38 protein-coding genes and 7 pseudogenes (1 of these 45 running past the window's edge) are annotated in these 57671 nt (G+C 45.1%); 18 read left to right on the forward strand and 27 right to left on the reverse strand.

The genetic code is table 11. From position 1 onward, the window contains the following. Positions 1 to 145: 145 nt before the first annotated feature. Positions 146 to 571 (reverse strand): annotated as a pseudogene (locus QTN94_RS07065) (LysR family transcriptional regulator); the annotation flags it as partial. 157 nt (positions 572 to 728) lie between these two features. Between QTN94_RS07065 and QTN94_RS07070 the strand changes: the two are divergent. From QTN94_RS07070 to QTN94_RS07090, 5 genes and pseudogenes are all read left to right on the forward strand, one after another. Continuing rightward, positions 729 to 974 (forward strand): annotated as a pseudogene (locus tag QTN94_RS07070) (L-lactate permease); the annotation flags it as partial. A gap of 278 nt (positions 975 to 1252) precedes the next feature. Next, positions 1253 to 2392, forward strand: coding sequence for an FMN-dependent L-lactate dehydrogenase LldD (lldD, locus tag QTN94_RS07075; RefSeq protein ID WP_331427282.1), 1140 nt, complete (start codon positions 1253 to 1255; stop codon positions 2390 to 2392). 100 nt (positions 2393 to 2492) lie between these two features. Then, positions 2493 to 5342 (forward strand): FAD-binding and (Fe-S)-binding domain-containing protein, encoded by a 2850-nt coding sequence (locus QTN94_RS07080; protein WP_331427283.1) that lies wholly within the window; start codon positions 2493 to 2495, stop codon positions 5340 to 5342. Positions 5343 to 5501: 159 nt separating this feature from the next. Further along, complete coding sequence (locus tag QTN94_RS07085) at positions 5502 to 6290, forward strand: PhzF family phenazine biosynthesis protein (RefSeq protein WP_331417095.1); 789 nt, start codon at positions 5502 to 5504, stop codon at positions 6288 to 6290. A gap of 151 nt (positions 6291 to 6441) precedes the next feature. Beyond that, entirely contained in the window at positions 6442 to 7059 is a 618-nt protein-coding gene (locus QTN94_RS07090) for an esterase/lipase family protein (RefSeq protein WP_331427284.1), read from the forward strand. 32 nt (positions 7060 to 7091) lie between these two features. On the opposite strand, the gene QTN94_RS07095 is transcribed toward QTN94_RS07090, so the two are convergent. After that, positions 7092 to 9842, reverse strand: a complete 2751-nt coding sequence (locus QTN94_RS07095; RefSeq protein WP_331427285.1) for a M16 family metallopeptidase — start codon at positions 9840 to 9842, stop codon at positions 7092 to 7094. Between the two features lie 165 nt (positions 9843 to 10007). Between QTN94_RS07095 and QTN94_RS07100 the strand changes: the two genes are divergently transcribed. Beyond that, a complete protein-coding gene (locus QTN94_RS07100) occupies positions 10008 to 10349 on the forward strand; it encodes an ArsR/SmtB family transcription factor (protein WP_331417097.1) in 342 nt (113 codons plus the stop codon). Here QTN94_RS07100 and QTN94_RS20640 read toward each other — a convergent pair. The 8 genes and pseudogenes from QTN94_RS20640 to QTN94_RS07135 form a co-directional block, all read right to left on the reverse strand. Beyond that, a pseudogene (locus QTN94_RS20640) lies at positions 10349 to 10459 on the reverse strand (EAL domain-containing protein); the annotation flags it as partial. The gene QTN94_RS07100 and the pseudogene QTN94_RS20640 sit on opposite strands and share 1 nt — an antisense overlap. Before the next feature lie 242 nt (positions 10460 to 10701). Continuing rightward, complete coding sequence (locus tag QTN94_RS07105; RefSeq protein ID WP_331427286.1) at positions 10702 to 11562, reverse strand: mechanosensitive ion channel family protein; 861 nt, start codon at positions 11560 to 11562, stop codon at positions 10702 to 10704. Between the two features lie 72 nt (positions 11563 to 11634). Continuing rightward, positions 11635 to 12525 carry an OmpA family protein gene (locus QTN94_RS07110; RefSeq protein WP_138972604.1) on the reverse strand — a complete coding sequence of 297 codons (891 nt, stop codon included), beginning with the start codon at positions 12523 to 12525 and terminating at the stop codon, positions 11635 to 11637. Between the two features lie 15 nt (positions 12526 to 12540). After that, entirely contained in the window at positions 12541 to 16074 is a 3534-nt protein-coding gene (locus QTN94_RS07115) for a hypothetical protein (RefSeq protein WP_331427287.1), read from the reverse strand. Between the two features lie 46 nt (positions 16075 to 16120). Continuing rightward, positions 16121 to 27130 carry a DUF11 domain-containing protein gene (locus QTN94_RS07120; protein ID WP_331427288.1) on the reverse strand — a complete coding sequence of 3670 codons (11010 nt, stop codon included), beginning with the start codon at positions 27128 to 27130 and terminating at the stop codon, positions 16121 to 16123. Between the two features lie 262 nt (positions 27131 to 27392). Beyond that, the gene (locus QTN94_RS07125; RefSeq protein WP_331427289.1) at positions 27393 to 27860 is read right to left on the reverse strand and encodes a DM13 domain-containing protein; all 468 of its coding nucleotides are present in this window, start codon (positions 27858 to 27860) and stop codon (positions 27393 to 27395) included. 75 nt (positions 27861 to 27935) lie between these two features. Then, a pseudogene (locus QTN94_RS07130) lies at positions 27936 to 28574 on the reverse strand (hypothetical protein). Positions 28575 to 28739: 165 nt separating this feature from the next. Beyond that, a complete protein-coding gene (locus tag QTN94_RS07135) occupies positions 28740 to 29948 on the reverse strand; it encodes a NupC/NupG family nucleoside CNT transporter (RefSeq protein WP_331417104.1) in 1209 nt (402 codons plus the stop codon). Positions 29949 to 30480: 532 nt separating this feature from the next. Between QTN94_RS07135 and QTN94_RS07140 the strand changes: the two genes are divergently transcribed. Continuing rightward, on the forward strand, positions 30481 to 30927 hold the full coding sequence (locus QTN94_RS07140; protein WP_331417105.1) for an exoribonuclease R: 447 nt from the start codon (positions 30481 to 30483) through the stop codon (positions 30925 to 30927). A gap of 156 nt (positions 30928 to 31083) precedes the next feature. Here QTN94_RS07140 and QTN94_RS07145 read toward each other — a convergent pair. From QTN94_RS07145 to QTN94_RS07155, 3 genes and pseudogenes are all read right to left on the reverse strand, one after another. Further along, positions 31084 to 31860, reverse strand: a pseudogene (locus QTN94_RS07145) (SGNH/GDSL hydrolase family protein); the annotation flags it as partial. 84 nt (positions 31861 to 31944) lie between these two features. Beyond that, entirely contained in the window at positions 31945 to 32976 is a 1032-nt protein-coding gene (tdh, locus tag QTN94_RS07150; protein ID WP_331427290.1) for an L-threonine 3-dehydrogenase, read from the reverse strand. Continuing rightward, a complete protein-coding gene (locus tag QTN94_RS07155; RefSeq protein ID WP_331427291.1) occupies positions 32976 to 34172 on the reverse strand; it encodes a glycine C-acetyltransferase in 1197 nt (398 codons plus the stop codon). The genes tdh and QTN94_RS07155 overlap by 1 nt, the downstream gene beginning before the upstream one ends. Positions 34173 to 34406: 234 nt before the next feature. Between QTN94_RS07155 and QTN94_RS07160 the strand changes: the two genes are divergently transcribed. After that, complete coding sequence (locus tag QTN94_RS07160; protein ID WP_138972621.1) at positions 34407 to 35321, forward strand: LysR family transcriptional regulator; 915 nt, start codon at positions 34407 to 34409, stop codon at positions 35319 to 35321. A 47-nt stretch (positions 35322 to 35368) separates the two neighbouring features. Here QTN94_RS07160 and QTN94_RS07165 read toward each other — a convergent pair whose 3' ends face one another. The 4 genes and pseudogenes from QTN94_RS07165 to QTN94_RS07180 all read right to left on the reverse strand — a co-directional run bounded on the left by QTN94_RS07165 (position 35369) and on the right by QTN94_RS07180 (position 36938). After that, positions 35369 to 35581 carry a hypothetical protein gene (locus tag QTN94_RS07165; protein WP_331427292.1) on the reverse strand — a complete coding sequence of 71 codons (213 nt, stop codon included), beginning with the start codon at positions 35579 to 35581 and terminating at the stop codon, positions 35369 to 35371. A gap of 30 nt (positions 35582 to 35611) precedes the next feature. Then, positions 35612 to 35962, reverse strand: a pseudogene (locus QTN94_RS07170) (PepSY domain-containing protein); the annotation flags it as partial. A 97-nt stretch (positions 35963 to 36059) separates the two neighbouring features. Then, positions 36060 to 36434, reverse strand: coding sequence for a hypothetical protein (locus QTN94_RS07175; protein ID WP_331427293.1), 375 nt, complete (start codon positions 36432 to 36434; stop codon positions 36060 to 36062). Between the two features lie 120 nt (positions 36435 to 36554). Continuing rightward, positions 36555 to 36938, reverse strand: coding sequence for a cytochrome b562 (locus QTN94_RS07180; protein ID WP_138972624.1), 384 nt, complete (start codon positions 36936 to 36938; stop codon positions 36555 to 36557). A 314-nt stretch (positions 36939 to 37252) separates the two neighbouring features. Between QTN94_RS07180 and QTN94_RS07185 the strand changes: the two genes are divergently transcribed. From QTN94_RS07185 to gnd, 4 genes are all read left to right on the forward strand, one after another. Then, on the forward strand, positions 37253 to 40129 hold the full coding sequence (locus tag QTN94_RS07185; RefSeq protein ID WP_331427294.1) for an HD domain-containing phosphohydrolase: 2877 nt from the start codon (positions 37253 to 37255) through the stop codon (positions 40127 to 40129). Positions 40130 to 40499: 370 nt separating this feature from the next. Further along, positions 40500 to 42002, forward strand: a complete 1503-nt coding sequence (zwf, locus tag QTN94_RS07190) for a glucose-6-phosphate dehydrogenase (protein ID WP_331427304.1) — start codon at positions 40500 to 40502, stop codon at positions 42000 to 42002. Next, on the forward strand, positions 41999 to 42715 hold the full coding sequence (gene pgl / locus QTN94_RS07195) for a 6-phosphogluconolactonase (RefSeq protein WP_331427295.1): 717 nt from the start codon (positions 41999 to 42001) through the stop codon (positions 42713 to 42715). Before zwf ends, pgl begins: the two co-directional genes overlap by 4 nt. Before the next feature lie 34 nt (positions 42716 to 42749). Continuing rightward, positions 42750 to 44198 carry a decarboxylating NADP(+)-dependent phosphogluconate dehydrogenase gene (gene gnd / locus QTN94_RS07200; RefSeq protein ID WP_138972627.1) on the forward strand — a complete coding sequence of 483 codons (1449 nt, stop codon included), beginning with the start codon at positions 42750 to 42752 and terminating at the stop codon, positions 44196 to 44198. Between the two features lie 440 nt (positions 44199 to 44638). On the opposite strand, the gene QTN94_RS07205 is transcribed toward gnd, so the two are convergent. From QTN94_RS07205 to QTN94_RS07225, 5 genes and pseudogenes are all read right to left on the reverse strand, one after another. Further along, on the reverse strand, positions 44639 to 44812 hold the full coding sequence (locus QTN94_RS07205; protein WP_331427296.1) for a hypothetical protein: 174 nt from the start codon (positions 44810 to 44812) through the stop codon (positions 44639 to 44641). 404 nt (positions 44813 to 45216) lie between these two features. Further along, entirely contained in the window at positions 45217 to 45459 is a 243-nt protein-coding gene (locus QTN94_RS07210) for a hypothetical protein (protein WP_138972629.1), read from the reverse strand. Positions 45460 to 45614: 155 nt separating this feature from the next. Further along, a pseudogene (locus QTN94_RS07215) lies at positions 45615 to 45803 on the reverse strand (hypothetical protein); the annotation flags it as partial. Between the two features lie 152 nt (positions 45804 to 45955). Continuing rightward, a complete protein-coding gene (locus QTN94_RS07220) occupies positions 45956 to 46720 on the reverse strand; it encodes a sulfite exporter TauE/SafE family protein (RefSeq protein WP_138972631.1) in 765 nt (254 codons plus the stop codon). Between the two features lie 87 nt (positions 46721 to 46807). Continuing rightward, on the reverse strand, positions 46808 to 47638 hold the full coding sequence (locus tag QTN94_RS07225; RefSeq protein ID WP_331427297.1) for a DUF6279 family lipoprotein: 831 nt from the start codon (positions 47636 to 47638) through the stop codon (positions 46808 to 46810). Positions 47639 to 47820: 182 nt separating this feature from the next. Between QTN94_RS07225 and QTN94_RS07230 the strand changes: the two genes are divergently transcribed. Next, positions 47821 to 48249 carry a DUF3010 family protein gene (locus tag QTN94_RS07230; RefSeq protein ID WP_138972633.1) on the forward strand — a complete coding sequence of 143 codons (429 nt, stop codon included), beginning with the start codon at positions 47821 to 47823 and terminating at the stop codon, positions 48247 to 48249. Positions 48250 to 48332: 83 nt separating this feature from the next. Here QTN94_RS07230 and QTN94_RS07235 read toward each other — a convergent pair whose 3' ends face one another. Both QTN94_RS07235 and QTN94_RS07240 read right to left on the reverse strand, forming a co-directional pair. Then, positions 48333 to 48746 (reverse strand): GFA family protein, encoded by a 414-nt coding sequence (locus QTN94_RS07235; protein WP_331417728.1) that lies wholly within the window; start codon positions 48744 to 48746, stop codon positions 48333 to 48335. Between the two features lie 250 nt (positions 48747 to 48996). Beyond that, positions 48997 to 50568, reverse strand: coding sequence for a BCCT family transporter (locus QTN94_RS07240; RefSeq protein WP_331427298.1), 1572 nt, complete (start codon positions 50566 to 50568; stop codon positions 48997 to 48999). A gap of 367 nt (positions 50569 to 50935) precedes the next feature. On the opposite strand from QTN94_RS07240, the gene QTN94_RS07245 reads away from it, so the two are divergent. Beyond that, positions 50936 to 51412: a MarR family winged helix-turn-helix transcriptional regulator gene (locus QTN94_RS07245; protein WP_138972636.1), complete on the forward strand. Its 477-nt coding sequence runs from the start codon at positions 50936 to 50938 to the stop codon at positions 51410 to 51412. Positions 51413 to 51502: 90 nt separating this feature from the next. Next, positions 51503 to 51679, forward strand: coding sequence for a hypothetical protein (locus QTN94_RS07250; RefSeq protein ID WP_331417726.1), 177 nt, complete (start codon positions 51503 to 51505; stop codon positions 51677 to 51679). On the opposite strand, the gene QTN94_RS07255 is transcribed toward QTN94_RS07250, so the two are convergent. After that, complete coding sequence (locus QTN94_RS07255; RefSeq protein ID WP_331417742.1) at positions 51672 to 52127, reverse strand: Lrp/AsnC family transcriptional regulator; 456 nt, start codon at positions 52125 to 52127, stop codon at positions 51672 to 51674. The genes QTN94_RS07250 and QTN94_RS07255 overlap by 8 nt on opposite strands. Before the next feature lie 146 nt (positions 52128 to 52273). Here QTN94_RS07255 and QTN94_RS07260 point away from each other — a divergent pair, with 146 nt between their 5' ends. The 3 genes from QTN94_RS07260 (at position 52274) to emrD (ending at position 55021) form a co-directional block, all read left to right on the forward strand. Beyond that, positions 52274 to 53206, forward strand: coding sequence for a DMT family transporter (locus QTN94_RS07260; protein ID WP_331427305.1), 933 nt, complete (start codon positions 52274 to 52276; stop codon positions 53204 to 53206). 90 nt (positions 53207 to 53296) lie between these two features. Continuing rightward, on the forward strand, positions 53297 to 53605 hold the full coding sequence (locus tag QTN94_RS07265; RefSeq protein WP_138972637.1) for a cysteine-rich CWC family protein: 309 nt from the start codon (positions 53297 to 53299) through the stop codon (positions 53603 to 53605). 210 nt (positions 53606 to 53815) lie between these two features. Beyond that, a complete protein-coding gene (gene emrD, locus QTN94_RS07270) occupies positions 53816 to 55021 on the forward strand; it encodes a multidrug efflux MFS transporter EmrD (protein ID WP_138972638.1) in 1206 nt (401 codons plus the stop codon). A 33-nt stretch (positions 55022 to 55054) separates the two neighbouring features. Here emrD and viaA read toward each other — a convergent pair whose 3' ends face one another. Then, complete coding sequence (viaA, locus tag QTN94_RS07275) at positions 55055 to 56500, reverse strand: ATPase RavA stimulator ViaA (RefSeq protein WP_331427299.1); 1446 nt, start codon at positions 56498 to 56500, stop codon at positions 55055 to 55057. A gap of 9 nt (positions 56501 to 56509) precedes the next feature. Then, positions 56510 to 57671 carry the 3' portion of an ATPase RavA domain-containing protein gene (locus QTN94_RS07280; protein WP_138972640.1) on the reverse strand. 503 nt of this gene lie beyond the right edge of the window, so only the last 1162 of its 1665 coding nucleotides appear in the window; its start codon lies beyond the right edge, outside the window — the gene reads right to left on this strand; the stop codon is at positions 56510 to 56512.

A 57671-nucleotide genomic window follows, 5' to 3' on the forward strand; every position in this document is an offset into this window, starting at 1 on the left:
TGAGATGTTATAACGCTCAAGTTGGTGAGGCACTGGCAAATGTCAAAGCAATGAACAAAGTCATAGGACTAGGTATGCCTGTTAGAAGCTAACGGCTAGTCATATATGGCGTCGTTGATCTTCAAGCTGATTTGATCAACAACGCCATAACTAAGTCATACCCCCCTTCAACAAGATCAACGAAGCGATTATCAAGTGACATATCTACCGTTAACCCCGGATGCAAGTTGCAAAACTCAGCGACCGCGTCGGCCAAAATCAGGTCGCCAGAGATAGAGGGGACAGACATTTTGATATGTCCGCTGATATTTTCGCCAAAGCCTGAGACTGCATCCATAGCCTCTTGCGCGGCCTGTTTCACATTTTTGGCACCATTGGTTAACGCCTTACCCGCTTCTGTGAGCGTTAATTTGCGCGTTGTTCGGTGCAATAGCTGAACACCTAGTTCTTCCTCTAATCTGGCGATTCTCTTGCTAACTACTGAGTTTGTAAGGTTATTTATATCAGCAACCTTACTGAAGCTACCCAATTCTACGACCTGAGAAAACAGGATTAAGTCATCTGCACGCATTGATTATGTCACTTTTGGAATTAATTATTTTCATTATTTCCCTATATAAATAAAAAATAAAGGGGTAAATTCACCAGCGCTTAACAAAATCATCACAAATATAAAATCTAAGAGGCTGCGAAGGCCCTTATTGAGAATGTAAAGGACGTACCAATGAGTGACTCTCGTGGCTTTCTCACCAATTGTGGTGGCAGCCATTTTACTGGTGGGCCTCAACTGGCCTGCAAAACGCGCCATGCCCGTGGCATTTGGTCTAACTGTCGTCATTGCGCTTTTCGCATGGGACATGACCACCACACGTGTACTCGCCTCTGTACTTCAAGGACTGGGTATCACCGTCTCCGTTCTATGGATCGTGTTTGGTGCAATATTCTTGCTAAACACACTGAAACATACGGGCGCGAGGGCGCCACATTGCGTAAGACGATTCTCCCAACTATTTATTATTTAGTTGTCACAGGCATCATTGGTCTTGTCGCCATATATGGCCTACATATCACTAATGCACTAATGCACTAACTCATTGATCTAAGGCGTTAATACTCAACTCTCCCTGACAAGACCCCTGCCAGTGTGAAAACGCTAGCAAATTCACGAGTATTAACGCCACCTTACTTAGATGTCGACCACACTAACCCTTCAGAGAAAGGGTGCTGCAACAAGATTTATAGGAATGACTTTATGATTATCTCTGCCTCAACTGACTATCGTGCTGCTGCGAAATCCAAGCTGCCTCCGTTTCTTTTCCATTATATTGATGGCGGTTCTTATGGCGAACACACCCTACGCAAGAATACCGAAGATCTTGCTGATATAGCGTTAAAGCAGCGTGTGCTCAACAATATGTCTGACCTAAGTCTCGATACCGAAATTTTCGGCGAGAAATTAGCCTTGCCAATTGCCCTTGCTCCTGTTGGTCTGACGGGGATGTACGCACGTCGCGGTGAAGTTCAGGCAGCAAAAGCCGCAGCCAACAAAGGTATCCCATTTACCATGTCGACAGTCTCGGTGTGCCCTATCGAAGAAGTTGCCCCAGCAATTCAACGTCCGATGTGGTTCCAGTTGTATGTACTAAAAGATCGCGGCTTTATGAAAAACGTACTAGAACGTGCCAAAGCCGCTGGTGTAACGACGTTAGTATTTACGGTTGATATGCCAGTTCCAGGGGCACGCTACCGTGATATGCACTCGGGTATGAGTGGTCCAAATGCAGCGGCGCGTCGTGTTTTTCAGGCAATGCGCCACCCTAGCTGGGCATTTGATGTCGGCTTATTGGGCAAACCGCACGATCTTGGCAACATCTCTACCTACCGTGGTGAACCAACCAAACTTGAAGATTATATTGGCTGGCTTGGTGACAACTTCGATCCGTCAATCTGTTGGAAAGATTTAGAGTGGATTCGAGACTTTTGGGATGGTCCGATGGTGATTAAAGGGATTCTCGATGAACAAGATGCTAAGGATGCGGTGACGTTTGGTGCCGATGGGATTGTTGTCTCTAACCATGGTGGTCGTCAGTTAGATGGTGTTCTCTCTACCGCGAAAGCCTTGCCGACCATCGCAGATGCGGTTAAAGGTGACCTGAAAATCTTTGTGGATTCGGGTATACGAACAGGTCTTGATGTCGTCCGTATGTTGGCACTCGGCGCGGATTGTACATTGCTTGGTCGCTCTTTTGTCTATGCACTAGCTGCACAAGGTCAAGCGGGTGTCGAAAACCTACTTGATCTGTACGAGAAAGAGATGCGCGTCGCAATGACTCTGACTGGAGCCAAAAGCATTCAGGATCTCAGTCGCGATTCATTGGTCAACATCAAATAATGACGATAGGTGTCATAGCCAAAATCCTTTGTCTGTGGCACCTTTAACCTGCTGAAAAGAAAACAACAATATTGACATCAGCATGTACAAGGAAGCCAACATGTCAAACCAAACTCACCCGTCTGATAGCGATGGCCTATATCAACAGTTAGAATCTCTGCTAGCGGTTGAAATTGATCCAAAACGCATCATTACTCAACACGCTAAACGTCTCGCTTACGGTACTGATGCCAGTTTTTATCGCCTTGTTCCACGCATCGTATTACGCCTAAAAACACTCGATGAAGTGATTTATACCATTCAGTGCTGCCGTGAAATGAACACCCATTTTACCTTTCGTGCCGCTGGCACCAGCTTATCTGGTCAAGCCGTCTCTGACTCTGTATTGATCACCTTAACGGATGATTGGCGTGGGCATAAGATTATTGATAATGGCAATAAAATCTTGCTCCAACCGGGTGTTATCGGTGCAGATGCAAACAAATACCTCGCTCCTTTCAAGCGCAAAATTGGCCCTGATCCTGCGTCAATCAATACCTGCAAAATTGGTGGTATTGCGGCAAATAATGCGAGTGGCATGTGTTGCGGTACCGCACAAAACTCTTACCGTACCATTGATTCCATTAAAGTGGTCTTTAGTGATGGCACACTGCTTGATACCTCGTGCAAAGAGAGCATCAGTGCGTTTCATGCGACCCGCCCGGATATCATTCAAGGTCTCCGTCAACTGGTCGAAGAAACGCATCACAACCAAGAGTTGCGTGAACTTATCACGCACAAATACCGCTTAAAGAACACCACGGGATATGCTCTGAATGCCTTAGTCGACTTTCACGACCCTATTGAGGTGCTAGAGCACTTAATGATCGGTTCTGAAGGTACGTTGGGCTTTATTGCAGAGATCACTTACAACACGGTCATTGAACATGAGTTTAAAGCGTCGTCTCTGTTGGTGTTTGCTGATATAGAAGAGGCCTGTCAGGCTGTCACGACGCTATCACACACACCTGTCGCTGCGGTTGAATTGATGGATGGTCGAGCATTGCGCTCAGTGGCAGACAAATCTGGTATGCCAGAGTTTATCCAACACCTTGATCTTGAGGCGGCGGCGATACTGGTTGAAACCCATGCCAGTAACCAAGCGGACATTGATACTCAATGCCAACAAATTATGTATTCTCTATCCGATTACCACATCATTGAATCGGTACCATTCACCCTCGATCCAAAGACGGTTGCTACGCTATGGGGGATCCGTAAAGGTATGTTCCCAGCAGTTGGTGCTGTGCGAGAGGTAGGAACCACCGTTGTTATTGAAGATGTTGCTTTCCCAGTCGAAAACCTTGCAAACGGCGTACGAGACCTGCAAGCGCTGTTTGATAAATATGCCTACAGTGAAGCGATCATATTCGGGCATGCGCTTGAGGGAAACCTCCACTTCGTCTTTACCCAAGGCTTTGATTCTCAACAAGAGATCAAGCGCTATGGAAATTTCATGGATGATGTGGCTGAGTTAGTCGCTGTCAAATACCAAGGTTCTCTCAAAGCGGAACATGGCACTGGTCGAAACATGGCTCCCTATGTCGAGCTGGAATGGGGCAAAGCTGGTTATCAATTGATGCAAAGGATCAAAGCACTTTTCGATCCTCAAGGATTGCTTAATCCTGGCGTCATCATTAATGATAATCCTCAGTCACACATTGAAAATCTCAAACCGATGCCTGCCGCTGATCCACTCGTCGATCGCTGTATTGAATGTGGTTTTTGTGAACCCGTCTGTCCATCACGTACGCTAACTCTATCCCCTCGCCAACGAATTGTTCTCTATCGCGAATTGCAGCAACGACGCGCTGTTGGAGAAGACACTGCCGCCACAGAGTTGGAACAGATATTTGAATATCAGGGGATTGATACATGTGCAGCCACAGGCTTATGCGCTGACCGCTGCCCAGTAGGGATTAACACTGGCGACTTAGTCAAACAACTACGCACAGCAAAATATAACAAGTTCACCCCTATTGCTAAGTGGACAGCCGATCATTTTGCGACCACAACGGCGTTAACCCGAGCATCTTTAAAGGCAAATCAAATTGCTGTAAAGGTGATTGGAGAAAGTGGCGTGGCAAGCCTAACCAACGGTGTCCGTAAGCTAGCCAACAATAAAACCCCTGTTTGGCTACCTGAAACTCCACAAGCCAATCAACATAACATCAATAAAGCGATGGAACTGCTGGTTCGTTCGGATAAGAAAGTGGTCTACCTACCCTCCTGCGCGTCGCGCACGATGGGCCAGCAAAGTGATGCAACTGATCAGCGATCATTAACAGAAGTGACATTGTCACTTGTAAAAAAAGCAGGTTTTGAAGTGATTATCCCAGAATCACTCAATGACCAGTGTTGTGGTATGCCTTATGACAGTAAAGGGATGAACGACATTGCACGCAATAAAGTGCAGCAACTTGAGAGTGCGCTTTGGAAAGCCAGCTACGAAGGTGAATACCCAGTACTTATGGATACCAGTCCGTGCGCAAAACGCAGTATTGAGCATTTCACAAAACCACTGGAAATCTTAGAGCCAGCGGGCTTCGTCACTAAGTACTTATTGAACCACCTCACCATTACGCCTAAGCAGGAAACCGTCATGTTGCATGTAACGTGCAGCTCTCGCCGTATGGGGTTAGAGAATGACATGATCACGCTGGCTAAAACATGCGTTTCCGATGTGGTCGTCCCTGAGCATATATCTTGCTGTGGTTGGGCTGGTGATAAGGGCTTTACCACTCCTGAACTGAATCAAGCGGCGGTTCATCCGCTTAAGGCGCAAGTTCCAAAGGGGTGTCAACGTGGATTTAGTAACAGTCGAACCTGTGAGATTGGTTTGTCCCACCATAGTGGTATCGCATATCAGTCAATACTCTATTTAGTGGATGAGGTAAGTTCTCCGCAATAAACAGAGCTTAGACATAACTTAACAATAATGAATGAAACTTCAGTAGCATTCACTTAGATCTTACTCTCAACTCTACACTGTTACACAGACTTAGAGGCAGCGATAGGTTCATAATCAAATTCGATTATGAGCCTATCAGCCGACAATAAGGAGTAGTTGATGGAGTATGAAATTTTTGTATGTGATGCTTTCACGCAAACAAAATACAGTGGGAATCCTGCTGCTGTGGTTCCCGTTAGTGAATGGCCAAATACAGAGCTAATGCAGAAAATCGCCGCTGAGAATAATCTTTCTGAAACTGCCTTCACTAAGCAAATTGCACAAGACCACTACGAAATTCGTTGGTTTTCTCCACTGTGTGAAGTGGATTTTTGTGGCCACGCTACACTCGCTACAGCCTATGTGTTATTCAATCATTTTAATGCAGGTGAAATCCTGCGTTTTGAAACGACCTCTGTCGGCCAGCTCGTCGTCGATCGTGATCTAACAGGTCGTATCTGCATGGCTTTTCCTCTACTCACGCCTAGCGCAGAAGAGATTCCTTCTCTGCTTCTTGAAGGACTATCGATCACACCAACAGAGATCCTACGAAATCAACAAGCATACTTCGCGATCTATGATAATGAACAAGACGTCATTAATCTCAAAACCAATAGTCACTACCTAAAACAATTGGCTCCCTACGATGTGGTCGCAACCGCTCCCGGAGATGAGTACGATTTTGTTTCCCGCTATTTCTGGCCTGCCAATGGAGGAGATGAAGACCCGGTTACGGGTTCCATACACGCTGGATTAGCACCGCTTTGGGCTGAACGATTGGCAAAACCTAACCTCAAAGCTTACCAAGCATCTAAACGAGGGGGGATCTTATACTGCCATGTGGAAGATGATCGGGTCATTGTGTCAGGCTATGCGGTCCTTTACTCTCACGGAAAGATTTTCTCGTAGTATTTCGATCTATGGCGGCTAATGCGCAATTAGCTGCCAGTATTTATCTCAACGTCCAATCCCACATACTTACACAATCTGATATTTTTTAGGTGCTTTTCTTTGTCGAAAATGGTTAGATTATCTAGCACATCTCGTAACAGGGAGTTCTATGAAAATCATCATCTTACATGGCCTGTATATGCATGGTATGGCCATGCAGCCCTTGAGTCACCGCTTACGTGATTTAGGCTATCGCACCAAAATTCTCTCTTACAACACTGTTGCGATTGACGAGAATAAAGTCTTTAACGCTATCGATAATGCCCTTTCAACGCAAATGCCCAATATTCTGGTCGGGCACAGTCTAGGTGGACTTATCATTAAGCACTACCTACAAGCTCGCCAACTTGATCAACAGCAGGTGTCACATGTCGTCACCATTGGCTCTCCGATGCAAGGCGCATCCATTGTAACTCGCATTCAAGAACTGGGGATGAGTGCCATCCTCGGAAACTCACCATCATTTGGGTTGGCGCAACACGAAGGAACGTGGAATCAACCACAAAAACTGGGATGCATCGCTGGAACACTGCCACTTGGCGCGCGATCATTACTGATGATGGATAATAAAATGATGTCTGATGGAACGGTCACCGTCGATGAGACCAAGATAGAAGGTATGACCGACCATGTAGAGATTCGCAGCAGTCATACCAGCCTAATCTACACCTCATTGGTTCCGCAGCAAATTCATCATTTCATTGCGAACAATGCGTTTATCCATTAAAAAAGCAGCGATGACTCGCTGCTTTTCTGTGGCTAGGGTTTCGGCGTTAGGGTGTACTTAGTCTTGATACTCTCTTCACCGAAGGCCTGGCTAACCCTCTGTTCAAACTCTGGCTTAGTGATAGACTTCGTCATCGCATCAACATCGGTCAATGCCTCTATCCCATAGCCATGGATAAGATAACGGGTATAGAACCAGAGTCTTTGCACAGGATCATTATCTAGGGGTTGTAACGCTACGGACAGCTGCTTCGCCACCAGATCTAAGTCTTGCTGACTGATTCCCTGCACCATGTCATCTATCACCTTATCTATCGCTTGATCGATCTTTTTGATATCTTTCGGAGCGACCTGAGCCTCAATAAACCAATCGGTACTTGGTTCCCTGTCTTGAGAAACGCTGTAGGCATCTGGCGCATAATCGAGGCTGAGCTCTTCCCTAACATAGCTGGTCAGTTGCTTTGACAACTGACGTTGGATCATGTCATCGATAAATGCCGTGCGTACACTACTCGCAACCGTACTTGGGTTGGTTGCTCGCAACAGATAGAAACTGTTTTGCTCATTATTTAACGGTAAATCAATACGCGGCTTCGGTTGCAATTGATAGCCAGCGGCATAAGAGCTTTGTGGCGCATCCTGAAGAGGAATAGAACCGATGAAATGAGTCAGCAGTGGCTCTAACTCCTCCGCTTGAATATCACCAATCACCACCAGCTTGTTATTTCGATTAAAGTCATAGAGCTGCTCATAGACTTTCTGCACTTCAACGTCTGTCACCATTGCGAGCTGAGGAGCGGTAATCATACGATGGCGACTATCCGCTAAGTAAGCGTTACCGTTGATCGATTTATTCCACTGACCAACAGGTGTCTCTAAGTATGACTTGAGTTCCTCTAGTCTTTCTCGAGCGACGGTTTCTACCTGACGCTTGTCTACTTTAGCGTTGGTTACAATGTTGAACATGACATTAAACGCATCAGCAAGTTTTGCTCTCGGTGAGGCTATCTCAATACCATGATGACTGAACCCAATGAATGGATAGACTTCAATCGTGTTACGACCAAGGTAAGCATCAAACTGGGAGCCAGTAAACTCACCAACACCACTGCGTGAGATCGCAGCCACTGCTAACTCTGATGCTGCGTATAAACTCGGATCGAGTGCCGCAGTGCCGCCTTCACTTGCGTAAATAAACTGAACGTTGTCACCGGCATTGACGTCTTGTTCAAACCACACCTCAACCCCATTGGATAGAGTCCAAACGGTAAAGCCCGTATCTGTGATTTGTTTATTTGCAATCGTACCGCTTGATTGAGGCTGAGCCAGTTGTGATACCGATGTCGCTAAAGCAAGGGGTTTAACTCCCGGTTGCTTAACTTGCTTACGTAGTTCTGGCAGCTGTTTTTCAAGTGCAGGAATCGCAGCGGTGTCATCGGCACCAAGTACAATAGCAAAGTCCTGCGACAGCAAATCCTTCAGCGTCTTATTGATCTGCTCAATCGAAGCTAGCTGGATAAACTCATCTAAGCTTTGCTTATAGTCCTGCTTTGACTGAGTCGACTCACCGAGTGAAATGACATTAACCATTTGACTAGCGAAGTCGACTGGAGACTGCTGTTGCCAATTATGATCAACATTAGTCGCGAGTTGATTAAACGAAGCCATCACCCTTTCGACTTCTTGCGCACTGACACCGTGGTCTCGCAGTGATGCGAGAGTTTGACTAAACAACGCCTGTGCTTGCTCTCTGTCCGGTGCTGAGAAACTCACTGAAAGCAACGCATAGCGTCGTTCATTCAGGTAATAAGGCGATGAGTAGAGACTTTGTAAGGGTGCCGCCTGCTCAGTGAACTTAGCATCGAGTCGATTCCAAACTAGCTGTAGTGCAACTTCATCCAGCCACTGTTCATGCAGTTGACCACGATGACGGATGCTCGCTGGACCACGCTCAACCAATAGGCTCATGCTTGGAGCATCAAATTCGCCAACCTCAGTGGTGAAGTCACGTAATACCAGCTCGGTATGTTGCTTGCTTTGTAGTTTAGCGCTTGACGTTTGCTGCCAAGAACCAAAGTACTTATCCAGCAATGCTTTGGCTTGCTCAAGCTCAATATCACCTGTCAGGATGATTTCAGTAGACTGAGGCTGATACCAAGTCTGGTAGAAGGCTCGGATCGACTCTGGTGTTGCACCGTCGACTGACTGCTGATTTCCAACTGGGTCGATGTTATCCAGTTGAGTTCCCTTGACAAGAAAATCGTAATACTTACCTTCCAACGATTTATGCTCTGGGCTAGAACGACGAATCTCACCTTGAATAACGCCTTTCTCTTTCTCCACTTCATTTGGAGAAAGCGACAAACCATCCGCGATGTCTCGCATCCACATCACCGCGGTTTCGATCTCTTTATTGTCAGGTAGGTCAAGCTCATACACCGTCTCATAGTAAGAAGTATAAGCGTTCATATCGGCGCCAAAGGTTAAACCTGTCTTTTCAAATAGTTTAACAATGTCATTGGTGCTGAAGTTTTTCGACCCATTGAACGCCATGTGTTCCAAAAAGTGCGCGTAGCCTTTTTGTTGAACAGTCTCTTGAGCTGAACCCGCATGGACAAACATGCGAATCGACACAGATTCATCGTCCATCGGATATAAGTGGAAACGAACACCGTTTTCTAGCTGTCCGCTTGTCCATTGTGGATCTTGTTGTATTGCGACCTCAACTTTAGGTTGACTACAGCCGACAAGCAAAAGTGCTAGGGCAAAAAATATTATTCTCATAGCCATACTTCATTATTATTAAAATCAGCTCAAATATATCCCAAGCAAATGGAAATATTAAATAATTCGTTCTCAATAATGTAATATTCTGATTGAGTTGCAGATTTGAGATAAGGTGCGTATTATTTATCGCAATTCGACGATTAACTATTTAAGTGTGTCCAGATGCCTAATTCATGCACTCAAGTCAATGCGCAAGCTTTCAAATCTACTGAACAAGAGCTGGCACAGGAACTCAAACTCGCCGCACAAGCAAAGGCACTCTCCCACCCTGCGCGCGTAAGAATAGTGAAGATTCTACTTAATCTCGAAAAGCTGGACGGATGCCTGAATAGTGATTTGGTGTCTGAGCTTGGATTGGCACAATCAACCGTGTCTGAACACTTGCGCATCCTGAAGCAGGCAAATTTCATCACAGCTCAATCTATCCCACCCAAAGTTTGCTATCGCGTCAATAAGGCAGAGCTAGCGCAGTTCTCTGGTCTGTTCGGTATGGTATTTAGTTAACGGAACATCTCTCGACCGTTTTTGTGCTTTAAGTTCATGACTAATGAACGGTCAATTTCCACCTTATCAAATTCATACTTGCATAAGTGACTAATAGAAGAATAACCAGAAACCAATGGTAGGAACCGCCTCCTTCACACAGGACATTGAATAAAATGCACCACCAAGGTAATGCCCTAGTGAAACATAGAGGGTCACAATCAAAACCGTGCCAAATATAAAGTTAATCGACTGATCGACGATATTCGGTAAGTCAGACTCCATTTTCCGACAAAACTCGAACTAGGTTATCTATCGACACGACAACCAATTGCAATTAAAACAATCACATAACCAGCAAGGCTGACACTATTTAGTCCGATTCCTGTGCGTTTTTATTGCACGGAAAACGTTGTTCATAAAGCGCCATAAAATCCGCCCTAATCTCTTGTTCCAGATACGTCGCCTTATCCGTTGGGCAGAAAAGCATAAAGTGGACGATTTGCTCACCCGTGCTGCCACTATTGATATGAATATGCGGCTCTGAGCCTGGCAGATCAACGCCTGCGTGCTTTTCGATCATCGAGTTATAACGTTTGGCAACTTCGCTAAAGTAGTGAATACGCTCATCAATCTTAGCCAAGATATCTGGGACAAGAGGAAACAGATTCACAAAATCTGGCACGACGATAGAGAAGTCATGGAAGACATAGCGCTTCATAAAATTGAGGTTTTTCACCGGATAGGTAAAGAACATACTGTTAGGTAAGGTCGCTGTTTTACCTGTGTAGTGATACTGACCATGATAGAGGTCAATCTCTTGAATCACCGTCGCCATCATGTTGTGTTCAATTACCTCACCACAGATCTTACCCACTTCTATCCAATCACCAATACGAAATGAACGCGAACTGGCTCGTTGAATTGACCCAGTGAAGCAGAGAATGATCTCTTTAGATGCCACAACTATCGCAACAGCAATTGCGGTGACTGAGAGCGCAAATTCATTGATTTCCGACTGCCAGAGTATAAACAGCAACATGACCAGTACGATGAATGACCCGTTTTTCGTACGTGACATCCAGTTACGCTGTTTCTCTGTCACAAAGGCTACCTCACCACGTATCCGTGACAATATTAGCCGACGACCCAGTGAGATCATCACAATGATCAACACGGTAAACATCAATTTGTGAGTTAGAAGAAAATCGATGACTGCTTGTACTTTCTCCACGCTCTGCTCCTGCTTGGTAATGGTTAAAAAGGGGCAATGTGCCCCTTTAAATAGTTGGTTTTATTGAATGAGTTACTTGGGTAACTCACCCTCTTTGAATACGACAAACGCACGTCTATTCAGAGCATTGGCATCTAGGTTCTGCTCTTGAGTGACTGGGTTCAACTCACCAAAAGACTTAACTTCCCACACAAATTGGCTTGGGTCTAGCTTAGTCTGCAAATATTGCATGACCGATTCTGCTCTGCGCTGCGCGAGCTGCTCATTGTAACTGATTGAGCCTTGATAGTCGGTATGCCCGGCAATCAATACTCGCCCATTTAAGCCAGTTAAATTGTTCGCAAACTCATCCAATGAGATTTTATCGGCTGGATTCAGCTGCGCCTTATCAAAGTCAAAATGAGAGGTCATGGCGACAAAGACTTTGCGCTCTGGTTGTGGAGGCTGACAAAACGCATTTTCCTGCTGGGTTTGCGTCTGTTCAAACACAATATACGCACGACGGTTTTCGGCATTCGCCTGCTTTGTCGTCCCCTCAACCAGTGGCTTAGACTCGCCATAGTACTTCACTTCCCAATCGTAGCGAGAGGGGTCTAATTGAGTTTGCATGTAAGCTTTTACCGCTTCAGCCCGACGCAGTGACAGTTTAACGTTGTAATCATCCGAGCCTTGATAATCAGTATGGCCGACAATCGCAATCTGACCATGCAGTTTACCAATGCTTGAGATCAGTTGGTCGATTGATGCTTTATCCTGTTGTTTCAACTCTGATTTGTCGAAATCAAAATGGGAAGCCATGGCAATTCGTATGTCTCGCTCTGGCACGATACACTCTCGAATCAAGAACTTCTCTACCTGCGGATCACCAAACTTGTCTATGTTTTCTTTACTTACATAGGTATCGGTAGAGCACGCGACCAACCCCATTACCATACCTACAGCAAAGAGCGTTTTGAGTTTCATTGTCATGTTAATCCTCTATAACTTACCAACAAGGTTGATAAAGACACCCTTGGCATTGTAGTCATCATCGTTGGCTAAGTTACTGTCAAAGCCAGAGAAGTTATAGCCAATACCAACTTTAAAGTTGTCAGAAAGATGTTTGCTCACTGAAACAAGTGCACCGTGCTCAAGTTCATCATTGAGCGTATCGGTTTTCCAGTGATATTCGCCCGTCACATCCCACTCTTTAATGACATGGTAGGACGCGCTTAGACCATATAGGTTGATGTTGCTTTCGACCGTTTCTACGCTCCCAGAAGCACGCTCAAAATCCTCTTTCTTATCTTTGTGCGCGTATTTAGCACCGACATCGACTTTGGCGTTTACCGAGTAGATACCTTCCACTTCGATGATATGGGACTCTTCATTGCTGTAATCGACATCACGATCGAGATTATCTTTGTCGGCAATATACGTATAGCGGCTAAGCAGATTTAATCGATCATTATAGATAGGACGATACGCTAGGCCACCTGTTACTTCGACGAAGCGCTCTAATGTTTCATCGGTCTCTTTACTGATCGATTTCGAATAGTTGAATTTGCCGAACAAGGTATATTCTTCGGTTAAGTTCTGAGTGTATCGGTTGGTCGTAACAAACTGATCCACCCTACGCTTATTGACATCGACATTTTCGTTGCCTTTATCAACACGGTACTCAATCTTATGCTTGAGGTTAACATCGTCAATATCCATATTGGCGGTGAACGTCACCGCTTTACGTTCCGTGATTTCTAGTTTGCTCGGATCGACGTCGTTTTTCTTCTCAATTTCACCCTGCTGATAACCGATACCAAAATCAATGTCGTCACTCATATCGTAACCAAAGCCAAAGGAGTCAATCTGCCCTTTGCCGTTGTTCTCATTAACAAACTGATTTTCCTGATAGAAATCGACATTGGATGTCAAATCGGCACGCTGCCCTACGACAACGTTATTTTGCCCTTCGTAGTTATCATCCGTATAAGTTACATAGGTGGTGTAATTCTCTGTGATGTCGTAACTTGCTGTTGCCTCTGTCGAATCACCGCGATCACCTGTGGTGTATTCCGCTCCCAACGAGAGATCATCAAACACTCGGAATTCAGCACCCACAGAGACACTGTCGTTATCGTCATACTGAGCCGTCTTATCTACCGTAGACTGGCCTTTAATATATACGCTGTTGTCGCTGTCCCAGATATAGTCAGCTCTTAAGCCCGCTAAGGTCCCCTTACCCTTTACGTTTTCACGATTCAGCTCGTCGACTTGTTTTGCTGCTGCCGAAACTTTAACGTGATCGGTCAGCTTTAACTGAGCTTCAAGTTCAGCCTGCTGAGTATCAGTTTGCTTAGTACCATCGAGCTCTGTCTCTTCAATCGAGGTATAGCGCGTCGCAAAGCTCAGTCGATCGGAGGCTTGTAAACGCAACTCGGTTCCGTATGACAATTGCTCCAAATCGTCACTTTGGCTGGCATAGCTGTAACCCGAATCTTTCGATTTGTACCAAGCCTTTACATCGTTCCCCACTGCACCAAAAATGTTCGGAGCAATGTCGTATAAGCTTGCAACACCTTTAACCTGTATCGAGTCACCTTTACGCTCATCAAAATCTTCACCCACTGGGGTAAAGGTTAAACCACCATCAAAAGAGACAAAGTTTGAATCCGTCTGACGGCCCTCGCTGTGTGCCCATTCCGCTTTGATGTACGTCCCTTCTGTTGCGCGTAGCGTCAGATCCGTTCCCGAAGCCTGATAGTTCTGACCATCTCGCTCTTCAGTTGCGTAGTTGACTCCAATACCAATGTAGTCGTTTACCCAGCCCTTAGCGCGACCACCGTAAGTCAATGAATCCTTAACGTCGGAGCCTCTTGGCACGTACTCATAATCGACCGCAAGATAGTTTTCAAAACCGTCTGTTGGTGTGTCATCAATCACGCTGCCAAAGCTATCTGAAATGATGTTGTTCAGAGGTCGCATCAAGATGATTCGGCCCTGATATGGGTCGATTTCATAGTCTCGGCCTGATTGAAGTGGTACTTCTCGCTCTGATATACCCGAGTCCTTATTGACGACTTTGACATAGACTTTGTCACTGCCTGGGACTAACTCACCATGACGTAGGAAGTAAAGTGACCCCCCTGTACCGAGGAATTCATCATGAGCAAAAGAGGAGTCTGCTGACGCAGCGAAGCCAACAATATTGAGTCTATCTTCGCCATACCTAGTGGTAGAACGGGTACGATAATCGCCTTTAAAACCATACAAGCTACGGTTGTAGTCATTGTTATCGGTGCCGGTCAGTCCAGTGTTGTAGTTACCCCACAATACCCGAGACTTATCGTACTCAAGATCGAAGTATACTTTACCTTTAGTGTTCACCACCTTGTGGATGTTGGCTCCATCGCCGTAATCACCATAGTAAAGTTCATCATCGTCTTCGAGAATGTCGAAGACAGACGAGTCTTCCGCAGCAAATGTATGCTTGAAGATGTCTTTGATCTGTCCATCTTTACTATCAAAGTGCGTGGTTAAACGTAACTTATCGCCGAACTTGCCCTGACTGAAGTAGGCAATACGTCCTTGGTTGTAAACATCATCCTGATATTGGTCATTGACACCCAATGCTCCGGTATCACCCGTTACGCGGTTTTTACCAATATACATATCGGCCAAACCTGCCTGTGCGTAGTAGGTATCTGGAATACGCACGTACAACTGATAGCGGCGCTCATCGCCATTGTCAAAGATGACCTTGGTTGGAAAAATATAGGCGTCAGCAGGCAAGAACTGCTCGGCGTATAGCTCTCCATCTTCAACTTCGAATTCATCTTCTCCAATCACCACTTTATCGACACCTTTAAGCCCGGTACCAATAAACTTAGCCAAACCCGAATTGGTCGGGATGTTATGCCGCATTAGCTGCGCACGACCAAAACTTCGCGCCAATTGCTCTTCGCTCTGATTACGATCGATATCCACCTCAGAATCTGGGCGTACTAGGTCAATCACGCCGATAGTCGTGATGTCCATGTTGCCGTCTTTATCCCAAGCTTTGAACCTGAATTGCAGTTGGTTGCCGATTTCGAATGCATAATCAGTGTCGGTCGAGCCATCCCAACTAATATCAATATCGTTCGCAACCTCAGTACCTTCGATGACCTTAATCGGCTGAGATAGGCTGCGGTCTTGACCACGGAAAATCTCTATTTGATAGCGTTGCATGTAGTAGCTGTAGTTTGAGCTGACGGTAAAGTTAACCTTGTCAGATAACTGTCCCTCTTTAACTTCTAGCTCATCACTCACACTTACATCGAGTACTGGTTCAAAACGGGTAATATCTCGGCTAGCCCAAATAGCACCCTCTTCGAGATAGATGCGTGAGCTGTCTTCCTGTTGATGAACTTCGACCTCAATACCCGTGGTATCTGTATCGATTTTTTCCAACTGACTGGTATCTTTTGCCACTGCCATAATGGGAATGGCTGCCATAATACTTACTGCCAAACGAGTCATTTTGAATTTATTCATAATTGTTCCGCCAATCGCGTCTGTTTGTCGTTATAGTTATTCACGATTACTCTTTGTCCTCTACCGAGACACTGAAGTTAAACTTGGTCAGTTTGTTGGGAGAGATCCGTTGTACTCTTGGGTTTTCGCTGATGACTTTCATGCCTGTCGGCAATGAATCGGTATCAACCTTCACCAAGAAGTTCTTACCTTTTTTATCTAGAACCCACTGATCTGGTACATGGTAGCGACCGTACTGATCGGTTTCTATCACAATACCTTCTACTGTGAGTAGTCTTACACCAGGGATGCCATCCTCATAGATCCCTTTGTTTTCTATGACGATTTCCCACAAGTAGTGATCACCATCTTTGTATAGGTTTCTGGTTACATCAAGATTTTCAGCAGATAACCCCTGTTGCTTATCTCCAACATGGTTCGAACTAATATTGCCCTCTCGATCAAACACTAGGCGCGTTCCAGACTCAGTAATGACGCTAAAGCTGAATCCCTCTTTGGTCTTCGTTTCAAGCTGGAAACTCACCTTGTTGCTCGATGGTAAGGTACGGTTTTTAGACATCCCATATAGCTCGTCTATCTCATAACCAGCCACTAATGCTGAATCAAACTGCTTTGACTGTTTTTTCGATTCGACCGCATGCCCATAGTTATGCTTAAATTCGCTAGCCTGATTAGCCTGCACGCCATAGACATTACCCGTATGCTCACCTCTTGTATGACTACGGTCTTTAAGATGATGCTCTTTTCCATCACGAATCATCACTGTGGTGTTGGCAATATAATCTCTGTCACTGACGCTCGCAGACAACTGTACTTCGAATGCGGTTGCATCAGCTTGGAAACCATCTTTGTTATGATCTTCAAACACTTTACCTATGATAGAAGCCGTGTCGAATACCTTATCTGGCATGACTTCAACCGTCGCGGTGGCTGTGTTTGATTTCTCTTCCAAAGCGCCCATCACCTGACCTTCAGGTGGCGCCATTGCCACCGCTGAGTTGACGTACTTGCCGAATGTTGCGCCAACAGTCACACGCAGTAGGTAACGAATACGAACTTGCTCCGTGATGGTCTTGTCAGCACCGCCATAGGCCAACATATCACCCACATTAAAGGTAAGCGTGCTCGTGACAGCTGGATCATCCGTGTTGATGACATCATCATTGGTATCAAACTGACCATCAGGACCGCTATTGGTGATCTCTGTGGAACCAGGAACATAAGCGAAGCCTGATGGGTAACGATCCACTAGCTTAACGTTCTTAAATTCTGATTCGTTGTTGTTGATGATGGTCACTTCATACTCAACAACGTCGCCGACCTGCGCATCTGTTTTCAGCGCTTCTTTGGTCACCAGTAACTCACCTTCATTGTCAGCAAACTTCTTGACGTGAATAGTGACATCATCCGATGCAGAAATGCCGGTCGCAGGGTCAGTGACAGTAAAGGTATTGGTGATGTTGTCATCCAAGCCTTTGTTCAATTCACCGGTAATCTTAATCACATAGCCATTACCCATGTAAGGCAACAGATCGAGTGAAAGCGCTCCATCGGGAAGCATCAGATCTTTATCGGTAAACTCGCCTTTCTTCTGACCACTAGGCCACTCTTCAATCGTTCCTTTCCAAGTAGTAAATAAGGCATTACCGTTCGCCCCCACCAGCTTAGTGATTTCATCCACCATTTGCGCACCAGAAATGGTCGCCGACCCTTCATTGCTCACACGAAGAATGTAAGTCAGCTCTGAATCATCATTGGTGTACTCTGCGTTCTCACCTTTATCTGTGGTTTTGTCGATTGCAAAGCTGACAGCTTGAGGAGTGATCATCGCCCTGACGGTTTCAACCGACACATTTCGTGTTGACGGCGTTGCTGATTGAGACTCGTCGATCTTATGCGTTGTGTTGATAATTTCACCCATAGCACGAGCATCTGTGGTACCCGTGATCGCGATTTCAACTGTATCACCCGGAGCAATATCACCCGAGATATCAATGTCATCATTGGCAACCAATGTGCCCACATTAATGTTAGTTCTAGGGTCGGTGCTTGTCGCAGTGATGTCCCAATCGGTAAAGGCATTAACAACTTCACGATCACCGCTGGTTACGTCCGGTTTAGTCGGAACTTTCATCCGAGAAATCGCATTTCTCAGCACGATATCGTTGGCAAAACCTTTACTGTCGTTAAATAGCGTGATGCGGAATGTCGCAGCTTGACCCGCCTTATAGATTGGGTTGTCCGCTGATTCACTGATCACGACGTTATCTGGTTCAGGGATAAGGCTTGCAACGGCAGTCGAACGCTGTGGGCGACCACTGTTGTTGATTACCATCGATGCTTTGTTATCAATCTGTCCGTTAGCAAACTCATTCACTGTGCCTTTAATCACGAGTTCAAGAGTGTCGTTTGGCGCGAGATTGACGACCGCATCCACCTGTTTATTGTCTCCGCTAGGATCTGGGGAAATCGTCGTCAGCTCGTTGCCTTTGTTGACTTCAATGTTCCAACTAGAAAACGCAGCTTCTTTTGCCCCATTCACGGTATCCACTACCATTGAATCAAGGAGATCTTTCAGTTGAATGCCAGCAACAAAGGCCTCGTTCTGGTTAGCAACAATGACACGGAAGACAGACTCTTTACCCGGTTCATAAGCCATTTCTGTCTCAGTTCCAGTTTCACCAACGTATTTTTCCAATGTCAGAGATACAGGGCGGTGCTTGATGATCGCCTCTGCATTTAACGTTGGCTGACCAGAAAAATCCACACTCACCTGGTTAATAATATCCGTCGTTGCATAACGGTTGACCGTACCATTTATCGTAAAGGTCACCGTGCTATTCGGTGCAATGTCTGCAATAGTATCGATATCAGGATTGTTGCCGCTAGGCACAGACGTCAGTGATGAAGTGACATCACTCAACTGTGTCTTAACCGTCCATGATTCAAATGCCGTGGCGTTCGAACCATCAACCAAAGTGACCAAGACATTGTTCATGATGTCTTTGATGATCACATCATTAGCGAAACCTTCTCCGCCATTGGTGATGGTTACGACAAACTGTGCACTCTGCGCGGCCTGATAGAATTCTTGGTCAGCGATTTTCGTCACCGATATATCTGCTGGCTTAGGCTTAATCGTGGCACTCGGCTCAAAATTTTTGCCAGCGTACGCCACCTTAGCTGTGTTGACGATATCACCTATCGCTTTGGCATCGACTTCGCCTTGAATCGTAAACGTAATCGTATCATCCGGCGCTAAGTCAATCGTCGCATTAATATCGCTGTTCCAAGCGTAACTGCGTTTATCCACCGATGTCATTGGATCGTTAGCGGAGTAACTGACTGTCCAGCGACTAAATGCTTGTCGGTCAACGCCATCGGCTGTCGATACCATGACCGCAGAAATCAAATCTTCCAGCACTATGTCATTGGCAAAGGCAGCATCCTTATTGACGATTTTGATTTCAAAGCCGTTAACCGTTCCCGGAGTATAAAGTGGATCGAGCGGCTCTTTTGTGACTTCAATCGTTGGAGTCAGTGGCGTACTGATCGCTTCATCTTCAAGCGTCTTACCATCGTATTCAAGCTGAACGACGTTTCGCACTTCGCCAATGATTTCAGGCTTGAGTTGCCCTTTGATCGTAATCGTCACAATGTCTTGCGGCGCAATATCAATGGTGTTGTCGATATAGTTACCCGATAGTGCTGGCAAACTGGTGTTTCCATTGGAAGAGACGGCGCTAATTTCAATCGTTGCTGGGTCAAATACTGATATCGTACTGCCGTAGATCGTTTCCGCACTGATACGATCAACTAAGTCCGTCACCTTCACATCAGTCGCCCATACTCGCTGTGTATTGGTCAACACTAGCGTATAAGTTAGGGTATCTTGCGCCTGATAAACACTCTTATCGACGGTTTTCGACACGGTCACTTCCGCATCCATCGGCAAATAAGTTGCCGTATCGTTAGCCCCGTCGACGTCATCAGCGGTGACACTCACTTGGTTATTAATGGCCCCGATCACATTGCTATTCACGGTGCCTTCAAGATGAAGCTGAATCTGAGATCCGGGTGCGAGATTGAAGTCACCACTAAACCCATCCGGCGCATCAAAAGCCGATTGGTCAATCACAATTGTTTTGCTTGCCGAAGGATCTACGATGGTGATCGAACTGGTTACACTATCCCATGAGTTAAACACTCGACCTGGCAATAAACTGTCCACGACATCCGCTCGGATACTTGACGCGATATCTTCAACATGAAGATTTTGCAGATAACCCGCGCCGGTATTCTCAACCACAATATCAAAGCCAATCGAATCACCAGGCGCATAAAGCGCTGGAGATAGCGAAGCTTGTTTCGTGACGGTCAGAGCACCTTGCTGAGGATAGATAAAATGCTGCTGTAAATCGTACTGTTTGTTGTTGACGTATAGCGTGTTACCAAACTTACCAATCGCATCGTCTCTGACTTGACCCACCACTTCGATTTTAAGCACCGTCGGCTCGGTACCGGCCGCACCTAATTTGACGACAGCATCAATATCGCCGCTGGTCTGAATGGCACTCGCATCGTTGAACGCAGCGCTGATATTCGACACAAACGTTGCGTTAGTCGTCCAAGATTTAAGTGCTGACTGCATTGAACCATCAGCGGTCAGTACCGTAAATTTCGAAATCTCATCTTGAACACGCACATCTGCATTCGAATCGGCTCGGTTGGCAACGTACATGGTATAACGCACTTCACCACCTGGCGTGTAACTTGGAGTATCCGTCGACTTAGCCGCGATAATATCGGCGTCACCTTGGCCAAGTACTATTGAGTTCGAGTCCTGACTATCAACTTTCGCAATGTTAGTGATGGTACCGGTCGCATCGGTATCAACAATACCTATCAGACCAAACACGACTTTATCGCCTGGCATTAGGTCGAAAGTGGCATCAAGAGGCTTGTTTCCTGAGTAGTTACCAGAAATAAAGAAACGATCGCTACTAGGTTGTTCAATGATGGTGGTCGAAAGTCCACTGAATGCTTTTGCACCAGTCGATGTACTAATGGCATTGAGCTTATCGATAATCGCAACATCATTGGCAATACCTTCACCACGGTTTTCGACCGTAATGGTGTAACTTACCTGACCACCTGGGTTGTATTCACAACCGCTGCCACTGTTCGATGGGAAGCTACAACTACTGCTATCCGCAGTGGTATTGGTAACCAGTTTTTCGAACACGAGATCAGGAGCCACTGGAGGTATCTCTGGTGTTACAACTTGGTGATTACCGCCCGTTGCTTGGTTTGCGTCAATGGTACCCAGTGCGTCTGGTCTGATAGTGCCCTTGATCAAGAACTGAATCTCTTCTCTCGGTGCAATATCTGCGACGATGTCGAGATCACCTGTTTTGTCATACGGAGGTAGATAGGTATCGATGTCACCATCTAAACCTGTAGAAATCGTATGCGTGATTTCAGTGTCCAACAATGCTTGGGTAACATTGCCACCGAGCACTTCTACGGTAATGTTCGACAATAGGTCACGCAGTACAGCATTGTCGCGCCACACTGGCGTCGTATTGGTGACAGTAAACTGATAAATGACTTCTTCGCCCGGTTTATATGTATCGCCGTTCGAATAGGGTCTACCACCAATAGATACAATCTCTTTGCTGACATCTAGACTTGATGTTTCTGGATTGATTTGCGACTTACCAAACCCAGCACCATTGTATTTAGGCTGAATGGTCACCGCAGTCATTGCATCATCGCGGATCTGGGATTCCATCTTAATATCAATCCAACCATTGGCTGCAATCGACAACTTAGGAATATCAATATCCACATCGGTGCCACCTACGAATGAACCAATATCGGTCGTCACTTCATCAGATTTTGCAACCGAGACAAGCCAAGTAGCTGGCTGGTAAACCACGCCCTGCTGGTTGTCTGGTTGACCTGCGGCAATTTGAGCGAGTTTTGATTTCAGCTTGCTAAACTCTTCACTCAGATTCGCGTTGTACTCAGTACCCTTACCTTTGTTTTCAAGACGCAGACGGTAAACCACTTTCTGCCCATCAACAGTATGGTTGTAGGTTCCCTTTTGCGTTGCATAACTAGAATCCGTGTAGGATTTATGCAGTTTTTCAACATTGGCTGGCAGCATATCTACCCTCTCTGACGGGAGATTATGCTTACCATCAACCTTAGCAGTATTTTGGATGGATCCGACCGCTTTATCCGACACATGCGCCTTAATCGTGTACTTAACGAAGGTGCCTGAAGGTTCAAAACTGCTCGCAGCGAGGTCAAACACCGTATCTATATTGGTGTTGTTGGCGACAGAACCCGCGTTTGACAGCGATGAACCATCAACGTCGGTATTGATCGTCCAACTCGTAAATGCTGGACCTGTTGTGCCATCGAAATATTCGGTTGAGATTCCCTGAATATCATCAAAGATGGCAATGTCTTGTAAGTGAACATTGTTTTTGTTTTTGAGCAGGATCTGATACTCGATGTAACCACCAGGTGTGTATCCACCCGAGAGCTCGGTGCTACCGTCAACATCGTATATTTTGGTCACATGCTTCTCAAAGTCATATTTCTCAGTGTCGGCTTTCGACTCAGCACTCACTGTGTCACCGTCGACCTTGAGCAAGTTGACAATATTACCTACCGCATTGGCATTAACTTTAGCACGAACAACATACTCAACCGTTTCACCAGCCGGAATTGAAGCATGCGTATTTATATCTTGGTTATTTGCAATGGTTTTATCGAGATCGACTTCAGCATGCGGATTGCCACCAACAACCTTAGGTTCTATCGTCCAACCTTCAGGAAAGGCAAGGCCTTCGCTACCATCAAGCAAACTCACTTTGATAGTCGAAAGTGTGTCGACAACTGGAATATTGTATGCTCCGCCCTTACCATCATTTTTGATCGTAAGATGGTAAGTCAGCTCAGCACCAGGTTGATAGTTTTTCTGCTCGACTGTTTTAGTAAACGCTAGATGGTAGTCGTACGGTTCAACGGTAATTCCACCAATAGTGATATCCCCAACGGCATCGTCACGTACTACGCCTTCGACGGTATAGAGGACATAATCTCCACCTGCAACGTCTATGGTTGTCGTGATGTTTTCATTGTCCTTAACCACACCATCTAGCGTGCCGTCCGTTGTGCCATCGCCACCATCGCTGTCTTCTTTTTCAACCGCGACAGAGAAGTTGTCATTAAACGGGTTAGCATTCGTTCCATCTAAAAGCAGAACGCTTACTCCCTTAATGTTTTCAGCCACACGGTGGTTATTGAAATAACCACGGTCAGAACTGACTTTTACTTTATAAGTCAGCGTATCACCTGGTGCATAAAACGCACTCTTCTTGCCATTGACCAATAGTTCACGAGTCGTTGTGCCACCACTATCCACTCGTTCCATTTCATGGTGCGACACATGCGACTCTTCCGAGACTTGTTTGTAATCACGGAAGATGTAGGCGTTGTTGGCGATGATAGGCTCTAATATCCCTGCTGAATCACGAGAACCAACCACGTTGTCTTTGACTCGAGCTTTGATCTTAACAGTGCGCGTCTCGCCGGCTGCTAGAGAAAACGAACTGCTAACACTGCCTGGAGGATAGACTAGATCTTCTGTAGTTTGACCTTGCCAACCGGCACCATCTCCATAATCAAACTCCCAGTATTCAAATGGAGATTGGTTTTCATAGTCTTCAAACTGATTGTTCTTCTTGTTGGCAAGTACCGACTTAATTTCCTTAATTGGATCAACAAGTTTCAGGTTGTCTGCCGTGTTATCACTGTTGTTCTGTAAATAGATAAAGTAGGTCACATCCTGTCCCGGCGTGAAGCGAGTCACGTCGGCAGTTTTTAGGATAGACACGTTCAGTTTTGCGTCGCCACTGTCACCAATTTCGGCGGTCGCGGATTGGTCAAGATTATTGACTGGGTCGTGGATCTCTACCGTGTTAGAAATTTCATCTTTGCTGTAGTCATTTTTGACTAAACCGCGAATTTTATAGGTAACAAAACCCATCCCCTGAACCGTTTTAGGGTCAATATCAATACGGGTATTTATGTTACCGTTGTCTGGGTAGTTCGACTTCACATCAGGATAACTACCTGTTTTAAAAGGAGAGTTATTCTTATCTGTGATGGCTTGTATTGTCCATTCCGAAAACGCATTCATACCCACGATATCATCAGTGACTCGCACTTCATTCGCGTAACCTGCACCACGGTTATAAACCGTGACATCGAACTCTACCCACTGCCCCGGAATAAACTCATTCTCTTTGGTGGTTTTTACTACGACAACATTGGGCGCTTTTGGATAAACCACAGCAGCATCTTGCATCCCTGACTGAGAGTCTGAATCTGGAGTTTCAACTACAGCACTGTTGTCTATACGCTTATAGATAATTTCGTCACCATTGCTGCGATCGATCTGAGCGGTAATGGTGTAAACAACCTCAACGTTTGGCGCAATCTGAGCGACGGTATCAAGATCTTTGTTATCTTCAAAAGTCCCGACCTTGGTGAAAGTACTATTGCCGTTTAGCAGTGGGTCATCCGAAATAATCTCTGCACTGATCGTCCAGGAAGAGAAGACTTTTTTCGAAACGTTGTCTGGTTCAAGTAGGCCAGCCTCAATCGTCGAAAGGCTATCTTTGACTTTTACATTAGTGGCATAACCATTCCCTTTCGCATTAATAACACGCAGACGATAGGTGATCTGGTTTTCCATTTTGGAATAGCTGGTTTGATCCGTATGGAAGTTCGCGTCGTTGTTTGTTTTCACTTCTTTGATCAGATTAATATTGAAATCTCGAGGATCCGAACCTCGGTCAGCATAGACGGAATCATCCACTGTCACGCTGTTTTCAATATGACCATTCGCCAATGGATTGGTCTTAGCTTCAATGGTGTAGATGATGTAACCGTGCGGCTCAATCGTTGCTTTTACATCCAGAATGTCAGGACTGCTAATACTACCACTGATGCCTGTGTCTGATGCCGTTGATGGTGAACCGTTTTCTTTATACGCTTGTGCTGTAATAGCCCAACTATCGAAAGCAGTAATCGTATTACCAAAGATGTCGACAGTTTCTAGCTTATCGATGGCATCCATAACATGCACTTGGTCTGCAAAACCATCGCCGTCATTATCAACACGAATAGTGTAAGTTAGCGTATCACCTGAAGAGTAGTAACGTGAATCAACATCTTTACTCGCACGAAGGTTATCCTCAGGCATCTGCACACCCGAACCTTCTTCTGTCACGTTATCACTACACGCAGGGTTATTATCGAGAATCAGACCCACGCTCGAATCGTTGACTTCGGCAGTAAGCTTGTAAGTCACGAACTTACCAGGTGCGACATCTGGTGACACTGTCACTGGGGAGCTAGTCCACGAGCCATAGCTATATTGGCCATGATCGGTACCTTGATTATCTTCTGCGCTGACAGGTTCCAGCTTCCAACGCTTGAAAGCCTGCCCCTGACCTGCACCAGCAGCCATATCTGTGGTAACACAAGTTAAGTCATCGACGATTTGCAAATCGTTAGCGAAATATTTTGACGAAGAATTGGAAACTTTAATCTCATATTCAACGGTATTGCCCGGGATATACTCAGACTCTTTAGTCGTTTTAACGATCTTAATTTCAGAGTCAGAAACATTGAGCGTTCGCTCTGCAGCAAATATATTGCTGATTTGGGCGTCTTGCTCAAGCGCACCATCAGCGTTGAATATCGCCGCATTAGCCCCTTTTATCTCACCGATCGCGACGGGTGAAATACTCGCTTTAAGCTGATAAGTGATGCTTTCATTTGGGTAAATAGAAACTTGGTCATCAAAATCTACATCTGATTGAGACCCGAGGTCTTTATACTTGGAAAGAGAATTGCCACCGATATCGGTCACCTCAACACTCCACTGAGCGAATGGATTACCAGATAAGTCGCTGCTATTGTGCTCAGGTTGTAAGTTGTTACCTAAACCTAAGTCAGTGATCAGTTGTTTGATATTGTGTTTAACATGATAGCCGTAAGCAATGCCTTGACCGCTGTTGCTAACTTTAACAGTAAAGACACGCTCTGAACTAACCAGATATGGCGATGCATTATTGAGTGTATGTTCAATACTAGCGATGGGCTGAGCTGGAGGGGTGATTTGTTCATCACTTTCAATATTACCCTCTTTGGTATGCGCTGTTGCTGAAGTGACAATGTCTCCAACAAGATCGTTGGCTACCGTCGTTGTAACGGTATAGGTCAGCTTGCCACCTACCACAATCTTTGCGTCTGTAACCGCCAGATCACCGCTCGTAGCAAAAGTACCAAGTTCACTACCACTACCGGTTGTTTTACCACTGATGGTGACATTACTAAACGGAGATGAAGTTGCTCCGTTGGTATGCTCGACAGCCAGTGATTCGAACGCTTGATTGATATCAAGACCTTGAACTCGATAACTGCCTGTGTTGGTCACCGTGAGGGTATAAGTCAGTGAATCACCGACGAGGTACTCATCTTTATCTGCCGAGAGAGCCAGTTCATATTGGTAAGGAACTGGGTTAAAAACACTCGCCACACTCGGTACAAACACTTCTGCGCTACCATCGCCATCAACGTCTGCTCTAACCGTGGTTTTGCCAAGTTCTATTTTACCAATCGCATCATCACTCACTTTGGCTTGGATGAGATAATCGTTGCTACCGAATGGGAATAACTTTGCATCAGATACCGACAGATTCGAATCACTGCTGGTAAACGAACCAGGGTTTGACCCCCAACTATTTGAAGCCGTAATTGTGACTGAACTAAACGCTTTACCACGGCCAGACTCGGTGTCGGTCTGTGTATCCCAGACAAGGTCTTCCACTTCTACGTCACGGAATGTTTTCGCAGTAGTATTTTTTACGGTGACATGATAATCAATCAACTGACCATTTTCGTATGTCGAACTTGCAGGTGTAACAACAACTTCTATATCTGCCGCAAAGGCTTGTATAGAAAACATTGCAAATAACACTGTGATTAAAGAATACAGTTTTGAAGGAATCTGGTTTAGCAAAACGGTTTCATCCCATTGTCTAATTACTACTATCGCGATTGTTTTATTTTTTGATTAGCAGCGGTTGAGCAAGCTACGCATTATTGTTTTGAACGGTCATCGGTTGTCACTGCTCTGTCAAAAAGCATCTATTGAGTGTAAAAAATATCAAATACTCAAATTTGAGATACCTTTAAAGCCCATTACTCAGAAATGTCCTACATGACAATTACCTATATCTTGCCGACGTAATAAACTGGTCAAAGCTTTCACACCAGATAATAACGGTGTTGTATTTAGCCGCATCAAACCCTGTTGGAAGAGTGACAGTGAAGCGATCGAAACTTTTGACATCACCAACCTGAACCATCTGTTCTTTTTGCGCTAAAAAATCTGCTTCGGCTTCAATAAAGGTTGGCGAAAAATATAACTTGTAGTCGGGCCCAGGAGCCAAACCGCCAACAAAGGCAACTTCATCTTGGCTGATGGAAAGTGAACCTTCTCCCCAATGTAAAAAATCACTATCTTTACGATCTTTTTGAAAACTCGCAGTATAAATAGCCTGCGTGGTGATACTTTGCACCTGCTGCATCGTAGGAGATGGAGGTTGAGTGAGAATGGGCAACGCATAAATTCCTAATGCGAAGCCCAATGCGATACACATCGTGTGTGTTAGCAGCAGCAATATCCTTTTCATCCTGACACTCACTTGAAAAATCACTGCTATAAATGTACATGATTTTTAATAAAATATCATTGTTGAATTAGATACTTATTGGTAATTAAGAGCTGTTTTCTCTGCCAATGTCACAATAACTTTTACCGCTTGCTCCATTCCCTCTATCGAAACGAACTCATGGATGCCATGAAAGTTGTAAACACCTGTGAAAATGTTAGGGCATGGCAGGCCCATAAATGATCATCGCGCACCGACCAGACCACCATCAATGGTGTAAGCCCACTCGGCTCCGAACCTTGCCACATCAAACTTGTCAGCACCTCGGCCGATCTCTTCGTCCGGCGTAAAGCCAATACAGATCTCACCGTGAGGGATTTCGGGATATTGAATTGGAGAGAATATTTGATCACCTTTGCCTAACGCAATATCGCCACCCTGATAATCTTTTACAATCTGCGCTTTTACATTCTCACCTGAAGCATCAGGCGCAGTATCCATATGCGCGATAAAGCCAATGGCTGGAACAGGATAATCTACGTTACTTGGCAGCTTAGCCATTACATACCCATTGGAATCGAGAGAAACATTACTTAAGCCAAGTTCAATCAATTCCTGTTTAAGAAATTGAGCAAAGGTCATTTGTCCTTCGCTGCTTGGACAGGCAAGATGGTTCGGATTTGATTGAGTATTAAAAGTCACATAGCGCAGAAAACGTTGTACCAATTCATTCATAAATACATTCTCTTATAATTTAAGCCTTACTCATAACGAGCTCTCATCGTACGCCTTCTTAGCTACAAGGCTTTGCTATAAATCATTTTTTTCGCAATAACTAGCGAATACAAAAAAGCCCGAACAGCATAGCTATTCGGGCTTAAAAATATTCAAGTTGCAGGATTAAAGCAGAATAAAGATACCTGCCAAACATGCACTCGTCAGGTTAGCTAATGTGCCAGCAAGCACAGCTTTAATGCCTAAATTGGCTACTTCAGCGCGTCTCTCTGGCGCAATAACGCCGATTGAGCCCAGCTGGATTGCAATAGAACCAATGTTAGCAAAACCACAAAGTGCAAAAGTAATGATGACTTGGCTATGCTCTGAAAGCAGAGCTTTATGTTCAACAAAATCAATGAACGCAACAAATTCATTCATTACGATCTTCTGACCAATGTATGAGCCAGCCATCAACACTTCATTAGAAGGAACACCTATAACCCATGCTAGTGGCGAAAACAAATATCCAAACAGTGCTTGGAGCGTCATGCCACTAAAGCCAACCAACTCACCTAGGCTTTCAAGACCCGTATTCACCATCGCAATCACACTGACAAAAGCTATCAGCATAGTACCCACCGCAACAGCCACCTTCATGCCATTCATCGCACCACTTGCTAGTGCATCAATCACATTGCTCTCTTGCGCTTGATCCATTTCAATATTTGATTGGTCGATAGGAGTATCACGTTCAGGCACAATGATTTTTGCCATCATCAAACTACCTGGTGCAGCCATAAAACTCGCGGCAATCAGATATTTTAACTCCACTCCCAGACCTGCATAGCCTCCGAGCACACTCCCAGCAACAGACGCCATGCCACCAGCCATAACGGCAAACAGCTCAGAACGAGTCATTCGAGAAAGAAAAGGACGAACTAGAAGAGGAGACTCACCTTGAGAAAGAAAAATGTTACCCGTTGCCACCAAAGATTCTGCTTTACTGGTGCCAAGGAATTTTTGAATACCGCCACCGATGAACTCGATAACTTTTTGCATAATGCCGAGATAATAAAGTGCAGAAATAAGAGCACTGAAGAAGATGATGATAGGAAGAACGCGAACAGCAAAAATGAACCCAGTGTTGGCTAGATCACCAAATAGGAAGGCTATCCCTTGGTCTGCAAACCCCAATAAGCTCGATACGCCGCTACTTAAACTTGTTAATGCTGCCTGTCCCCAAGGGAAGTAAAGCACTAACGCTGCAAAACCAACTTGAAGTAACAGAGCACGGGACACTGTTTTCCAGTTAATTGATTGGCGACTTTCCGACAGGAATACTGCACACAAAAGCAGGGCAATGACACCGATTAAGCCAAATAAAACATTCATTAAAAATTACCTCTACAAGCATTGAATTGGTAGCTGGTCCTGTCCTTGGGGTCATTCACCATTCCCTGTGACGGCTTGTATTGGTAGAGCTGTTATTCTCAACCGGGCGGAAAGTATAGCGCCACGAATGAGAGTTTCATCACATATTTTTACGCAAACGTTCAAGTGTTCAATGTATGACCACTTTGCATATTTGGGACACCTATTGGTCGCGGTTAACTTCGTTTTTACCCTTGTCAACATACGCACTTAAACACCTATAAAATTGGAACCAAACTCTCAATTTCACTATCGAAGCATCACAATTATTGGCCAAAAACTGGCGTTATATCATTTGGCACCTAGTGTTAAATAACAAAGCTTAACGTACCTTTGGTATGACAATTAAGTTCACTACAACGTCATAGGCTAACACAACTAAGACTTTCCCCCGCTCATGCGGGGATTTTTTTGGCTCGTAAGGAAGGATCGTATGGTATTTTCCCTCCCAACCGCTAGAATACCCAGCCTACTTTGATGTCTGAGAGCCTATATGCAACGCGATTACACTTACAGCAGTCTCACTCAAACTTCTCGTGAAGAACTTGAAGAATTGAGCTTGAAAATGATTCATCGTCTTATTCCTGAAGAATCAATGACAGAACTGTTTACGTTTGAGCAAGATGAGACCGAAGATCAGGATAAGCTTCAAGAAGCTCAGTTTGATGCAATGCTAAGAATGAACGCTATCGCACTGAGCCAACTGCCAGCATTGTTTGAAGAATCGGACAATGAGCAGCAAAACATCATTCGAATGCAGCGACTACTGCTGTGGCATTTTTACACAGTATCGTTCCATCTAGAGCGAGCGATTCCACTTGAGACTCACTGTAACCACGTTGAGATAATCCTCAAGGAGAGCCCTCAAAACGCACTCGAATGGGTAACGACACTCACTGACTTACTGCGTCAATACGCTCAGATTGCACAGTCAAAATGACGATACTAGAAAGCGACATCGACTACCCGTCACCTCCAGATGTCCTAATTCATTGGATAGCCAAAGAGAGGGATAGGCTCAGATCACCCTGAGACTCGAAGTTCTGTTCCATAACATAGAGAAAAGCCGAGCTTGAACTCGGCTTAGTAGTGTGGTCTAGAAAGGATGAGCTGCGAGTTGCTGACTGTCTTCTAGCATCTGTTGTGCAACATACTGGTGTGTCGCTGTTGTCGGATGGGTTACGTCCCAAAACACAAACTTATCCGAACCTTGATAAGCACACTCAGAGCGCAAAGGATGGTTGTACAAATAGTCGACGGATGAAGAACGATTAATATCGAGACACGCTTCACTTGCGTTAACAAATCCATGCGCTTGAGGATCGGCAACCAAGCTCTCAAACAAAGCATGAGTATCATGCAGAGTAATGGTGTACCCCTGTGCAGTGGAGTTCGCCACTTGGGCTTTTATGAATCGATTCATCTCCACAATCTTCGCGCGAATTTTGTCAATTTCTTCTTGGGTAGAATAGCGAAACTGAGGCGCACGTGTTGCGTCTGGTAACGTCATTAACAAGAGGTGCTTCGCCCCAACGTCGGTGAGTCGAATCAGTGCCTCTGCATAATCAGATTTAACCTCCGCGACACTTCGGTTGTAATTCATGAAGTCATTCAATCCAAACTCCAAGGTAAATAGCGTATTTTCAGGTCGGTAGTTTTTCGCTAACTTCGCGTAGGTTAAATAGGATGTGACCTGATCCCCGACGCCCGTTAACGCAATGTATTGGTTCTCGCCCGCAGCCCCACCGACCGCCCAGTTGTAAAGAGGTAGATTCTTCGCTTTAGCAATGTATTCCGTCCAAACAAACCCGTTCGAAAAATGCCCCAAGAACCAACTGTTCGGGTTAGGGAAACGCCACTGCGAGGCATTAAAAAAGAGGCTATTTTTACCATATACCTGTTCGGATAGCCAGTAACCTAGTTAATAGCAACAAGATCACTTTAACTCTACCGTACCCTACTCCCAATCAAGGATTACTTTGCCAGAAAGCCCGCTACGCATAGCGTCGAAGCCTGCTTGGAAGTCATCAACTTTGAAGTGATGAGTGATGATTGGCGTGAGATCTAGGCCTGACTGAATCAATGAAGCCATCTTGTACCACGTTTCGAACATTTCCCGTCCGTAGATACCTTTAATAACAAGACCTTTAAAGATAACTTGGTTCCAGTCAATACCCATATCTGATGGTGGAATACCTAATAGGGCAATACGACCACCGTGGTTCATTGTTTGTAGCATTGAGTTGAACGCTGAAGGTACACCAGACATTTCAAGGCCAACATCGAAGCCTTCTGTCATACCAAGTTCAGCCATCACGTCCTCAAGCTTTTGCTCTGCAACGTTAACAGCGCGAGTCACACCCATCTTACGAGCAAGATCAAGGCGGTATTCGTTTACGTCCGTGATCACTACATGACGAGCACCTACGTGCTTAGCAACCGCTGCAGCCATAATGCCGATAGGGCCTGCGCCAGTGATCAGTACGTCTTCACCAACTAGGTCGAAAGACAGTGCTGTATGTACCGCGTTGCCAAATGGGTCAAAGATTGACGCAAGGTCATCAGAAATCCCTTCAGGGATTTTGAATGCGTTAAATGCTGGAATCACTAGGTACTCAGAGAACGCACCTGTGCGGTTAACACCAACACCCGTTGTGTTACGACATAGATGAGTACGTCCACCACGACAGTTACGGCAGTGACCACAAGTAATATGGCCTTCACCAGATACGCGGTCACCGATTTCGAAGCCACGGACTTCTTGACCAATGCCAACCACTTCACCCACATATTCATGACCTACAACCATAGGAACCGGAATGTTTTTTTGTGACCACTCATCCCAGTTGTAGATGTGAACGTCAGTGCCACAGATAGCGGTTTTCTTAATACGGATCAGAAGATCGTTATGACCAAGTTCAGGCTTGTCGACCTCAGTCATCCAGATGCCTTGTTCAGGCTTTAGTTTTGATAGTGCTTTGATTTTCATTATTTGATGATCTCCATGTCACGACCCACTTCGATAAACGCATCGATAGCGCGATCTAGCTGCTCACGAGAGTGTGCTGCTGACATTTGTGTACGAATACGTGCCTGACCTTTTGGTACTACAGGGAAAGAGAAACCGATCACGTAGATGCCTTTCTCTAAAGCGCGCTCTGCAAACTCGGCAGCTACTTTGGCATCGCCTAACATGATTGGGATAATTGCGTGGTCTGCACCACCCATAGTGAATCCAGCCGCTTCCATACGTGCACGGAAGTGTGCGGCGTTTTGCCATAGGCGGGCGCGTAGATCACCACTCTCTTCAAGCAGGTCAAGAACGCGGATAGAAGCGTTGACGATTGCTGGTGCAACAGAGTTAGAGAATAGGTATGGACGTGAACGCTGACGTAGCCAGTCGATCACTTCAGCTTTACCAGAAGTGTAACCGCCTGAAGCGCCGCCCATCGCTTTACCCAGTGTGCCTGTGATGATGTCGATGCGATCTACCACATTGTGGTACTCGTGAGTGCCTGCACCTGTTTTGCCCATAAAGCCTACAGCGTGCGAATCATCAACCATTGTCAGTGCGCCGTACTTTTCAGCAAGGTCACAGATGGCAGGAAGATTAGCCACCACACCATCCATTGAAAAAACACCGTCAGTCACAATCAGGATGTGACGAGCGCCAGCTTCTTTTGCTGCGATTAGTTGCTGCTCTAGCTCTTCCATATTGTTGTTTGAGTAACGGAAACGCATAGCTTTACATAAGCGAACACCATCAATGATTGAGGCGTGGTTTAGCGCATCAGAAATGATAGCGTCTTCTGCACCTAGAATCGTTTCGAACAGACCAGCGTTCGCATCGAAACAAGAGGTGTATAGGATGGTGTCTTCTTTACCCAAGAACTTAGAAAGCTTTTGTTCAAGTTCTTTATGGATGTCTTGAGTACCACAGATAAAACGCACAGATGCCATACCAAAGCCGTGAACATCCATACCCTCTTTACCTGCTTCGATTAGAGCAGGGTGATTTGCAAGGCCAAGGTAGTTGTTCGCACAGAAGTTAAGCACTTCTTCGCCGGTTGAGATTTTCACCGCAGCGGCCTGTTGCGAAGTGATCACACGCTCTGATTTATAAAGGCCTTCCGCCTTTACTTCTTCAATTTGCTGTTGGATCTGTTGGTAGAATGCAGAAGACATTTCAAATTCCTTCCTAGTTATTATGATTGTAAGCATATCGCTTATCGATTGCCTTGAGCGCATTGCTAAAGACTAAAATCTGCTGTCTTAAGTGTAATTCAAGCACGTTGTTTCCATTATCCTGTTGAGCGGAAAAACATTATTGAATTTGAGGCACAAATTAAACGCTTTTGTGATGACCGTCGCTCAGGATCACGCTAAACTCCCCCATCACTGCCATTAATGCACTCCACTATGAAAAACACCAAACTGATCGCCCTACTCCCTGACTTAGCGAGTTTTATTTTAATCGTTGACGAAGGAAGCTTTACCGCTGCGGCGAAACAGCTTGAGGTGACGCCTTCAGCGCTAAGTAAACTGGTGACTCGATTGGAGACCTCTCTATCGGTGAAACTGTTTGAACGCACGACGCGCAAGCTGATCATTACCCGCTCAGGTCAACAGGTTTATGATCAGGCAATGGTCATGGTTAACGCCGCCAAGCAAGCCGTTGAACTTTCGACTTCAGATCATCAAGAAATGTCGGGGGCGTTGACCGTTGCAGCACCCGAAGCGTTCTTAAACTCGGTGCTTCAGCCTCACGTTGTGCCTTTTCTCAAGCAATACCCGCACATTCAGCTCAAACTCCGCGCTGCGGATGGCGAAATAGATTTGATCCGCGATGGAATTGATGTCGCTTTCAAACTCACCGATAAGCCAGATGAGAATTTGGTATTGAGAGAAGTGAGTAAAACTAACTTAGTGCTGTGTGCAAGCCCTGAATATGTCGAACAGCGAGGGATGCCAACCCACCCAACAGAGCTGGTAAAACATGACTGTTTGTACCTAGCAGAAACCGACCGTGACCATATCTGGGACTTTTTTAAAGAAGACGAGTACCACTCAGTACCCGTTAGCGGACGCTACGCAGTTAACCACTCACAAATGCGATTGACAGGGGTTAAGAATGCACTTGGTATCGGCATCTTCCATGACTTTGTTATCGCCGATGCGATTGCGCAAAACCAAGTCGTTCCAGTCTTGCCAGACTGGACAATCAAAAGCAACTACCACGGGGCAATAGCAATTCAGTACCCACAAACCAAGTACATGCCCGCTCGTTTACGTGGATTCATCGACTATATGACCGAGCAACTGAGTCAAAAATAATACCGCCCTGAGGAGAGCCTCAGAGCGGTATCCATCAACTCACGCGACTAACACGCTAAGTATTCGCACAGTCTGGTACTTCTGCTGACGACAAATGCATCAAACAACAAGGTCGCAATAATCGTTACCCCTGCCAATGGGAAGCAGAGGCTGATCACCACAACGGACACCAGCCCCACCTTCCAAATACCTTCTTGTTCAAAACGCGCTGGCACTCCCAACTTGTTCTGTTTACTTGGACGTCGTAGCCACCACATCATCGCACCCGTGATTGAAACTGGCGTGAGTCAGAACCGATTGGCGACCGTCGCTTCTGAAGCCGCGATAAACTGCGTCACTCTGGCTTTGGGATATTGAGCAATAACGGCTTGCATCTGCTTCGACACAGATTGAACCGTCTCTTGTGGAGTAACCGTTAAAATTTCGCCGTAACGAAAATGTTCAATCTCATCATCAAACAGCATCACTATACCGGTGAGACTTAGCATTAACATAAACGGGATAACGAATAAGCCAGCATAGAAGTGCCAACGCCAAGCGAGGAAATAGCGTGCTTTAGCGTTTTTCTTTTCGATGGATTGCTGACTTTTTGATGAGCGTGCGTGTTCCTTAGGTTGAGTCTCAAACTGACTACCCAGCATTATATTTTCCTTTTTAAGACGCACAGCGTCGCACCTCGAATCATGTCGAGGCTAATCGCTGAGCATTAACTTTACTTAGTGGCTTTAAGCCTAATTATTATGAGATATCGATAAAGTTGGAAAAAAGAACCGCGGGCGGAGCGCGTGGGATAGCAAATTGAAAACGTTCACTTAGAGCCAAATAAGTGTACGAATCCATCGTCGCTAATGTCGATCTTCGTGCGTGTTGGGGTGTTGGAAGAGAATCCTGATGAAAACTGGAAAAGTGACTAAATGGACAAGGTTTGCTGTGTTGGGTTTCTACCGTACCTTCTTCAACTTGAACCAGCTCAAAACCATTGATAGTACAGAGCGTCGCCCACACCCCGGCATTGGCACCATGGGCGTTTATAACAGGCATCAATGTCACAAGCACCCAGCTAAGGGCACTTGCGATTAACATGCTTCGCTTAAAATAAGACGCTCTGATCATTGTCATTCTCAATAGTTAGAGCGCAAATATATAACCTTCTGCTAACAAACTCAGTAACCTACGATAAAAAACCTAACATTGATCATGGTTTTTTACCCTTACAGTATGGCCTTGAGCCTTTTAGCCAAATAGCTTGCTCCAGATGCTTGGATTACGCTTATCATGATACTCAACACGTAAATCGTCGACGCGTTTTAACTCCGCTTTGGCCGCTTCTAAGTTACCAGCCTCTAATTTCGCCTCAATAGAGTCCAACGCAACAGAAAGCTTATTAAAGCCTTCAAGGTAAAGATCGGTTTTCTCTGGCGGGTATTCACCCCGTTTCGACTGATCGATTAACTCCGAGAGATTAGCAACTGCGGATTTCATTTGGGTGATTTCCTCTGCCTGAGCGGCCTGTTTGAACTCGACTTTCATCTGTTTCATGGTCGCTTTCAAATCGAAATCACTCGCAAACACTTGAGCTGACATAACTAAGGCGAATACAGGAACCAGTTTTTTCATTGTATTTATTCTTTATTTCGGGGAAATGAGGACAAAGTGTACTGAATTTATTCCGCACACATGAGCGTAAATTTGTATCAACTTATAACGGTTTAAAGTCTTCGATAACCTCACGACTACGTAACGCCAAGAAGTCTAAAAACTGCCGATCACCCAGTTCAACAACGACATTAGCCTATCAACTCTCCCCTGTTTAAGTCCACCGAAACCCACTCCTAAAGGCTTTCAATAATAAAAACATCAATATGAAGTAGTTTTTTTGCATCATCGCCAGTTTGTTCAATACTTAGAATGTACTTGCTACTGGACAGATCATGAGAAAGCGTCGTTACTCCCTAAGTATTCATATCACTACTCTATTTCTGGTTCTCACGACATTAGTGGGCTCGGTTCTTATTGCCATCAGTTACCGACATGCTCAGGATTTGTTAACCGGAAGTGCGAAAGAACTCAGCAGTGAAAACGGTCGACAGCTGGAATCAACGTTCCAGGTCAAAGCGGGGCCGATTCTTACCACTCTCGATTTTATGGCGATGAGTAGAGCAATTGATGACCATCGGGCACCTGAAAAAAATCAACTTTTCCTCGGCTCACTCCATTTGATTTTTCAACGCAACCCAGGAGTCGTCGCACTTTTCTATGCTAACGATTCTGGAGACCTCACACTGATTCGCGCCCTTAGAACCAATGGCGACCGAGAACGATTTGGTGCACCAGACAAAGCCGCGCTGATGATCAACACGACCAACCCGTCTGGTCTCAATCGTTTTACCTTCCTTGATGGTAGTTTCCGCAATGTTGGACAGCGCCAAAGCAATGACAATAAGTTTGATCCACGCACTCGTCCGTGGTTCTCCAATGCAGACCTAGATGGCGAAATACGACTCACTGAGCCATATTTTTTTTACTTCCTGAAGACCAACGGAGTTACACTATCGCGTCGTTCGCCGGATAGTAAGAGCGTCGTTGGAGCAGATTTCACCTTAACTTCGCTCTCTGAACAAATCAGTCGAATGGGACATTCGGAAAATACCAAGCTGACTCTATTTGACAATAAATTCAACATATTGGCCCATCACAATGTTGGCATAGAACAGAGTGACGACGGCCGCCCCAGTGTTGATTTACTCAAAGACAGCGTATTTAGAACCGTCATCAACCGTAGTTCGAGCCAAATTATTTACGAAACGCTTGAGCACGATGACCAGAATTGGTCAGTGACGTTAACGCCAGTTAGCTTAAACAACAAAACCCGCTTGTTACTCGCTGAAGCGACACCTCAAGATGATTTGCTCTCTTCATTGCTGTCAATGCGAGATAAGCAAGTTCGAGTCGCGGTCGCAATGTTGCTGATGAGCTTTGTTGTCGTTTGGTTAGTGGTACAACGTTTGGCTAACCCGCTTCAGGTATTAGTGAGGCAGACCGACAACATCGCCCGTTTTGATTTTAAAAAGACTCGTTACACCAAAAGTGTCATCAAAGAAGTGGCCAACCTCACTCAATCTATCGAGTTGATGGAACATACACTCTATGATTTACTCATGCTGCTTCGAGATACCGCCAGCAATCAAGATTTCGCAGTACTCGCTAAAACGATCGCCCATCAAAGTTTTTTAGTCACCAAGGCAGAAACTATCGTTCTCTTTACTCGCGATGACAAAGCAAACTCGCTGCTACCGTCAGCAAACCAAGCCATTATTCCGTTCAAAATCGATATCAATCAGTTGATCCAATCCACACCTTGGGTCAGCACCGACTTAGCAAAAGGCGATATTGTCCATCTCAACCGCGAAGATAACGTACTGGCGAAGTACAGAGAAATCCTCTATAACTCCGACACTTACCTATTCCCACTCCACAATCGGACTCATGAACTGATCGGTGTACTGCTACTTGGTTATGAACGAGCCATCACCCCTGAACAATCAGATAAACACGCATTCCTCAAAGAACTGCTCAGTTTTGGCGCATTGGCAAAAGAGAATATCGACCGTATCGAACAACAAAAAGAGATGCTCACCGCGTTTGTTGAGCTGATTGCTTCTGCCATTGATACCAAATCGCCGTACACGGGTAGTCACTGTCAGCGTATCCCTAAACTGACTGAAATGCTGGTTAAGGCTACCGAGCAAGATAACAGCTATTTTCCGCTGTTTAAGATGTCGAAACAGCAATGGGAAGAGTTGCATCTCGCCTCTTGGCTGCATGATTGCGGTAAAGTCACCACGCCAGAATACGTAATAGACAAAGCGACGAAATTGGAAACCATATACGATCGGATCCACGAAGTCCGGATGCGTTTTGAATTGCTCAAAGCGCAAGCTGAAATCGACTATTGGAAAGCGCTATCTGCGGGGGGAGACGACAAGCAGTTGAAAGAAACGTTGACCCGTAAACAACAGCAACTTGATGAGGACTTTTACTTCATTGCTGAATGTAATATCGGTGGTGAAAATATGAGTCAGGATGCTCTAGAACGCCTGAAGAAAATCAGTGCCTATAAATGGACAAGGACGTTAGATGACCAAGCTGGTGTCTCATGGATAGAAAAACAACGTGCCGGAAAGCCTAGCGATTTACCCGTTGAAGAGTCAATCCTCGCCGACAAACAAGTGCATCTCATTGAGTGGCAGAGTAACACTAAACCACAGGATTTTTGGCAAGAGGAGTTTGTATTGGTACCAGGCGATTACAAGTACAATCGTGGCGAACTCTATAACCTCTCCATCCAGAGAGGGACCCTGAACGATGAAGAGCGCTTTATTATCAATGACCATATCATTCAGACCATCATGATGCTCAATCGTCTTCCCTACCCGGACCATCTCAAAAATATTCCTGAAATCGCAGGAGGACATCATGAGCGAATGGATGGCAAAGGTTATCCAAAAGGTTTATTCCAAGAACAACTATCCATTCCCGCACGTGTTATGGCGATTGCCGATGTCTTTGAAGCTCTGACTTCAAGCAATAGGCCGTACAAAAAAGCCAAAACTCTATCTGAATCTGTAGAAATCATGACGGAGATGGCAACAACGGGACACATTGATCCTAAGCTATATCTGATTTTTCTTGAACAACACATCGATCAGCAGTACGCAGAGATGTTTTTATCACCAAATCAGTTGGGCGAGATTGACCGTGGAGCGCATATCAAAAGAGTGAAAAGCTTCCTAAAATCCCATTTCTAACGACTCCCCCAATTTGCGAATCAAATTAGAGTAAATACATCATTTTTATCTCAAAACGCAAAATCATACTCTAACTATAACTTTCAACAAGTTAGCTCACCAATGAGTCAATATTTAATCGATTGCCCTCTCAAAGGTTGATGTATATCAAAGAGTCATAGACAATACGCTGCCATCTGAGCATTGAGCTCCGTTTTTTGGCGTCAGCCCCGCTGACAAATGAAAGAATTGGCACGCTTTATTGGCTTTTGCCTATCAGTTTAATAGGCAAGACCAGTTTTATAATTTGAGGTGTCGTTGATAGGGTTGGTCTACTTAAATGCCAACCTCCTAGGCACATGCTAACTACCTCGTTTCTAAGGGAAAGATGATGGTAATACCAGAAAACAGCAGCATCGTTATTTTTGGTGCTTCGGGCGACTTAACGTATCGTAAGTTGATCCCTGCTTTATATCACCTTTACTCAAACAAACAGCTGCCTGAGAACTTCGCTATCCTCGGCGTAAGTCGTACGGAATACAGCGATGAGTCTTACCGTGAAAAGCTAAAACGTTCTCTTCAGGAAATGGAGAAAACTGAGCCAGCAACATTAGATGCTTTTATCAACCATCTGCATTACCAGGCGATCAACACCTCGGATACTTCTGATTACTCTAAACTGTCGTTGCGTCTCAACCAATTGGCAGACCATTATCAGTTCGAGCAACGCAATACGCTATTCTACCTAGCAACGCCACCAAGCCTATACAGCATCATTCCAGCCAGCCTTGCTGCACACGGTTTGAACAATGAAGATGACGGTTGGAAACGCCTAATCATCGAAAAACCGTTTGGCTATGATCTGGCTTCTGCGCGTAAACTCGATAAAGAAATTCATGAGCACTTCCAAGAGCACCAAATCTACCGTATTGACCATTACCTAGGTAAAGAAACAGTACAGAACTTATTGGTATTCCGCTTCTCCAACGCAATGTTTGAACCATTGTGGAATCGCAACTTCATCGACTATGTTGAAATCACAGGCGCGGAATTCCTCGGTGTGGAAGAGCGTGGTGGCTACTACGACGGCTCGGGCGCTGTTCGTGATATGTTCCAAAACCACTTGCTGCAAGTCCTTGCTATGGTCGGTATGGAACCACCGGCACAAATCAATGCAGACTCAATGCGTGATGAAGTGGTTAAAGTTCTTCAGTGTCTAAAACCGCTTGAAGAAGACGATTTACGTAACAACCTCGTTCTTGGTCAGTACACTGAATCGGATGTACGTGGTGAATTTTTACCAAGCTACCGTAATGAGCCAGGTGTTGCCGAAGATTCGCGCACTGAGACTTACGTTGGCCTGAAAGCGTACATCAACAACTGGCGTTGGAATGGCGTGCCTTTCTATGTCCGCACAGGTAAACGCCTCCCAACACGTGTCACGGAAGTGGTTATTCATTTCAAACAGACACCGCATCCAGTGTTTGGTCAAAATGCGCCAGAAAACAAACTGATCATTCGTATTCAGCCAGACGAAGGCATCCAAATGAGCTTTGGTTTAAAAGAACCAGGCGCCGGTTTCCATGCCAAAGAAGTGAAAATGAACTTCCATTATGCTTCTCTGCAAGAAACGCAAATGCTGACGGCCTATGAGCGTTTACTGCTTGATGCACTAAACGGTGATGCGACGCTGTTTGCTCGTAGCGATGCGGTCGAAGCGTGCTGGAAATACGTTCAACCGATTCTAGACTTCAAACAAGACCCACAAGCTCTATTTGGTTACGCTTGTGGTACATGGGGACCAAAAGAGTCTGATGACTTACTGCAACGTGACAATCGTGCATGGCGCTTCCCTTGTAAAAACTTAACTGACACGGATTACTGTGAACTATGATTAATCACAAGATTTTTCCAACCGCTGAACAAGTGGTGGCAAGCTTAGCTGACGACATGAAAGCCTATAGCGAACTTGGCCGACCTGTCCATATTTCACTCTCTGGCGGTAGCACGCCGAAGATGCTATTTAAACTATTGGCAAGTGACACTTACGCGACATCCATTCAATGGAACAACCTGCACTTCTGGTGGGGTGATGAGCGCTGTGTCGCACCAGACGATGTAGAAAGCAACTATGGCGAGGCCAACGCCTTACTGTTTAGCCAAGTCAATCTTCCTCGCGAAAACATCCACCGTATTCGCGGCGAAGATGAGCCAGCCGTTGAAGCAAAACGCTTTGCTGAAGAAATGGCTGCCGTGATTCCATGTGAAAATGGCACTCCTGTGTTTGACTGGATTCTACTCGGCGTTGGGGCAGATGGTCACACTGCATCCCTGTTCCCAAATCAAACAAATTACCAGGATGAGAACTTATCTGTGCTTGCCTCTCACCCTGAGTCAGGACAAATTCGCGTTTCAAAAACCGCAAAAGTGTTGGAAGCAGCGAAACGCATCAGCTACCTCGTACTTGGTGCAGGCAAAGTTGACATTGTAAACGAAATTCATACTACTCCGGCGAATGAGCTGCCTTATCCAGCAGCAAAAATCCAGTCAAAAACTGGTCTAACGGAATGGTACTTAGATTCAGACGCAGCAGCAAAAATCGCGTAATGCGAGCGCGTAAATAGAAAATTGGAGAGAAAAAATGAAAGGTGATATCGGTGTAATTGGCCTAGCAGTAATGGGGCAAAACCTTATCCTAAACATGAACGACCATGGTTTCAAAGTGGTTGCTCACAACCGTACTGCTGCGAAAGTAGACGAGTTCCTAGAAGGCCCAGCTAAAGGTACTAACATCATTGGTGCTTATTCACTAGAAGAGCTAGTTGAGAAACTAGAAACACCACGTAAAGTGATGCTCATGGTACGTGCAGGTGAAGTTGTAGATACATTTATCGAAGCGCTAGCACCACTTCTTGAGAAAGGTGACATCATCATTGATGGTGGTAACACCAACTACCCAGACACTAACCGCCGTGTTGCTGCACTACGTGAGAAAGGCATTCACTTTATCGGTACAGGTGTTTCTGGTGGTGAAGAAGGTGCTCGTTTTGGACCTTCGATCATGCCGGGTGGTTCTCCTGAAGCATGGGAAGCGGTAAAACCTATCTTCCAAAGCATCTCTGCTAAAACTGACGCGGGCGAGCCTTGTTGTGACTGGGTTGGTAACGACGGTGCTGGCCACTTCGTTAAAATGGTTCACAACGGTATCGAATACGGCGACATGCAGCTTATCACTGAAGCGTACCAGTTCATGAAAGATGGCTTAGGTATGTCTGCTGACGAGATGCAAGCGGTATTCGCTGAGTGGAACAAAACCGAATTGGATAGCTACCTAGTAGAAATCACGGCTGATATCCTAGGCTACAAAGACGAAGACGGTGAGCCTCTAGTAGAGAAGATCCTAGACACTGCTGGTCAAAAAGGTACCGGTAAATGGACGGGTATCAACGCACTAGACCTAGGCATTCCACTGACGCTAATCTCTGAATCCGTTTTCTCTCGCTGCCTATCTGCGCTAAAAGATCAGCGTGTTGAAGCAGAATCTTTATTCGGCAAAACTATCACACCAGTAGAAGGGGATAAGCAAGAGTGGGTTGATGCACTTCGCCAAGCTCTACTTGCGTCTAAGATCATCTCTTACGCTCAAGGCTTTATGCTAATGCGTGAAGCGTCAAACGAGAACGGCTGGGAGTTAAATTACGGTAACGTAGCGCTAATGTGGCGTGGCGGTTGTATCATCCGTTCAGCTTTCCTAGGTAACATCCGTGATGCGTATGAAGCGAACCCTGACATCGCGTTCCTAGGTTCAGACGATTACTTCAAAGGCATTCTACAAAATAGCCTAAGCGCTTGGCGTAAAGTTGCAGCAAAATCATTGGAAGCAGGTATCCCAATGCCTTGTACCATCTCAGCACTCTCTTTCCTAGACGGTTATACGACAGCTCGCCTGCCAGCTAACCTTCTGCAAGCGCAGCGTGACTACTTCGGTGCTCACACCTACGAACGCATTGACCGTCCACGTGGTGAGTTCTTCCACACTAACTGGACTGGTACAGGCGGCGATACAGCCTCTACAACTTACGATGTGTAATCTAAGTTAAATTTGCCGCAAAGCCGATTTGGTAATCAAATCGGCTTTTTTATTATCGGTTCATCCAGCGAATTCATCATTACTCAATAATTCACTACTATAATTAAAGCAAAACAATCACTTATCAAAATGCCATATGCGCAAATAAAAAGGAAAGAAAATAGAATATTGCTTTATTAGGTATATTATTGGCTTTTCTGTTAATAAATCATTGCAAACTAATAACGATATTTATCGATAAAATATCGATTTAAAATATATCCGTCAAGCGCTCCCTATTCATGCCCTTGTTCCGCACGAATACTAGCTATTGCGTAGTTCAAAGATAAAAGCACTAAACTATTGGTGGGTTGTACGATAAGAGCAAGCATGGTTGCCAGTAGTTCTCGATGTAAGAGGCTGGTGGATGAGTTAGCGCAAAGTCCCTGTCAAACGTATGATTAATAGTAATCTTCATCCTTATAAAGCTCACTGATGAAATCCAGCTCTTCATCTGAGAGCAATTGCCCGGACTTATCCATTTCACTCAGGATTTTATCAACTTCGTGCTTGATGTTTCGGAGCTGCTGGTCATTGAGTCCTTCCAACTCTGATTTTATTTCACTAAACTTCATTCCGTTCATTCAGTCACCAGAAAGTCAGATTAATTGAGTTAATTTATACCACATCTTTATAAAGAAATTTAATTTAAAGAAATACCCTACATTTTATTCGGACTTATCTCTAGGTAATCATAAAGTTTATGGTTAACTTTAGTTACTTTATATTAACATAAACAATAATTAGCCTTAATTATCCAATAGGACTAATTAGAATACTTTTATCTAAATCTTTGAAATTATTTTTATGTTAATTTAACCAACGTCTCTAATTTGATAACCGTACATGGTAAATTGCAAAGATTGGCGCAATAGCTAAGGATTGAGAAGAGGAGAATACGTGGAAAATCGGATAAGGTAAAAAGAGCCATACCTCTCAGCGTTGAGAGGTAGTGTAGATATAATTCGTATCAAACCGTTTATCGACGAACTAAAGTTTGACCATCGACAAAGCCGATGCTTTTTATCTCGCGATGTTTGATGTTCCTTATTACACTCCAATCGAGGTGTGATTGAGAGAAAGAGCAATAGATATGCCGACCTCCGGACAACTCCGTTTTTAAGAAATCTTCCAACGACTGAACATTAGACGCAATAAACAGATCTCTTTCATCAATTAGCGGTGTTTTTTCAAAGGCGATGGGTGAGTAGTGTGTGAGCATATATGTTTTATCCTCTAGGCCAGTACAGTGCTGGCTTTGTGTAAGGCAAAGTGAGTAACCTCCTTTTATTTATCTCCTACAAGTATTGTATTACAAATGGTTAATGAACTTGGGAAAGACATCCTTTCCAAAATGGAAACAGAAGAGCGCCTAATGGCGCTCTTCTGTTTATCGTTTCCTTTGAACTTATCGGTGACATAGAGAGCAAAACTGGCAATCAGTGCGATCACCGACACGGTAGAAAGAGCTGGCATGCTCAGGATCCATGCAAACGTCGCGGCAAGAAATGCGATGAAGGTAATCATGCGACTGCTTGACATTACTCTGCCTAATTTTCTGTTCATAACGCCTCCTAAGTATCAACAAAGGGACATGGCTACAACATTAATCGGCCATGTTTTGACCAATTCATTATGCCGTAATGTAAGCTAAATAAGCCTAAATCAAACTCAAAATAACTCGGTATGTGACACTGCGCAATGAGTTAGTCGACGCGTTACCAATAGACATCAACAAAGAAATAGACGGTCATCACTATGCTCGACAAGGCGACAAACCCTTTCACGTAAACCTGCTCCACTTTTCGCGATACACGAGCGGCAACATAGCCCCCCGAAAGCGTTCCTAACATCACAGCAAAGCCTCTAGGCCAATCAATTGCGCCATCAAGAACGAACACGACAATGGCAATGATTGAAACACATGAAGAGATAAGCAACTTCAGGCCGTTCATCTGGTTGATATCGTTATGTCCGGCCAAGACTAAGTAGCTGAGGACGATAACGCCCAACCCAGCATTGAAGAATCCCCCATATGCGGAAACCAGAATCAATAACAACGTAATGGAGATCACCGCCCATATCGGACTCAGCGACGCCGTTCTCGCCGCTTGACTGACCCAATGACTGATTTTATTGCCAAAAACAAATAGCAAGGTAGCAAACAATAGCAGCCATGGTATGGCGACCAAAAACTGCTGCTCAGACACACTCAGAAGCAAGTAAGCTCCAATGGCACCGCCAAGGAGACTGAAGAAGATCATTGATTTCAATGCACTAGCCGACTGAGCGATGTCCTGACGAAATCCGTAGGTACCGCTGATATAACCTGCGCATGCCGCGAAGGTATTGGTCGCATTAGCAATCACAGGAGGTACACCAACAAACATGAGTGCAGGAAACGTGATAAAGCTTCCACCGCCCGCAATGCTGTTAAGTATACCGCCCAGAACACCAGCGCCAAATAGTAGAATCCATTCCATTTTGGTTACGAGTTTTTATTAGGGGTTAACTACTCTAACCTGCTCTTTCCATTGAACAAATAGAGATGAGTAAATTTTGTGCTCAAGCTACTGAATATCTAACGCGATTGCTTTCCAGTCCCGTAACTCATCTCGGTAGTATTGAGTCTGCTTTGTGGTCATGGTGTTGATGACTTTGACCAAGTACTGATTCGCGATCTGTTTATTGTGGTCGATTTTCTGTTCCAACTCTGGCGCATAGAAGCTATCAGGATTGAACATTAGCTTGTGAAACTCTGGTTGAAACTTGTTGATATCAAGTCGATTGGTCAGTAATGCGTTCATCTCTATGCGCATCTTGGTCTGATGATCAATCCAGTCATGTGATGTGACGTAAAGCGCTGCCACCCATTCATCGAGCAAGCTTTGCTGTTGGTCGGTGAGATCACCTATCCATGTTTCGAGATTCTCTTCTATTCGCTCTCGGTAACGTTGTTTTACTTCTGGTTCACTCAGTGGCTGGTATCTTTTTTTGTATTTGGTATGACGAACACGAATACTGTCCATAACCTGCCCGACTTGACTGTCAGATAACTCACGCGCAACAGAATACAGTTCGGGCGCAACTCTCGTCACTAGACGCTGAGAATGGTTGTGAAACTTTATCTCTTGCTGTTCGAGTTGTTGCAGTGTAAATGTGCTCGGTTCTATCTCGATGAGCTCATCAAGATGCTCGATATAATTGGGGATTTCTTCACGTCGGTGCCATTCACTAAGAACCGCCACCTTCTGACTCACTAGCTCTTCCTGTTCATCGTTTAACTCAACATAGTCATCTAAATACTCCAGCAACAACCAATCCATGTTGTTGTAGACAAACTTAGAGCTACAACCAATTAGGGACAAACAAATTACCAATAGTAATGCGAGTTTTTTCATTGCTTCTTCCTACGCAACGCACTGCTAGAACCATTATTATTACCATAGACACAATCTTCCTTTGTGTCTGCGACAATTTGTCACTGAGTGGGCAACCCTATCTCAATTATTGCTAAATAAAATAGTCGATATGTTACCGATGCCGGATATAATAGCCAGCTCAGAAACGATCAGGTAATAACATGAAAATTTGTGGTGTAGAACTTCAAGGTAACGACGCAGTAATCTGCCTTCTTTCACATGCCGACAGCGTAGTCCACTTGCCAGACTGCCGCGTAGCAAAGCTAAGCATAGGCAATGCTAACGACACGCAAGAAGTGAAGAAATTCCAGTTCTCATTTGCTAAGCTAATTCAAGACTACAAAATTGAAAAAGTTGTCATTCGCCAACGTCAAACAAAAGGCAAATTTGCTGGTGGTGCCGTTGGTTTCAAATTAGAAGCAGCAATCCAGCTTATTGATGATGTGGAAGTGAAAGTTGTTTCTCCAACTGACATCAAAGAGAGCCTGAAGCGAAACCCACTCGGTATCCAGTTTAAGGATACGGGTCTTAAACAATACCAAGAACCGGCATTCATGACGGCATACGCTTGCGCAATGATGCGTGGTTAAGTGAATCAGATATAATTAAGCCCAAGCATTCTGCTTGGGCGTTTTCATTTTTGCTAAACCGGCATTCAACCAATCACACCGCGCTATGGCTGTTTGTCGAAACACTTAACGCCTTGCGGAATCTCATACCAATCCTGTTTTTCACTGACCCAGACGTGCGCTGTCGGTTCAAACACATGATGATCCGAATCGCTGCTTGATTTCAATTTAAGCTTTATTGTCGATGGATCATCTGGGTTGAAGTGATAGACCCGATTCCCACATTGAGCACAAAACTTCGCATAATTTTTGTTGCCGCTCTCTGCCATTCGCTGCCACTCCTTTAGCTCGCCTTTAAATTCAATATCTTGGGTCGCAACAATGGCAGTCACACTAAAAGGAGCCGTCGCAAGTTTTTGGCATTCTCGACAATGACATGCTAATACCATCTTAGGTGGCTGGTGCAATTGGTAACTCACCTGACCGCACTGACACGTACCTTCCACTAGATAACTCATTCCTTATTCCTCCCTGACTTCACGGCGTTTACAAACAAGGCACTTTGCCTTTGATTGTACAATTATCAGCCACAGTAACGGGGTTATCGCTCAAATACCAGTATGTGTGACGCGTAGACCAGAGAATAATTAACAGTGTAAATCTGAGCTCTACCAAGAGAACAGTGGCAAAGATGAGATTGCCTAAATTGCGTATAAAACAGAAAAGGGACGCAAGCGTCCCTTTTCTGTTTTTATGCCGTTTTATCACTTATTGACGTTCAGTACGCATACCCATGAGTAAGCTTACACACATCAACAGAAGAACTATCGTAAACGGTAGCGCCGTAGAGATCGCCCCTGCCTGTAATGCCTGAACCGCTTCAGAGCCACCAATCCATAATAGTGCGACAGCAATCGCTCCTTCCATAAAGGCCCAAAAGACGCGCTGAATGACAGGCGCATCAACCTTACCACCAGCCGTGATGCTATCAATCACTAACGAGCCAGAATCTGAAGAGGTAATAAAGAACACCAAAACCAGAATGATGGCAATCACAGATAGAATTGAACCGTACGGCAACACATCAAACATTTGGAACATGGCCAGAGACACGTCCGTCAGACCCTCGCTACCAAGCTCACCCACATTGTTGATGACCTGATCTATTGCCATGCCGCCAAAGGTTGACATCCACAGTAGCGTCACCGCTGTCGGGACAAGCAAGACTGCTGTGATGAACTCACGAACTGTACGTCCTTTAGAAACACGCGCAATAAACATACCTACAAATGGCGACCATGAGATCCACCAAGCCCAGTAGAATACTGTCCACCCCTGAAACCAAGCTTCGTCTTCTCGTCCATGTGGATTACTTAATGGAATGATATTCTCCACGTACGACATAAATGTCGTGCCAATATTCCCTACAACAATCGCATAGCCGATAAGGGCCACTAAAATGAGTAATAGGAAGGCAACAAGCATGTTGATATTACTGATGACCTTCACTCCACCGTCGATACCACGTACAACAGAGACGACAGCCAACAAGGTCACAACCGTGATCACAACTACCTGCAAGCCTAAACCTGACTCAATGCCAAACACGTGGTGAATACCACTTGCTGCTTGCTGTGCTCCCAGCCCCAAAGATGTCGCTAGACCAAACAAGGTTGCCAGTACCGCTAAGATATCGACAACATGACCTGCCCAACCCCACGCTCTATCGCCAAGTAACGGATAGAAAATCGAACGAATGGAAAGTGGTAGCCCTTTGTTATAAGCGAAAAAAGCCAGCGATAATGCAACAACACCGTAGATTGCCCATGGGTGAAGCCCCCAATGGAACATAGTTGCGCCCAAGGCAAGCTTAGCGGCTTCAGGCGAATTCGCTTCAACACCCAATGGCGTTTCATACCAACCTGTAAAATAAGCGACTGGTTCCGCAACGCTCCAAAACATGAGACCGATACCCATACCGGCGGCAAATAACATCGATAGCCAAGACAGGTATGAGTAGTCTGCTGTAGCCTCATTGCCACCTAAGCGAATTTTACCTAGCGGCGATACGATCAAAGCTAAACAAAAAATCACGAAGATGTTCCCGGACCAGATAAACAGCCAATCAAAGTTGCCAATGATCTGCCACTTGATGCCATCCAATGTCGCCTTGGCTGATTCCGCATCCATGACCAACACGGCAATCAAAAACAGGGCAATTAGACTCGCACTCCATCCAAAGACTGGATTGTGAACGTCAAATCCCCATTTCTGCACGTTATCTTGACCGATTGTATAGTCGGTACTGTCAATACTGTACTTATCTATGCCTTTAGTCATTCTTCCCCTCTGCATCTATTCTTTAATGAGTAACCGTTGCCCAATCAATAAAATAGTTAGAGTTAAAAACAATTTCATCATTCTGCAACTGGATACAATTCTCATTATTGTACATTTTTCATCGTTTCAATCCAGCAATATGCTAATAAATGAGCAATATTTTATCAAAATGACATTTGAGTGGTCGTTATTTACTCACAAAGATAAAATATCGGCAAGGAAAAACACTTTGTGCACTAAACAATTTAAATGAAATAGTTTACTGATGATGGAATGGTGGTCATGCTGATTTGTGAGACTGGAGGCTTTATCTAGAGTGACATTTGATGTATTTTCCCTTCTTTTATCGAACCAGTGAGGAAGCGCATTGGAGAAGCACGAAGAAGTCCTAATTTCCATTCGCCAGATCATTCGAGCGATAGATTTACACTCTAAAAAACTGAGCAAAGAGTCAGGTTTAACCGGACCGCAATTAATACTCATGCGTTCGATTCAAGAGTTAGGCGATGTCACTATTCGTCAGTTGTCTGACCATACCAACATGAGCCAAGCAACGGCCACCACCATTCTTGACCGGCTGGAGCGCAATGGGCTGGTGCAGCGTGTGCGTAATAGTAAAGATAAACGGAAAGTCCATGCCCATCTGACTGACCAAGGCAAGAACGTGCTGGACAATGCACCGACTCCGCTGCAGCAAAGTTTCATCACTAAATTTCAGAAACTAGAAGAGTGGGAGCAATCACTGTTGCTTTCCTCTGTACAGCGAATTTCATCAATGATGAACGCAGAGGATATTGATGTAGCTCCCGTTCTAGAACTCGGTAGCATCACCAAACCAGATTAACCAACCAAGATATTTGCTTTCATTTATCTTTATGATTACGTTTAAAGTTAAACAATAAACATCTAAAGCGGTCATAAAGGTGTAATGGTTATGGGCAAGACATTACCAAATTTGAACGACGAGGCGATTCTCGATCTCACTAAGCAAAAGCAAGTACTGAAGATTATCGCCGTCATCACGCTTGTAACTTTTGTACCACTAGTTATCAAAAACAGTGTGCCGACGGAAAACGTCAACGAGGCAATGCGAGTTAACGCTGTCACTTAAAAATAGGCAGTTCGCTCCCGCCTTTGACCTGCCTGATGGCTAAGTGGGTATGAATATCTTTAACGTTCTCCAAGCGTTGAAGTTTACGAGTAAAGGACTCATAGCCCGCTAAATCATGACTGACAACTTCTAACAGATAGTCATACGCTCCCGACACGACATGGCAACTGATGACCTCATCCATTTCTTGAATTGCATGTTCAAAGTCGTCGATGCTAGCGGCTTGGTGGTTGTTAAGGCTCACTTCAACAAATACGGTCATACCGACGCCAATCAAATCCTTGTTGAGTGTGGCGCGATAATTGGCAATGATACCCTGCTCCTCCAATCTTTTGATTCGGCGAGCACATGGTGAAGCAGACAGCCCCACCTTATCTGCAATTTCCGCTGTCGCCTGACGAGCGTCTTGCTGTAAAAGTCGTAAAATGTGTTTATCAATTCTGTCCATCGTCACTCACGCATATTTCCATCAATTATTGGCACTATTTTAACTGAATCAGTCAAAATTCTTTAAATCATCAGTCAATATTGCCAGATTTCACCTCGATATACATTCCATAATGTTAACAACTACTTTCAAGGTCACATATGGATATGGTTTCTGGATATCTGGCAATGGTTGCCACACTTTTACTCTGGTCAGGATTTTTTCTTTCATTACGCAGTGGGGCTCATTCTGAGCTACTGACAGCGGATATTGCACTGACCCGTTTTTTGATCCCTTGTGTGATCCTACTTCCTATTGTTTACAAAGCGAGACAACAGATCATGGCGGTGCCCAAACGCTATCTGATCGGCATGTTTATTGGCAGTGGTCTCCCCTATTTACTTGTAGCGGGTACCGGAATGACATTGGCTCCAGTATCGGATGGCAGCGCCCTAGTTCCCAGTACCTTACCATTGTTTGTATCCGCTATTGCCGTCATCCTGTTTAAGCAGCCATTAAGTCGTCATCGAATTGTTGGTTTGACCTTGGTGGTAATTGGTATTGGAACTTTTCTAACCCAGAGTCTTAGCCAAGCAGATCCTAATTTGCTTCAGGGGCATATGCTGTTTTTGATTGGTAGTGTCATGTGGGCGATGTTCACCATTTGTGCGCGCGTCTCCAATCTCAATCCGTTGGCGGCTTCAGGGCTCATTGCACTGATGTCTAACCTCTCGTTATTTCTCCTAATGGCGAGTGGTGCTATCGATAGCTACCTCTACAGCCACGCCTTTAGCGAGTGGCCGTGGGAACAACTCAGCGGCCACTTTATGCTTCAAGGTGTCGGTGCGGGCATCATCGCCGCGTTTACTTATCTCCACGCGATCTCTGTCCTTGGAGCAGAGAGAACCGCAGCATTTGGCGCTGCGACCCCCGCTGTTGCGACCTTGCTCGCCATACCTATTTTTGGGGAACAACCTACTCCGTTGGGTTGGATAGCCTTGTCTCTGATTTGTGTTGGCAGCCTGATTGCGAGCAACATTCTGATGAAGAAAGATACGTCAATGCAGTATCAGCCTCCCTCTTTTAAAAGTAAGGCGTAACGAGATACACGATGTAGCACAGCTTTGATGTTAGCGGCAGAACTCGGTATAGTCCCAACTTAGATTTGTCACCAACAAGATGGAAATAACGTGAAAACTCCGTGTATCGCTGCGTGTAAGAATAACGAAGGTATATGTAGCGGCTGCTACCGTACGATAGATGAAGTAGTGAACTGGCGACATTTGAGTGATCAAGACAGGGATGAGACCATGGCGAATCTCAGTGGTGAAAACGCCAGCCATACTTGTCCTTCATGCAACCAAGCAGCCCAATGCGATATCAGTCAGGGTAAAGCGACTTGCTGGTGCTTTGCTATCGAAAAACGCGATACCTCTAAACTGGATAATAATGACCTCTGCCTATGTCGCAAATGCCTATCTAGTCTGCCCATCGCATAATTACTCATCCACCAGCATATAATATTTTTGAATTAGATTTTCTAATCCAAATCTTAAATTTTTATCTTGCGTCAGTTCACACTTTTTAATTGATAGAAACTGAAAGCCCCCTTAATATCTCGCGCCTGATAGTCCCCTTTGTTTGTTTTAGTTATTAGCTTTGCTACTGCAAGGCTAATGTTTTTCGCGTTGATTTTAGGTGTTGTAGAAATGTCCGCCTCTGCTCAAGTAATTAAGTTAACCTTTCTAATTGCTATTCTGACTGCTGTGGGTCAAATGACTCAAACCATGTACGTGCCATCTATTGGCCATATGGCAAATGAGTTTTTAGTTAGTCCATCTGCACTTCAAGCAGTAATGGCCTGCTATCTGATCCCTTACGGTTTCTCGCAGTTCGTATATGGACCGCTATCAGACCGTCTGGGGCGCAAACCAATCATCGTTGCAGGACTGCTGATCTATATCGCAGGCACACTTGTGGCTCTATTTGCCCACGACTACGATTGGTTCCTAGCCGGTAGCTTTATCCAAGGCCTAGGCATCGGTTGTGGTGGTGCTATGTCTCGCACGCTAACTCGCGATCTGTTTGATGGCAGCGAGCTGCACAAGGTTAATAGCTTGATTAGCATGTGCGTGATCTTTTCACCTCTTATTGCTCCGGTTTTGGGTGGCTATCTCACCGAATCATTCGGGTGGCGTTCAAGCTACATGTTCTTAGCGCTATTTGGTATTGCTGTTGTGATTACAATGCTGACAAGCTTTATCGAGACCCTGCCTCGTGAAAAACGTCGTTATGAGAAAGTCACCAGTAGCTATCGTTATGTATTGTCAGATCGCCGTTTTCAAGGTTATCTGCTCTGCTTAGTCGCAACATTTTCAGGTATTGCTATCTTTGAAGCTGCCGCGGGTGTCTTGCTGGGTGGCGTATTGAAATTGCCAGCAACGACTGTCAGCCTACTGTTTGTCCTACCGATTCCGGGTTACTTGGTTGGTGCCGCGTTATCAAGCTTTATCGCGACGAGAAAAAATGAAAAACACGCTTTGAGTGTCGGACTGGTCGCTATTATGGCTGGCTCACTCGTGGTTCTGTTACCTGGATTACTAGGTCAAACAAGTGCCTTAACGCTCATTGGCGGTGCGACCATCTACTTTTTAGGCGCTGGCATATTATTCCCAGCAGCAACGACAGGTGCGCTATCACCTTTGCCTTATCATGCTGGAACAGGTGGTGCGGTACTCGGTGGAATGCAAAACTTGGGCGCGGGATTGGCAACCCTTGGTGCATCTATGATTCCTGCACCGGACCAGATGCCGCTCGGCGCACTGATGTTGGTCATGTCAATTGTCGCTTTGCTCGGTCTGATTCGTGTTTACCGTAAGCACGATCCCTCTAACGAAATGCCACTGGCGATCTAAAGTAATAAGGAGCGCATCGCGCTCCTTTTTTATCTACCATTTTTTCATCAAGCGACCGACGAGATTCGGATGATAAGCCCACGTGTGGTCAAACATCGACATCAACTGAGGGTTGCCATACTTTGATAAGCTGATCGCGTGGAATCGATTTTTACGCGCTTTAAGCTTCTCGACTTGTTGCACCATCTCATCTGACTGCTTAGGTGCGATAAAGTCAGAAATAACCACCATGTCAGCATTGCGATATTTGTCGCCGCACATCAAATCGATCGACTTCATCAGCATAGGTTCCAAGTCCGTACCACCGTGAAAGCTGTAAGTAAGAAAATCACTCGCTTCGCGCAGACCATCTTGCTTCGTCAACTCATAGGTTATCTGCTCAGTAGAAAACAGAATCACGTAACATTCGCGGTCTTCAGCCAAGGCAATTTGCATCAAGGCATAGGCCATCGCCTTTGCACACTGCTCTGGAAAGCCACTCATTGAACCAGACGCATCAACACAAACGATGAATGGCCCTTTTTCAACATCAACTTGCTTGTGGTCTGGTTGTTGTGCTCGGATCTTGCGCAGGGCTCTTGATTTGCCCTGCATGCGGTAGTTCATCAATCGCTTATCGACTAAATGTTTGTAGAACACCACTTCCAACTCTGGATAGGCAAGAAACATGGTTTCATTAGGCAGTAGCTTGTTGAGATCGTCACTCTGGTGAATGCCGACAATATCATCTGTTGCTTCGTCGGATTTCTCTTCGACCATTTGCAACTCTTCTGCTGGTGCGCGCTGTAGCTCTGGATCATCAACTTGCCCAGCCATTCGACCAAGCTGCTCAGCAATTTCTTGCAAGCCTTTGTTCTTTTTCAGAAATTCCGCATGACGCTTCATCACTGTCAAGTCAGATTTACTTAGCTTCGCGGACGCCATATCCCACAATCGACCCACACTGCCTTCGTCCCCCTCTTCCGTCACTTTATCCATGTTTTTCATGGTTTCCATGCGCTGATAGAGGTCTTTGAGGACTTTCTCTTTGCTGACTTCAAGCTCATTTAACTGAGCCTGGCGCAAAGCATCGGAAAGGCTTTGGTACCATTGATCACAAAAGTAATGGGGAAACATAGGGTTGTTGAGACCCTTATTTTTTTCCATTAAACGGCGGGCTTTTAGATAGAACGCGGAATGCCATTCTAGCTTTGTGATCACTTGAGGAATCTCTTCAAAGAACTGTGTTTCATCCCAATGAATCACTTCCTGATACAACGCCAGTTCTTGCTGAAAACGTTCTGTTTCACACACTTTAGTGATGCGTTTCTTCACGCTGCCACGCCATTTAAGCAGGTGATTTTTAACCGAGCTTTTCACACCGCGATTCTCTGCCATCACCATCACTTGTGAACGAGCAATGAGATCGTTCACCGCAGAATCGATAATTCCCGAGTCGGCGATGGCCAGAGCTAAGTTTAATCCGTCGGCACCTAACATATCGGCTCCTTATGAGAAAAACTGGTTTAAGTTTTTAAAACGGAAAACCGTACGTTCACATTCAGACTTGGTCGACTCCAATACTTGTTGAAGGTTCTGCAAGCTCGCCTCCATTACTCGTGGTAGTTCTTGATCAATAAAGCCGTGTGGTAACGCACCATGGAAGTTAGAGCGAACTTTGCGTAAGTGATGTTCGGCATTTTCTAGCTGTGACATCGCCTGCTCTGACTTAGTTAACCACTCTTGATAAAGTGACTCATCTAGCCCCTTGTTGGTTACGACAGAGACCAACACAGCGCGATTAGCAATATCTTTGATAACAAGATTATTCGCCGCATCGAGGTCGAAGCGCAGACGACACATATTGGTGTTCTGATTAACATAGCCATAGACATCACCCTGACCATCTTTAATCACTCGCTCTAACTCATTCTTAGGCACGTATACCCAACGGCTGTCGCCCTTCTCCGATTCGGAAACCGACATATTGCTTTGGAGTAAAACCAACTTGACCAAATCAAATGCGCTGCCAACTTTGTAGCTCTTGGCATTTGAAATATCGTAGCTGTGAATCTGCTTCTTAATCAGACCCGTTGTTGTTTCTGTACCCAGTGTTATGCCAAATTGTGACTCCAGCGCTTCTTGAATATCGCCAAGCTCTTCGCGACACAGGGTGATTTGTTGCTCGACTTCCTGTTGGTCAAACGCGTGATTAAGAGCAAACTGCTTGATGACATTACGCACAACATCACGTGATTCAGGACTGTTCCACAAACAATCTTGCAGCAGGAGTAAATCAAGAGGATTAATTGAATCACGACCGTTGAAATAAGCACTCGCTTTAAGGAGTTTTACCGCCTTCTTCCAGCGACGGTCTGAGACATACATGTCGGTATCGGCAACATCGCCTCCCGTTGTTGAGGTCGCCGCATTCTCTAGCATCGTTTTCAGTTCGAAAAGTTTTTCGAACACCTCATCTGACAATTCAAGTTTATCCAGTTCGGACTGCCACTGATGATACTCTTCATCGGTAATCGCAAGACCTTCCGGAATAGCGGCTTCTTGTGGTGTACCAACCGTTAACATCGACTTAAAGTTGTTCTTGTTCTGAATGCGATTGACGAACACTCGTACTAGCATTCGGTCATATAGCGCTTCTAGCCCGCTATCT

This window comes from Vibrio sp. M250220 (assembly GCF_036533795.1).
GTDB lineage: Bacteria > Pseudomonadota > Gammaproteobacteria > Enterobacterales > Vibrionaceae > Vibrio.

Bases quoted from the DNA above. Each gene is read 5' to 3' on its own strand.
- lldD (WP_331427282.1), top strand. From the start codon at position 1,253: ATGATTATCTCTGCCTCAACTGACTATCGTGCTGCTGCGAAATCCAAG.
- QTN94_RS07080 (WP_331427283.1), top strand. From the start codon at position 2,493: ATGTCAAACCAAACTCACCCGTCTGATAGCGATGGCCTATATCAACAG.
- QTN94_RS07085 (WP_331417095.1), top strand. From the start codon at position 5,502: ATGGAGTATGAAATTTTTGTATGTGATGCTTTCACGCAAACAAAATAC.
- QTN94_RS07090 (WP_331427284.1), top strand. From the start codon at position 6,442: ATGAAAATCATCATCTTACATGGCCTGTATATGCATGGTATGGCCATG.
- QTN94_RS07095 (WP_331427285.1), bottom strand. From the start codon at position 9,842: ATGAGAATAATATTTTTTGCCCTAGCACTTTTGCTTGTCGGCTGTAGT.
- QTN94_RS07100 (WP_331417097.1), top strand. From the start codon at position 10,008: ATGCCTAATTCATGCACTCAAGTCAATGCGCAAGCTTTCAAATCTACT.
- QTN94_RS07110 (WP_138972604.1), bottom strand. From the start codon at position 12,525: ATGAAACTCAAAACGCTCTTTGCTGTAGGTATGGTAATGGGGTTGGTC.
- QTN94_RS07115 (WP_331427287.1), bottom strand. From the start codon at position 16,074: ATGAATAAATTCAAAATGACTCGTTTGGCAGTAAGTATTATGGCAGCC.
- QTN94_RS07120 (WP_331427288.1), bottom strand. From the start codon at position 27,130: ATGTTTTCTATACAAGCCTTTGCGGCAGATATAGAAGTTGTTGTTACA.
- QTN94_RS07125 (WP_331427289.1), bottom strand. From the start codon at position 27,860: ATGAAAAGGATATTGCTGCTGCTAACACACACGATGTGTATCGCATTG.
- QTN94_RS07135 (WP_331417104.1), bottom strand. From the start codon at position 29,948: ATGAATGTTTTATTTGGCTTAATCGGTGTCATTGCCCTGCTTTTGTGT.
- QTN94_RS07140 (WP_331417105.1), top strand. From the start codon at position 30,481: ATGCAACGCGATTACACTTACAGCAGTCTCACTCAAACTTCTCGTGAA.
- tdh (WP_331427290.1), bottom strand. From the start codon at position 32,976: ATGAAAATCAAAGCACTATCAAAACTAAAGCCTGAACAAGGCATCTGG.
- QTN94_RS07155 (WP_331427291.1), bottom strand. From the start codon at position 34,172: ATGTCTTCTGCATTCTACCAACAGATCCAACAGCAAATTGAAGAAGTA.
- QTN94_RS07160 (WP_138972621.1), top strand. From the start codon at position 34,407: ATGAAAAACACCAAACTGATCGCCCTACTCCCTGACTTAGCGAGTTTT.
- QTN94_RS07165 (WP_331427292.1), bottom strand. From the start codon at position 35,581: ATGATGTGGTGGCTACGACGTCCAAGTAAACAGAACAAGTTGGGAGTG.
- QTN94_RS07175 (WP_331427293.1), bottom strand. From the start codon at position 36,434: ATGATCAGAGCGTCTTATTTTAAGCGAAGCATGTTAATCGCAAGTGCC.
- QTN94_RS07180 (WP_138972624.1), bottom strand. From the start codon at position 36,938: ATGAAAAAACTGGTTCCTGTATTCGCCTTAGTTATGTCAGCTCAAGTG.
- QTN94_RS07185 (WP_331427294.1), top strand. From the start codon at position 37,253: ATGAGAAAGCGTCGTTACTCCCTAAGTATTCATATCACTACTCTATTT.
- zwf (WP_331427304.1), top strand. From the start codon at position 40,500: ATGGTAATACCAGAAAACAGCAGCATCGTTATTTTTGGTGCTTCGGGC.
- pgl (WP_331427295.1), top strand. From the start codon at position 41,999: ATGATTAATCACAAGATTTTTCCAACCGCTGAACAAGTGGTGGCAAGC.
- gnd (WP_138972627.1), top strand. From the start codon at position 42,750: ATGAAAGGTGATATCGGTGTAATTGGCCTAGCAGTAATGGGGCAAAAC.
- QTN94_RS07205 (WP_331427296.1), bottom strand. From the start codon at position 44,812: ATGAAGTTTAGTGAAATAAAATCAGAGTTGGAAGGACTCAATGACCAG.
- QTN94_RS07210 (WP_138972629.1), bottom strand. From the start codon at position 45,459: ATGCTCACACACTACTCACCCATCGCCTTTGAAAAAACACCGCTAATT.
- QTN94_RS07220 (WP_138972631.1), bottom strand. From the start codon at position 46,720: ATGGAATGGATTCTACTATTTGGCGCTGGTGTTCTGGGCGGTATACTT.
- QTN94_RS07225 (WP_331427297.1), bottom strand. From the start codon at position 47,638: ATGAAAAAACTCGCATTACTATTGGTAATTTGTTTGTCCCTAATTGGT.
- QTN94_RS07230 (WP_138972633.1), top strand. From the start codon at position 47,821: ATGAAAATTTGTGGTGTAGAACTTCAAGGTAACGACGCAGTAATCTGC.
- QTN94_RS07235 (WP_331417728.1), bottom strand. From the start codon at position 48,746: ATGAGTTATCTAGTGGAAGGTACGTGTCAGTGCGGTCAGGTGAGTTAC.
- QTN94_RS07240 (WP_331427298.1), bottom strand. From the start codon at position 50,568: ATGACTAAAGGCATAGATAAGTACAGTATTGACAGTACCGACTATACA.
- QTN94_RS07250 (WP_331417726.1), top strand. From the start codon at position 51,503: ATGGGCAAGACATTACCAAATTTGAACGACGAGGCGATTCTCGATCTC.
- QTN94_RS07255 (WP_331417742.1), bottom strand. From the start codon at position 52,127: ATGGACAGAATTGATAAACACATTTTACGACTTTTACAGCAAGACGCT.
- QTN94_RS07260 (WP_331427305.1), top strand. From the start codon at position 52,274: ATGGTTTCTGGATATCTGGCAATGGTTGCCACACTTTTACTCTGGTCA.
- emrD (WP_138972638.1), top strand. From the start codon at position 53,816: ATGTCCGCCTCTGCTCAAGTAATTAAGTTAACCTTTCTAATTGCTATT.
- viaA (WP_331427299.1), bottom strand. From the start codon at position 56,500: ATGTTAGGTGCCGACGGATTAAACTTAGCTCTGGCCATCGCCGACTCG.